This is a genomic window from Variovorax sp. P5_A3 (assembly GCF_056400665.1).
In genome coordinates this window covers 112,327-157,954 of the sequence record NZ_JBFUKW010000014.1, presented here as the reverse complement: position 1 = coordinate 157,954, position 45,628 = coordinate 112,327, and the positions used below count along the sequence as shown (strand labels likewise).

Genomic DNA, 45,628 nt, shown 5'->3' with positions numbered 1-45,628 from the left:
CTATTCGGGCATCGTGCAGCGCGCGATCGGCATTCCGGTGCCGCTCTTCACCGCCATCTTTGCGCTGGCGCGCACGGTCGGCTGGATCGCCCAGCTCAACGAAATGATCGGCGACCCCGAGTACAAGATCGGCCGCCCGCGTCAGTTGTACGCCGGTGCCATCCCACGCGAAGTGTTCGTGCAGCGCCCCTGAGCAAGCGCCGCTGCCCTGCAGAAGTTCTGCCGTTCGCCAAAATGCATCTTGCATTTGTCTCGTTCTGGGAGTTTCCAAGGGCAAACCCGCATTTCCACCGTAAGATCGACAAATAGAATGCATTGTGCGTTCAATGCAGTTCGATTCGAACACCACAGGAGAACAGTATGCGCAGAAGGACCTTTCTTTCGACCGGTGCCGTGGCCGCTTCCATCGCCCTTCCGGGTGGAGCGCGTGCTCAGCAGGCTTCCCCTGGCATCGATTTGGCCAAAAAGACCGTCACGGTCGGTGCGTTCACACCGATCACAGGGCCGGTGCCTTTTTACGCAGTGCTCACGCACGCTGCCGAGGCCTGCTTCAGGTGGGCGAATGAGACCAATGCGTTGAACGGCTGGAAAGTTAACTTCGTGACGTATGACGATGGCTACGAGCCGGCACGCAGTGTCGCGGTCACTCGACGTCTGGTCGAAGAAGACAAGATCTTTGCATTGACGGCTGCGACGGGCACGGCGCAATCCGTGGCAGTAATCCCCTACGCCAAGGAAGTAGGGCTTCCGATGATTGGGCCGATCGGGGGGGCGAGCGCGCTGTTCTCAGAGAGGCTGGTGTTTCCTTTGCTGCCGGACTACGGTTGGTCGGCGGCATCGAATCTCGACTATGCCTTTTCTGGCCTCAATGCCAGTCGCGTCGCGCTCCTGTGGGAGAACGACGAGCTGGGCCGCTCGGCCAAGCGTGGCTTCGATCTGTACATGGAGGCGCGCAAGAAGCAGCCGGCGGAGTCGATTCCATTTGAGGTACGCAGCACCGATTTCACGCCGCATGTGCGCCGGCTTGCGAATGCCAAGGCGGAGGTGGTGATTCTGTTCGGTTCCAACGCCAATCTGGCCGCAGCCCTCAAGGCCGCCGATCGCATAAGCTACGAGGCTAAGTGGATGGGTCCTTTCTTCACGGCGGACCCCACCACACGAAAGCTGGCGGGCCCATTGCTTGATGGCGCTTACTTTTCGTCATGGCTTCTGCCCGTCACCGCCGACGAGCCAGAGGTAAAGGCCTACAGAGAAACCGTCGCCAAGCATTTCCCCAACGACCCGATCGGCGTCTTTGGCCTCAACGGCTGGAGCAACGGCGCGTTGTTCGTGAAAGGCTTCCAAGCCCTGCTGGCCAGCGGCAAGCCCTTGACGCGGGAAAGCCTCGTGGAAGTAATGGAGACCATGACCAATCAGACGATCGGTGGCGCACGCAATGTGACCTTCAAGCCGGGCGACCACCGCGGCGTGCGGCAGGAGGGAATCATCCAAGCGATGCCGGACGGCAGCTTCAAGTTGTTGAGCGAGTTTCGGCCATTTCCGTCAGAAGTGTTCGACGCAAAACTTTCTTGAGGATTTGAATTGACTACTGCATACGACGACTGGATCGGACGCGAGGAAGAGCGCTCGCAGCGCATCCTCGCGCCTGCGGCGCAATCCATGGCTGCAACGCTCGATCTGGAGGTTGCGCCTACCGCTGGCGAGCCCCTGCCACCAGGATGGCAGTGGATGTTCTTCAATCCCGCGGCACGGCGCAGCGAACTTGGCATTGACGGCCATCCGAAGCGAGGTGGCTTCCTGCCGCCGATCGAACTGCCGCGTCGGATGTGGGCCGGGAGCCGGGTGCGCTATCTCTCTGACCTTCCAATCGATGCTGAGGCCACGCGGCGAAGCCGAATCCTCAAGGTCGAGAACAAGGTCGGAAAGCGCGGCTCACTGTGGTTCGTTACTGTGGCGCATGTCATCAGCTGCAACGGACATCCCTGCATCAGCGAAGAGCAGGACATTGTTTATCGCGAGGCGACCCCGCCGACTACAGCGGCGGCACCATCACCCGAGCCCTACGACGGTCAAGCGCAGTGGGGCCGCAGCGTCGAGCCAGACACAACGCTCTTGTTCCGCTATTCGGCCCTGACTTTCAATGGCCACCGGATCCACTATGACCAGACGTACGCTCGTAACGAGGAAGGCTACCCCGACCTGGTGGTCCACGGGCCTCTCACCGCGACACTGCTACAGCACTTCGCCGTCGAGCATGGCGGCGGACGTCGGCTAGCGACTTTTGACTTCCGTGGTGTGTCTCCCCTATTTGTGCGTCGACCGTTTCGATTGGAAGGTCGACAGGGCGACGACGAAGGACTTGCGCTGTGGGCTCGCGGGCCGGATGGCGAACTAGCGATGTCTGCGACTGCCACCTTTCGCTAAGAAATTACCCTTTTCCGAATTGATGACTGAACTGGAGATACAGAGAATGGCTCAACATATGAGTGGCCCCGCGAGCCTTGAAGGCCAGGTCGCGTTGATCACTGGGGGCGCGGGCGGCATGGGTCGCGCGATAGCAGCCGCGTTCAAGGCTGCCGGCGCCCGCGTAGTGGCCACCGACCGTGCCGACACCGAAGACGTCGGACCCGGTATCGACTACCGCCGCTACGATGTCACGTCACGCGCTGACACTGACAAAGTGATAGATGAGGTCATTGCTACGCACGGGAAGATCGACATCCTCGTTCTGTGCGCGGGCATCATTGCACGCACCCCGTTGGGAGACAGTTCCGATGAAGAGTGGGACTCGATCATGTCGGTGAACGTCCGCGGTGTCGTAAATCCTGCGCGCAAGCTCTTTCCATTGATGTGCGAGCGCGGATTCGGAAAGATCCTCGCCGCAGGTTCAATTGCCGCCAAGAACGGCGGCGTCGCCTCTGGGCCGGCGTACGTTGCCTCCAAGGCGGCCGTACACGGGATGATGCGATGGATCGCCAAGGCGGGCGCACCTCATGGCGTCTATGCCAATACTTTGGCGCCCGGTCCCGTCGAGACGGCAATGTGGGCCAATGTCACCGGGAATGTGGCGCCTTCGGCGAATGCCACAGTTCCTCTTGGTCGCTACGGCAATGCGCAAGACATCGCGCAAGCCGCACTGTTTCTGTGCTCCCCCGCTTCCAACTGGATCACAGGCACGTCGCTGGACATCAGCGGCGGCATGTGGATGGACTGAAACCAAGGAGCCGCAGCATGTCAGACAAAGCAGTGCCGGTCATCGGTTTCGTCGGGTTGGGCGTGATGGGCGGACCAATGTGCCGAAATATGGCGTTGAAGCATGCGGGTGAGGTCGTCGCTTTCGACTCAAACCCCAGCGCATTCCAGATCCTGGAGGGAACGAAGGCCCGTCGCGTTGATGCGCTCGCCGAAGTGGCCGCACAGGCAGACGTAGTATTCCTCTCGCTACCTGGCGGTCCCGCGGTGGAGCAGGTCTGCCTTGGCGCGAATGGCCTCACCAGCGGGAAGCGTCATCCGGCGGTCATCGTCGATCTCAGCACAACCACGGTCGCAGCAGCTCGCAGTGTGGGGGAGCAACTCGGTGCGCGCGGCGTGGCATTTGCCGATTCCCCGGTTGCGCGAACCCGGGAGGCGGCCCAGCGCGGGGAACTCAGCCTGATGGTGGGCGCTGATGAGGCCCTCTACAACCGCATCGAGGCGATGCTGCGCTACGTCGGATCGGATATCACTCATTGCGGCGGGATCGGCTGCGGGCAAGTGGTCAAGCTCATCAACAACGCCCTGGTGTTTGAGAACACCGTCGCATTGGCGGAAATGATGGTCCTCGGTGAACGTGCAGGCGTGCAACCCGCGACGCTCTTGGATGCAGTCTCGAAAGGCTCTGGCGACAGTTTTGTGCTGCGCAATCATGGCCGCAAAGCCATGCTGTCGAGACAATTCCCAGACAAGGCGTTTGCGCCTGAATATGTGCTGAAAGACATCAGCTATGTTCTGGAGTTGGCGGGGCAAACAGGTGTTCAAGCGCGCGTCACCGAACTTGCTGAGCGCTACTACTCGGCGACCGCCGAGAACGGGTGGAGCGGACGCTACTTTCCCGCTGTGATTGAGGTCGTTGACCGTGACATCCGGTTAGCGCCGGTCGGTGACGCCGGGAAGGGCTGACATCATGGCCGACTTCATTGGGCTCCTTTGGGCGGGTATTGTGAGTGGCTGTCTGTATGCCATGGGCGCGATTGGCATCGTTCTCATCTACAAGAGTTCCATGGTCGTGAACTTCGCCCACGGCAACCTTGCCGGCCTTGCGGCATTCCTTGTATTCGGATTCACCGCCGGGACCTTTGGGAACGTGGCCTGGGGCGCTGCCGTGATGATTACGTTAGTAATCATGATTGGAGTGATGGCAGTCAGCTACTTGCTGATCGCTCCACTGGTATTCAGATCCGACCTCACAAGCACCATCGCAACCCTGGGAATCGGTCTGGTCGCCCAAGGCGTCACGCAGCTCCTCTTCGGCTCGAACGTTGTCTCGATGGATCTGCCGTTGCCGGCGTGGCGGATGAATGTCGGCGCGGTTCGCGTCTCTTCCTATGACATCGCGGTTCTCAGCGTCACCGCGCTGGTCATCGGGCTTCTGTATCTGCTTATTGAGCGCACCCGAATCGGCATTGCGTTTCGTGCCGTCTCTGCCAACCCGTTCGCCAGTCGAGTCTGTGGACTGAGTTTGCGTCGAGTCCACTTGTTCGCATGGGTAGTGGCGGGCCTGCTTGGTTTGGTGGCCTCTCTCCTCATCGTTCCGACTACGTTCTTATCCTCCACCACCGTCGCGGCTTTCATGCTACAGGCATTCGCCGCGGCTGTGGTGGGAGGGTTTAGCAGCCTGCCCGGAGCGGTGGTCGGAGGCATTTTCATTGGCGTGCTCATGAACATGCTTTCGTTCTATGTATCCGCGGAATTCAACAACACCTACTTGTTGCTGACCATACTGCTGGTGCTGAATGCCTTCCCGAAGGGTGTGCTCGCCGTGCGCGGAGGTTCACGTGTCTGATGTGTCGATCATCCAAAGCGCCTTGACGCAACCCTCGCGGCAGCCTAGTCAGACCAGAGACACTCGCGATGGACGCACGAAGCCGCGATTCGCAAACGTACTTGGCCTACTGTTCCTGGTGCTGCTGCTATTGCTGCCGCTGATAGCCGGCGGGTACTGGACCTTCACGCTCGGCTTGTGCTTCGCAAACGCCATTGCGATCATCTCGGTGGGCTTCTTAGTGCGCTACGGTGGTGAAGTCTCCATTGGGCACGGGGTTTTCGTGGCGGCAGGCGCCTATACCGTGGCCCTAGTCGAAAAGTATCTAGGCCTATCGTTGCTTTTCAGCTTGCCTCTGGCGGCTGTGGCCGGCGCCATCCTCGGCATTCTCTTTGCCTTCCCATCTCGCAACCTCCAAGGGATCTATCTAGCCGTTGCAACGATGGCGTTGGCCCTGGCGTTGCCGGAGTTGCTCCTGCGATTTTCGTCGGTGTCTGGTGGCTATGAGGGCCTGTACGTGAAGCTGGACGCGCTGCCTGGCGTCGCCAAATCGGTTCAACGCTACTACCTTCCACTTGTTGGGCTTATCGTGATTGTCCTGCTCTTGCGGCATTTCCGCCGCTCTCGACAGGCAATGGCATTGCTGCTGATCCGGACGTCGGCGCATGCAGCAGAGTCTTTCGGCGTGCGGCGCAGTTGGGCGCGTTTGTCCTGCATGGCCTTGAGTGCCTCGATCGCGGCGGTCGCTGGGGCATTGTTGTCCTTCAGCTCATCCACCGTGTCCCCGAACAGCTTCACGCTCTGGACGTCTATCTTCTTGCTGGTCGGTTCGGTCGTCAGTTTGTATTCGTTGTCTCTGGTGGGAAGCATCATTGGAGGCATTTTCCTAACATTGATGCCGTTGCTTCTCGCGGGCGCTGGTGATTGGGTTCCGATCCTGTATGGCGGAGCGCTTCTGGCCGTTGTGTTAGGTGTCAATGCGTTGCCGGCTGCGCTGCGCGCGCGGCTTGAAGGGGGGCGTGTGTGAACGTTCGCTCTGTCATTGACGCCGCGCCACTGGTAGTAGATGGTCTCTCACTTTCGTTTGGCGGCATCCAAGTCCTGAGGGACATCGCCATGCGCTTTCAGCCCGGTGAAATTACCGGGTTGATCGGTCCCAATGGAGCTGGCAAGACAAGCTTCTTCAATTGTTTGACTGGCTTGTATTCCCCCCAGCACGGCAGCATCCAGTTCGGTGAGTCACGCCTCGAGAAGGTGCCTCCAACTGGTCGCGCCGCACTGGGCTTTTCGCGCAGTTTCCAACATGTGGCGCTATGTCCGGAACTTAGTGTGGTCGAGAATGTGATGATTGGTCTTGATCGGCAGTCATCGGCTGGGTGGGTGGAAGCATTTCTGCCCTTGCCGAGGGGGCGTGCAGAGCGTGCAAGCAATCGTGCGCTCGCCGTGGCGGCGCTTGATCGACTTGGCATCTCGGAAGTAGCGGACGCATTGCCCACGGAGTTGCCACCAGGGGTGCTGCGACTTGCCGAGATTGCACGCGCGATCGCTGGAGAGCCGCGCGTCTTGCTGCTCGATGAGCCAGCAGCCGGACTGAATTCCGTCGAAACCGCAGACTTGTCCAACGCGCTCAAGAAGTTGCGTTCGCCACAATTGGTACTGGTCGTCGTCGAGCACGACATGGATCTGATCATGGACGTATGCGACACGATTTACGTGCTCAACGTGGGCACTTTGCTCGCCTCCGGCGCTCCAGATCAGATCCAACGAAATCCCGAAGTTGTGCGGGTTTACCTTGGAGACGACGATGAGTGAAGCGTCCGAAGTCTTGTTGCAAGTCGAAGGGCTTACCGTGCGCTACGGAGCTGGTCCGGTGGTGCATGGGGTGACATTCGGCGTCGCGGGCGGAACGGTAGCGGCCTTGCTGGGCGCCAATGGCGCAGGCAAATCAAGCACGTTGCGGGCAATCGCAGGTCTCGAGCCATCGCAGGGTCGAATGCACTTTGACGGGAGGGACATCTCACGCCTGTCCAACGAAGAGCGATTTCATGCGGGCATCGTGTATGTGCCCGAGGGGAGAGCAATCGTCACCGACCTCTCGGTCGCCGAGAACCTGACGCTCGGGTCCTACTTCGTAGACGCGCCAACGCGCGCCCGGCGGCAGCAAATGGTGCTTGAGTTCTTCCCGGAGATCGCCAATCGGCTGAAGTGGCCAGCCGGTCTGCTCAGCGGTGGAGAGCAGCAAATGCTTGCCATAGGACGCGGGCTCATGTCCGGCCCGCGGCTGCTGCTTCTCGATGAGCCGTCACTTGGGCTGGCCCCTCTGCTGGTCGGGCGGGTCTATGAGCGTCTGGCTTTGATTCAGCGGGAACAGAAACTCACGGCCCTACTGGTTGAACAGAGTTTCCACGCGGCCGCAAAGCTGGCAGTCAGGGCGTGGGTCATGCGGCAGGGCCAGATCGTGGGCGAACTGGACGCCAATGCGCTTTGCAGCAGGGAAGGACGACAAAGGGCGATCGACGCCTATCTAGGCGCCCGCCAGGAAGCTCCTGCAGCCGAAGTACAAATCTAAGGAGTCAAAGTGAAACTGAAGTTGCAAGGTCGCGTGATGGCATCGGGTCTGAACTTCCCGGAAGGTCCCGTGGCACTACCAGACGGCAGCGTCCTCTTGGTGGAAATCGCCGCGGGCCGGCTCACCCGTGTTCAGCCTTCGGGTGAAGTCAACGTAGTGGCCGAAGTCGGTGGGGGCCCGAACGGCGCTGCTCTTGGATCGGACGGGCATTGCTACATCTGCAACAACGGTGGTTTCAGTTGGCGTACCGACGACGGCTTCAGTCGCCCCACCGGGCCAGCCGCTGACTACCAAGGCGGGGCTATCCAGCGCGTAAACCTCCGCACTGGAGGCGTTGAAGCTCTTTACACCCAGTGCGACGGCATCCCTCTGCATGGTCCGAACGACATCGTCTTCGACCGACAAGGCGGGTTCTGGTTCAGCGATTTCGGCAAGACATTCGAGGACCGCATCATGCGCGGCGCGGTGTATTACGCCTCCACCGACGGCAGTTTCATCCGTCGTGCCGCCCATCCGGTCCTCACACCGAATGGGATTGGCCTGTCTCCCGATGGTGAAACACTGTATGTCACCGAGACCGAAACGAGTCGGTTGTGGTCCTTTCCCATCGTTGGTCGCGGAGAACTCGCACATGAGCTATGGCCATCCCCAAATGGTGGACGTTTGGTGCACGGACTTTCCGGCTTCCAGCGGTTCGATTCACTGGCAGTAGAGGAGGGCGGCAACATCTGTGTGGCGACCCTCGTGCGCGGTGGCATTAGCGTCTTCTCACCCGGGGGCGAATTGCTCGAGTTCCACGAAGCACCCGAAAGCTACTGCACCAACATCTGCTTCGGTGGTCCCGATCTTCGAACGGCGTTCGTCACGCTTTCGGGCCATGGTCAATTGCTTGCGGTCCATTGGCCGAGGGCCGGCTTGCGCCTTTTCGCCTGACTTCGCGCAGCTTTCTGAAAGTAACTTCCATGCAAAAAACTCCGTGCCAGGCGCGACGCTACGTGTTTATCGGCGGCTGCGCGCTCCTTGCTTCTGTCCTGACGGCTTGGTCGTTGCCTGCCATGGCCCAGAAGGCGTGGCCGGACCGGGCTATTCGTATCATCGTGCCGTATGCGGCGGGTCAGGGCGCCGACGTTCTGATGCGGCTCGTCGCGCAAGATCTGTCTAAGTCACTGGATCAACCGGTGGTCATAGATAACCGTGCAGGCGCTGGAGGCAATATTGGCACTGCTGCTGCGGGAAAGTCCGCTCCGGACGGGTACACCTTCCTCCTTGGGACCAATGCAACGAACGCGGCCAACGAGTTCCTCTACGCCAACTTGGGTTACAACCCGGCTGCGGACTTCGAAGGGGTTGCCATGGTGGGCTTGCTGCCGATGGTGATCTCGACTTCCAGTTCTGAAATTCCGACCAATGGCGTAGCGGAATTGATCGCCCTAGCTCGAGCGAAGCCCAATACGTTGAATGTAGGTCTGCCAAGCACTACAGCAAATGTCGTTTTTGCGCAGTTTGTCCTGGCAGCCCGAGCGCCATTGTTTGCGGTCAAGTACAAATCTTCCGGCCAGTCCATGACCGACATGCTCGGCGGACAGATTCCTTTAACAATCGACACCGTCATTGCAGCGCGAGCACATATCGCCTCCGGAAAAGTTAGAGCACTAGGCATCACTTCGCTCAAAGCCAGCGAGATGCTGCCCGGCGTGAAGCCCGTGTCCGAACAAGGTGTACCTGGCTTTGATGTGGTCGCTTGGGACGCCCTGTTTGCTCCTCGGGGAATGCCGCCAGAGGCGGTACAAAAAATGAGCGAGCATGTTCAACGCGCGTTGGATCAGCCCGAACTGCGTCGCAGGATGCTGGAAGTCGGCGTGGAACCGCTCTTCATGGGACCTGCTCAACTCGATACCTTCGTAAAAGCGGAACGGATTAAGTGGGGAGGGATCATCAAGGCGGCGGATATTCGCGTCGATTGATCTGAATTGACGATCGCGCCTTGACCGAACTGAGGAGGGCACCTCACGACGGTGACTGACAAGCAAACGTTTCCAGTCATCGTGAGTTCGAACATCTTGAAGCAGATCGCGGCCGGCGTTCAGGCGTTCAAGGGTCTGGCCGACAGCATCGCGATTGGCTGAGCCGACACGTCATGAATCTCGAATGTAAGTGGGGCTCTGCACCCTCTTGACGGCCGTCTGATCGATGGCAATCAGATGTCGAGCACGTGGCGAAGCATGTGGAACGGCACGCGCCATGAGTGACCGTCGCCGGTGTCGACGGTGGCTGTTCTCTGGTTGATGCGAACGACGGTGCCCAGCTGGGGTTGAAGGTACTTGTCGTCGAACGAGACCTTCTCACCGCCGCGGAAGTCATTGCGAGCGGCTTGATCGGTGGAGGTTTCGGCGGTGCTGCGGCCGCTGTCGGCTGAGCAGTTGCGGTCGGCGGTTCGACAGCCGTATAGGGAAGCTTCCACTCGCGCCGCGTCCCTTCCTCGTGCAGCGTGACCTGCGTGTTCTTCATCGCCACGACCTTGCCGTTGCGCATCTGGCCGTCGAGCCAGTCGAGGAAGCGCACGGTTTGCCCCAGGTTCATGTTCGTGCGCACGGCGATGATCCGTCGCGAATCGGTCAACAGGCGCTCGATGATGGCGCTCAGCTGGAACAGCTCCAGGCTGATGGGGTCTGCTGGTCGGCTCCTCTATCGGTTTTTCGCACTTTGAAGTGCTCCGGACGTTCTGGGCTTCGCCAACCACGGTCCAACCTGTCTTGCCATCACTGCGTGATTGCCTGAGATGCTATGGATGCCTCCCTCCCGAAGGGGAAGATAGCTGAAGCGCAGAGCCGGTGCAGCCGGTGATTAGCAAGAGCCGCCCCAACAAACCGGCGGATCCTCTGATGGATACGGCATCGAGTGCCTAAGCGTGATAGACCAAGGTCTTCACAAACACCACAGAGGATCCGCTGTGAATCGTAATTCAGGCATGAATGCGGGACAAATCATCGGCACCATGAACGGCCAGTTGGTCGTCGGTCTGGACATCGCCAAGCATGTCTTTCAGTTGTACACCGTGGACATGGACACGGGCGAGATCGTGAACATGCAGATCAAGCGAGCCAAGGTCATCGAACACTTTGCCAATCGCCGGCCCTGCCTCATTGCCCGGAACGAACCGCATGCTCGGTCTGGCGACGGCCTCGCAAATGGCCTCGGCATCGGCCACGTCGTTCTTGTTGCCCTTCACGTAGGGCTTGACGAACTGCGGCGACATCAAGCGCACCGTGTGGCCGAAGCCCTGCAGGGTGCGCGCCCAGTGATGGGCGCTGCCGCACGCCTCCATGCCGACGAGACACGGAGGTAAATTCACGAAGAACGCGGTCATCTGGTCGCGTCGCAGCTGCTTGCGATGTGCGACCTTGCCTTGTTCATCCACTGCGTGAACCTGGAACACGTTCTTTGCCAGGTCGATGCCAACAGTCGTAATCTTCATGGTGGACGCCCCTCTCGGTTCAAGTGGTTGCTGACACTTCCACTTTGGCACGTTGATGCCGCCTACGGGTGGGGGCGTCCATCCCATTGGTTTTGATGCTTCGCACATGGCGGCCCATGCACAATGCCGGCGTGCAGAACATCCTCGATCCCAAATGGCAACTGTTCGTGAAAGTTGCGGACGCCGGTAGCGTCTCGGGCGCCGCGCTTGCGCTCGACATGCAGCAGTCGGTGGTGAGCCGGCACATCGCGCGGCTGGAGCAGGAGTCGGGGACGCGCCTGTTCCGCCGGACGGGCCGCGGCGTCGTGCTGACCGAGTTCGGGCAACAGGTCTACCCGCGCGTGACGGCGTTGATCCGCGATGCGGAGCAACTGGCAGACGACATGCGTACGAGCAGCGGAACACCCATCGGCGACGTGCGCGTCGGGCTGCTGCCGTCCACGGTCGGCATGCTGGCCGGTCCCTTGTTCTCCACCGTCCGCAAGTCTTGGCCTCTGGTCCGGTTGCATCTCACCGAAGGGTCGAGCGCGCAACTGGAAGAGTGGTTGGTCCAGGGGCGGCTCGACCTTGCCTTGCTGCTGAGGGAAGAAGACACCGCCGCGCCGGAAGAAACCGTGCTCACGCGTATGCCGCTGTACCTGGTGGTGCCGGCCAAGGACGCGTTGGCAGCGCGCAAGACGATCGACTTCGAGGACGTGGCGAGGCTACCCCTGGTGCTGCCGAGCGAGCCGCACCCGCTGCGCGCACGCCTGGCGAAACTCGCGCGGCAGAAGGGCGTGACGATCACACAAGTGCTGGAAGCCGACTCGATCCGGCTGCAGCACGAGATCACGGCCGGCGGCGGGGGCTTTGCAATCACGGCGGGCACGCTGACGGCCAACGAGGCGCGACGGCTCGCGGCCGTTCGCATTGTCCGCCCCGTGTTGTCGCGGGCAATCGTCCTCGGGATCACCCAGCACCGTGCCCACACCAAGGCGACCTGGGAAGTCATGCGCCTGCTGAAGACCATGGCACCGGCCATGCTCAAGTCGGCACGGCAGAGCTAGCGGGATATCCCGAATCGGGAAAGCTGCTTTCGCCTCTGCCGGGTCGCCAGGAGAGAGGCGGCTGCCTACGATCGTGTCCATTACAGGAGACATCGCTTTGGGCACCCCCCTCTTCGCGGACACCATCCAGATGCCGCCGACCCTTTTTCTCACGGATGCCGACGTTGCACGGCTGACCGACTGGCGCGCTGCCTTCGACGCCTTGCGCGCTGCATACGCCAGCACCGTCGCCGCGGCCATGGTGCCGCCGCGCTCCATGGCTCGCGGCGACGGCACCTGGCTGCGCGGGCTCACGGCCGTGTCGCCAAGCGGCATGCACATGGGCTGCAAATTGATCTGCGCCAGCATGAAGGCGCGTCGTGCCAGCTACCTCGTCTCGCTCTTCGACCAGGAGACGATGGGCCTGGCCGCGCTCATCGACGGCAACCGAATCACCGGCATCCGCACCGCTGTCACCGCCGCAGTTGCGGTCGATGCCGCGGCGCCGCGCAAGCGGCTGAGCGTGGCGGTGATCGGGTCGGGCTTCGAAGCCAAGGGACTTCTCGCTGCCCTGGCTGCGGTTCGAGATGTCGCGCGCGTTCGTGTCTTCAGCCCGACACCCGCGAACCGGCAGAAGTTTGCCTCGGCCATTCAGGAGGAGTACGGCCTACGCATCGAAGCCGCTGCGTCGGCGCCGGAAGCGATCGGTGGCGCCGACGTGGTGCTCTGTGCCGCGCGCAGCCGCGACGAGTCCCCCGTGATTCGCGGCGAATGGCTGGCGCCCGGCATGACCGTGGTGTCGATCGGCTCCACGCTGCCCGAACAGCGCGAGGTCGATGAAGAGACCATCGCCCGCGCGTCCCTGATCGTTGCCGATATGCCCGATGAAGTCGCCCGCGACACCGGTGACATGCTGGCAGCGACACGCACGGGCGTGGCGTTCGCCGGCAAGCTGGTCTCGCTGGCCGACCTGGTGCGAGGCAGGGCCAAGCGAAAGCCGGACGACATCGTTCTCTACAAGTCCGTCGGCTCCGCGCTGCAGGACGTCATCACCGCCGAGATGCTGCTGGGGCGTGCGCGCGCCATGGGAGTCGGTACTGAACTCGCCCACAGCATCGTGCCGGTCGCCAAGTAATTCAAACCCAAGGAAAACCATGCCCAACTATCAACGCAAGGACGCCCGTGCCTGGGCGCGCGAACACCTCGTCGGCTGCTCCGCCGTCACCATTCCCAGCTACTCCGCAGACCTTCGCAAGCTCAACGAACAGGGCATTCGCCACGACATCGCGCTTGCCAAGGAATTCGGCTATGCCTACACGCTTCTTTGCGCCGAAGTGGCAATCACGCCCGAAGAGAATGCGCAGTTCACGGCGTGGGCCCGCGACACGGCGGGCAGTGGCCTGGGACTTTTCTTCCATGCGGCTTTCGGCACGCTGGCGGAAAACATCCAGGCCGTGAAACTCGCGGAGAAGGCCGGTGCGGACATCGTGCTGCTGTCCTATCCCCCGCAGTTCTGGCCGACGACCGAGCAGGAGATCTACGACTACACCAAGCAGTTCTGCGACGCGACGGAACTGGCCGTGATGCTGTTTCCGATTCCGCTCTGGGGCTTCGAGCGCGTCCACCCGGCCGGCATGTCGGTCGAGCTGGTGCGCCGCCTGCTGAAGGACTGTCCCAACATCGCGGCGATCAAGTCGGAGCAGGGATTTCCGCTGCCGGCGGGCTTGTGCGAGATGTACCACCACTTTCGCGACGAGGTGGTGATCAGTTGCCCCATCGAAGGCGATGCCATTCCTCTCATGAGCGTGATGAAGATTCCATTCTCCGGCACCAGCAACACGCAATGGATGAGCACCTACTACCCCCGCGCCTTCGACCTGGCGAGCAAGGGCGAGTGGGAAGCCGCAATGGAGTTGTACTGGAAGGCCAACCCGGCGCGCAGCGCCAACGGCGCCGCCGCACAGAGCTACGCCGGCGGGACCGGCGTGTTAAACCGCACGATGTGGAAGTACCAGGACTGGCTGGCAGGCTTCAACGGCGGGCCCCTGCGTGCCCCAGCGATGCGTGTCCCGGACCGTCTCATGAAGATGCTGCGCCAGGGGTTGGTGGCGTCCGGCCTGCCGGTCACCAAGGACCCGGACAGCGCCTACATGGTCGGCCGCCACCCATGCTGAAGGTCGGCACCATGCACCACCTTCTGCAGGATCCAAGGCTCTTTCGCGCCGCCGCCCACGTGGGCGGCGAGTGGATCGGCGCCACGCCGCACGGCACGTACACGCTGCGCAATCCGGCCGACAACGTCGTCCTGGCCGAGCTTCCGCGCTTCAAGGAGGCCGAGACCGGCAACGCCATTGAAGTGGCGCACACGGCTTTCCTGTGCTGGCGCAGGACCACGGCCAGGCACCGTTCGGAGGTGCTGCGCCGCTGGTACGAGCTGATGATCCTGCACCGCGACGATCTTGCAACGCTGATCACGCTGGAAGAGGGCAAGCCGCTTATCGAAGCGAGAGTGGAGATCGACTACGCGGCCTCCTTCGTGCAGTGGTTTTCGGAAGAAGCCAAGCGCGTCCGCGGCGATGTGATTCCCGCGCCGAAAGACACGCAGCGCCTTCTGGTACTGAAGGAGCCGATCGGCGTGTGTGCGGCGATCACGCCCTGGAACTTTACGGCTGCGATGATCACCCGCAAGGCCGCGCCGGCGCTGGCCGCCGGCTGCAGCATGGTCGTGAAGCCTGCCAGCCAGACACCGCTCACGGCGCTGGCGCTGGCCGAACTGGCGCAGCGCGCCGGCGTGCCGCCGGGCGTCTTCAATGTGGTCACCGGCAACGACACGCGTGCCATCGGTCACTCGCTGACGAGCCATCCTCTCGTGTGCAAGATCACGTTTACGGGTTCAACGGAAGTCGGGCGCCTGCTGCTGGCGCAGGCCGCGGCAACGGTCAAGAAGTGCTCCATGGAACTGGGCGGAAACGCACCGTTCATCGTCTTCGACGACGCGGATCTCGATGCGGCCGCCGACGGTGTCGTCGCCGCGAAATTCCGCAACACGGGCCAGGCCTGCATCAGTGCCAACCGGGTTCTGGTCCAGGCGGGTGTGTACGACGCGTTCGCGGCCAAGCTCGTTGCGCGGGTGGCCAGTCTGCGTGTCGGCAATGGCCTCGAAGCGGACGTGCAACTGGGACCGTTGATCGACGATGCCGCAGTGGCCAAGGTCGAGGAGCACATCGCCGACGCGATTGCCAACGGCGCCACCTTGTTGCATGGGGGCAAACGCCACGCGCTCGGCGGCCGGTTCTTCGAGCCGACGGTCATCGCAGGGGCCAGGTCAAGAATGGCCGTGGCTCGCGAGGAAACCTTCGGACCCCTCGCGCCGCTGTTCCGCTTCGAGCAGACGAGGAAGCTTTCGCGCTTGCGAACGCCGCCGAATTCGGCTTGGCCGCCTACCTGTACAGCCGGGACGCGGCCCGCATCTGGCGCGCGTCGTCCGCCATCGAGTCGGGAATGATCGGCATTAACTGCGGCCTGATCTCGAACGAGGTGGCCCCATCCGGCGGCGTGAAGCAGAGCGGCCTCGGCCGCGAGGGCTCCCACCATGGCATCGAGGAATTCCTCGAGATCAAGTACCTTTGCTGGGACGGGCTGGCGCCGGCCTTCGGTTGACGCCTTCCAGAAAAATCAGGAGACAAGAATGAAGCAACAGCTTCGCCCCACGTGGCTTTCCTTGCTTTTTGGCGTGATCGCCATGATTGCCGCAGCCGGCACGGCCCACGCGCAGCCGAACGTGACCAAGATGGTCGTGCCCTTTCCGCCGGGCGGCGTCACGGACCAGGTGGCCCGCATCATGGCAGAGCACATGGGCCGGCAGCTCGGCCAGGTCATCATCATCGACAACAGGCCCGGCGCAGGCAGCCGGCTGGGCGTCGAAGCCGTCATCAAGTCGCCCGGCGACGGCACGACGCTGCTGTTCACCAATTCGAGCTACAGCATCCTCCCGGTAGTCGATCCGAAGATTTCCTTCGATCCGACGAAGGCGCTGGCGCCGGTCAGCATGACCGCCACCTACGGCCTGCAGATCGTCACGAAAAAGGACATCCCCGCGAGCACGCTGGGCGAGTTCATCGCGTATGCGAAAAAGAACCCCGGGAAGCTGAGCTATGGCAGCGCCGGCATGGGGAGCGGTGCACACTTTGCCGGCGAGTATTTCAAATCGCTGACCGGAACTTTCCTCGTGCACATTCCATACCGCTCCACGACGGGTGCACTGAACGATGTCGCAGGCGGCCAACTGGACGTGGCGTTCGATGCCTCGGCCAAGCCGCTGATCGACGCGGGGCACATCAAGTTGCTGGCGGTCACGAGCAGGCAGCGGGATCCGCGCTTTCCAGGCACGCAGACGGCGTCCGAGGCCGGCGTGAAGCCCTTCGTGCTCGAGTCCTGGGTGGGCGTGCTGGCCCCGGCAACGACCCCGCAGCCCTTGCTCGAGAAGCTGAACAAGGCGGCCGGTGCGGCTCTGGCCGACCCTGCGGTGCAGAAGCGGTTCGCGGAACTCGGGCTGCGGCCCGAGGGCGGCAGCTCCGCCCGCTTTGCCGATGCGATACGGGACGACCTCGTGCTCTATCGCGGCATCACCAAAGAGTCCAAGCTCCAATTCGAGTAAGAGGAACATCATGAATTTCCCAGCCATCCATCGCGTGGTCACGGGCCACGACGCGCAAGGCAATGCCGTGATCACCAGCAATGGACCGCTGCCGGTCGTGGCGGAAATCAAGGCCATTCCGGGCACCGTCTTTCACGAGGTATGGGCGACCGCAGGCGCGCCGGTGTGCGTCGATAACGGCCCGGACCCGACCAGCGAGCCGCTGACGCTGCCGCCGCCGGCACTTGGAACGCGCTTCCGGTTCGTCGACATTCCACCGGACAGCGACGAACTGTTCACCCGCAGCGCCGACCAGCTGCGCGCGGGTTTCAGGGAGATCGGGGACATGGCGGCTTCCACGGCCGACCGAGGCGCGCCGCATCCGCTGATGCACCGCACGGAGAGCGTCGACTACGGTGTCGTGATGGAGGGCGAGATCACGCTGGTGCTGGACCAGGGCGAGGTGCAGTTGCGTGCCGGCAGCGTCGTCGTGCAGCGCGGCACCAACCATGCCTGGGCCAACCGTTCCGGTGCGCCATGCCGGATGCTCTTCGTCCTGGTCGACGGCACGTACGATCCCGCCATCGGCCAGGCGCTGGCCGGGCGGGGCTGAGGCGATGAAACTGGCATCCCTGAAGGGCGGCAAGGACGGCCGCCTCGTCGTCGTGTCGCGCGACCTGCGGCAATCGGTGAGCGCGCAGGCGATCTCGCCGACCCTGCTCGACGCGCTGGAGCGCTGGGCCGAGTGCGAGCCGCGGCTGCAGCAACTCTATGCACGACTCAATGCGGGGCAGGTGGAGGGCGCATCCGTGTTCGATCGGCGCCAGGCTGCCGCGCCGCTGCCGAGGGCGCCGCAATGGTGCGACGGTTCCGCCTTCCTGAATCACGGACGACTGATGGAAACCGCGTTCAAGCTCGCGCCCATTCTGGATATGGAGACGATCCCGTTGATCTACCAGGGCGGTTCCGACGACTTCCTTGGAGCCGCCGACGACGTGCCACTGCCGGACGAGGCGCATGGCATCGATTTCGAGGGCGAGTACGGCGTGATCCTGCAAGACGTGCCCCTGGGCGCTTCGCCGCAGCTTGCCCGCAGCCGCGTCGCGCTGCTGGTGCAGATCAACGACGTGAGCCTGCGTGCCTTCGGCCCGCGCGAGATGAAGACCGGCTTCGGATTCTTCCAGGCGAAGCCGTCCTCCAGCTTCGCGCCGGTGGCCGTGACGCCGGACGAAATCGGTGAACATTGGCGGGACTCCCGCGTGCATCTTGACCTCCATGTCGAATACAACAGTGCATGGTTTGGCAACCCGAACGGCGCAGAGATGAACTTCGGCTTCGATGACCTGATCGCCCATGCGGCCGCGACGCGTCGCCTGTCCGCAGGCACGATCATCGGCAGCGGCACGGTCTCGAATGCGGGCGGGAAAAGGGGCTCGGCCTGCATCGCGGAGCGCCGTGCCATCGAGGCCATCGATCACGGCGCACCGAAGACGCCATTCATGCGTTTCGGCGACCGCGTCCGAATGGAGGCGCGCCAGGACGGCCGCTCCGTCTTCGGCGCCATCGACCAGCGCATCGTCCGCGCTCCCATGCCGCCGCAGGCATGAGCGGCACGATGCGAGTCCTGATCACCGGCGCGGCCGGCTTCATCGGCGCCCACCTTGCCGGCCTGCTGCGTGAGCGAGGGGAAATCGACGGCAGGCGCATCGACGCACTGGCGCTTGCCGACCAGAGCTTGCCGGATATGCCGAAGGAGATCGCCATTCGCGGCGACCTCGCGGACCCGGGCGTGATGGCCAAGGTCGCGACGTTCCGGCCGGACGTAGTCTTTCATCTTGCGGCCGTCCCGGGAGGTGCATCCGAGCAGAACTACGCGCTCGGCCGGCGCGTCAACCTCGACGCATCGCTGTCGTTGTTCGAGGCCCTGGCCGAGAGCGGCACGAGGCCGACAGTCATCTATGCCAGCAGCATCGCGGTGTACGGCACCCATCTTCCGGAGTGCGTCACACCCACGATGCCGCTCAGGCCGCCGCTCACCTACGGTGCCCACAAACGGGTGTGCGAGATTCTTCTGGCCGACTTCACGCGCCGCGGGCTCCTGGACGGCCGGTCGGTGCGGCTCCCCGGGATCGTGGCGCGCGCGAAGAGCAGCGCCGGGCTCACCTCCGCATTCATGAGCGACCTCCTGCATGCGCTGAAAGCAGGCGTCGCCTTCACCTGCCCGGTAGGTCCCGAGGCCACGGCATGGTGGATGTCGGCACGGCGCTGCGCCGAGAACCTGGTCCATGCGGCCGTTATGGATGTCTCGGACGATGAACCGGAGCGGGTCTGGCCACTGCCGGTGTTACGCCTCTCGATCAGAGAGATCATCGACACGTGCTCGGCACGCTACGGCGAATCTCGCCGCGGTTTGGTGGCATTCGAGCCTCGCCCGGATGTGGAGACGGTGTTTGGGCGCTATCCGCGCCTCGATGATGCCTCCGCCCGCGCGCTGGGACTGGGGGACGACGGTTCGGCGGACGAGCTGGTGCGCCGGGCACTCGGCGAGATCAACTGATCCGAAGCGCCACTTCAAGGCAAGCCGAAAAGTCCGGCTTGGTCGCCGAGAACCTAGCATCCCTGTCAGTTCCTTTTCGGCGAATTCTCCAAGATGGATGGAGCTCTTCTAGCGTTGAGGTATCCCGGACAAGGGCGAGCGGATCGCACCCCAGTGGTGCACTGTATTTGCAGAAAGTTGCACAGTTGCACAGTTGCGCAGTTGCGCAGGAGACCCTACATCTTGGGCGAGGGCGGTCTGCCCACGACCGTGAAAGCGGGGCTGCGGCTGCCTGGTGTCGAGACGGGCGTTCCCGGGCTGCCGCATCGACTTCCTGTGCGGCGTCGTAGCTTCTCGCGAACTTTCGGCGCTGGTGGGGGGGCGCGGGTATCCGGCCGAGGCACTTCGCGGCTACGGGCACGCCTATGCCAAGGCGCGAAGGCAATCCGAATTTCGCGGATTCTTGAGTGACCTGCGCGCGTAGTATTCGAAGGCTATTGTGTTTCGCTTTGGACGCAGAACCCAGTCATGGGCCTCAGCTCCGAGCGAAGGATCGATGGGCTTGATCTCGCCAGCGCCGTTGGGCCAGCACCCTGCGCTACGAACCTCGCGACGACGGCAACACGGCTCTACGCGAGCGCCTGAAGGAACTCGCGGGCCAGCACACCACCGCCACGGCTACCGAATGCTCCACAGCCAAGCCTGCAACGTTGCTAGTGGCTCCGGGACCGTCTGCCGAAGCGGCCAGATGGCTTCTCGCTCCATCCGCAGGACGGTGGGTTTGGACCGCGAGCGGCGTTCCGATCGGGTATCAGGGATGCCGCCGATCGCAGGATCTACTGCTCCAGCGGGCCGCGATCCGCTGGAGCCTGCGGCTGCTCGGGCGCAGACTTGCGCTTGAATACGCTCAACTGTCCATCCGCCTCGAGGCGCGCGATCCGCACGTCGGTGACTCGCTCGACACCGGACTCACGCAGCTTGCCTTCGAGCTCGTCCATCGTGATCATCTCGCGTTTCATGGCCCTGCGGTTCACCCGGCCGTGCCGGATCAGGACTGCAGGCTGGGGTTCCAGAATCTTCGACACCCAGGCGAGGCGAAAGCTGAGCCAGTCGAGGGCGAAATTCCAAGCGATCAGCGTGGACAGCAGCACAAAACCGTCGTTGATCGATTTGTACTCTCCTTGCATCGCGTTGCTCGCGGCGTCGGCGACGAGAACGACGAACAGCAGGTCTGCAACGCCCATCGAGCCGACATCCCGACGCAGCACGAACCGAAACACGATCAACAGGAACCAGTAGACGGCGGTCCCTCGCACGACCATGTGCCAGATTGGGAATTCCCTGGCGAAGAGTTCGGTCAGGCCGTTCATGCATCGATCCTCGCATCAACGCGCTCGATGCATCCGTGGGCTGAAGATCTCCCCGAGGCCCGGAGGCCGATGCACGGACCCGAAGGCGTCAGCACCAACTCGCTGGGGACGTCCTCCGCCTTTTCGAAAATACCGCGGACCGTGGCCGCATCCTCGAGTGCCATGTGATGCGTGTTGATCGTTTCGGAGCGCAACTTGCCCGCCTCGATGCGCTCGAGCAAGTTCGGCATGGCGCGTCGCGGCAATGACCCGCAGCGGCCTGACGCTCGACCCTGCCATCTTTGAATGGGTCAAAACGGTTTCGATCGTGCGCCGGGCCTCGAAGCCGACCGCGCCAATCGACGCGTCGACGCCTCGGAGGTCGGGCCGCTCTATGAATTGCTTGGCCGGATCGCGGATGTCTTCCCGTGCGATCGCCGGGCGCGGCACGGTCTCAGCGCGGGCATCTTTCGACGAATGGAAGGTCAAGGCTTTCAATCAATGCTTGGGTAAGAGAACAGTAGGAGGCCGCTGCAAAGCGAAGGGGCCGTCGTCCGACGACCGGAGTCGATCTGCCTTGCGAAGAATCCATTTCGCCTCCTGCTGACTGCCGCGCATGTAGGAAACCGTCCGCTGGGCGTGCGCGCGTTCCACCCAAGTGCAGCTTCGCTTGTGCCGTTGATGGATTCGCCAGGACCACTTCCGTTGCCGACGGCCACTTGTCGCCACGCGAAGCAGACACGCGGTCCGAGGACTTTGCGCATCAGAGAGGAAAGAAGCCATGCGTCCGAAGCATTTGTTCGATCTCTGCCGCAAGGCGGTGATGGCCTGGGTCGACGACTTTGCGCCCAGCACGGGCGCCGCCATCTCGTATTACACGATCTTCTCCCTCGCGCCGCTGCTTGTGATTGTGATCGCCATCGCGGGCACCATCTTTGGCCGCGACGCAGTGCACCAGCAGGTCGTGGAGCAGATCGGCGGGCTGGTCGGCCACGACGGAGCGAGCGCGGTGGAGGCCATGCTGCGCGCTGCCTCCGACACCGACAAGGGTCTTATTGCGGGCATCATCAGCTTCGGGGTCTTGCTCGTGGGCGCCACCACGGTGTTCGCCGAATTGCAAAGCGCACTGGATCGAATCTGGCACGTGCCCGAGAAGGCGAAGCCGTCTGGCGCTGGGCCGTCCTGCGCGCGCGCGTACTGTCGTTCGGGCTGATCCTGGGCCTCGCCTTCCTGCTCATGGTGAGCGCTGCGCTGGCCGCGTTCGATGGCTGGTTCGGCGGGCTGCTGCCGGGTTGGGAACTTCTTTTGCAGGGGCTCAACATCCTGATCTCCTTCGCGATCCTGACGCTCCTTTTTGCGAATGATTTTCAAGCTCATGCCCTCGACTGCTTCGCTATGTTGTTTGCACGAAGCCGAGATAACACCTTGCGCTTGGTGCGCATCTTCATCAGCTTTGCCCAGATTCAAGTTCTTGACGGTGGGCGGAATCGGGCCCGCAAGATTGCCGTGAACCGCCAGATCGACGCTACGTTTGCGAACAGGCCGACCGTGACGATCATGGCCGCGCGATCGGCGAACTCCTGACTCAGATCGAGCAGCAGAAGAGCGAGCGACCACGGTAGAGCGCACAGGATGGCGACCATGATGACGATGGTCTGTTCGCTCGGACGGAGCGTGGCAACGGCCAAGGTGGCGGCGAGAGCGACGACACGCCAGGCACCCACCAGGCATGGCGATACAGAGGCGGCAGGTGATGCGTGGTCATGACGGAAATTGTGCGAGCGCGCGGCAGTGACATGCGAGCTTCACACACAAGCTACCTTGTTCGCGACCCTGTCGCGCGCTCCCACAAAAGGCTGAAGGGTGGCCAGTAGCACCGTCGACCTTTTCGTCACACCTCCGCGCGAATGATCTCCACAGGCCCGATCCCCGAATACACGGTTTTGCCGGTTTTCAGCGCGACCACGGTCCATCGGTCGCCTGGCGTGATTTTGTAGTCGCCTGGCTCGAAAGGAAGTTGAGCCCGATGTTCGCGCGCTGGTTCGCCACGCTAGGCAAGCGCCTGGACGGCCACGGCGTCAAACTGTCTGACGGCGATGCGTCCAAGTTGGTGGTCAGGTTACTCGTGCTGCAGCAGGTCCATGAAAGCCCGGCTCACCGGGGACGGCGACCTACCCGCGCGGGTGACCAGCCCGATGGGCCGCGATATGGCGGGGCGCTGCAGCGGCACCGTCGCCAGGTCATCGTGGCGCGTGAGCTGCAGCGCCAGCTTCGGTAGCGCAGTCAGGCCCAGGCCGGCGGCGACGAGCGCGCCGGCGGCGGCCACGCTCGGGTACTCCAGCGCCGGCACCACCTGCAGCCCGCGCTGCAGAAAGGCCGCGTCGGTGATCGGACGGATGCTGCTGTGAAAGCCGCTGGCAATGAACGCTCGCTTCGCAAAGACCGACCAGGCCACCGATTGGCGTGTCGCCAGCGGATCGTCGCGCCGACACAGCAGCATGAAGGGGTCGTCGATCAGGTGGCGGTAGAGCATGGGCTCCTGCGGCGCGGGGCGCACGGTGATGCCGAAGTCCGCGCGACCCTCGTCCACTGCTGCGCGTACTTGGTCGGCCGGCCCTTCGATCAGCGAGAACGTCACCTCCGGGTGACTTCGGCGGAACCCCGCAATGGCGTTCGGCAGCAGCGCCACGCCGGTTGATGGCAGGGCGGCGATGGTGAGGTGCCCGCTGCGGCCTTCGAGAAACTGCGACAGCTCGCTGAACGAGCTATTGAAGTTCTCCAGGATGCGCAGCGCGATTGGCAGCAGCTCGCGGCCCGCGGGCGTGAGATCCACGTGCCGCGTATCGCGGTCGAACAGACGCGCGCCGGCCAGTTCTTCGACGATGCGGATCGTGCGGCTCAGGGCCGGCTGCGACACATGCAGCGCCTGCGCGGCGGCGCGGAAGTTCGAGGTCTTTGCGACCTCGACGAAGGCCTCTAGCTGCTGCAGCGTGATGTCGATTCGCATGGATGCCGCCCCTCTTGATTGATCCGATCAAGTTATCACAGATATAGAAACGTTCTCCTTCCCAAATCAATTCCCGCAGGCCAGACTGGCGGTCATCGAATGGAGACACGGGCCCGTCACCGGGCTGGAGCAATGGAAAAAATACTGCAAGGCATCCGGGTTCTGGAACTCGGGCAGGTCCTGGCCGGACCGTTCGCCGGCGCGATACTCGCGGACCTCGGCGCCGACGTCGTCAAGCTCGAACGCACGGAGGGAGGCGACGACGCGCGGCACATGGGGCCGGCCTTTCGCCACGGCGACGCACTGAACTTCCACGTTTTCAACCGCGGCAAGAAGTCGGTCGCCATCGACCTGAAAAGTGCCGAGGGCATGGTGGTCTTCGAGCGACTGGCGGGCGAGTCGGACATCCTGATCCACAACCTGCGCCCCGGTGTCACGCATTCGATGGGCATCGATGGGCCCACCCTGTGCGCACGCCACCCGCGCCTGATCTATTGCGAGATCTCCGCCTTCGGCCACACCGGACCGCTTGGCATGCTACCGGGCTACGAGCCCCTGATACAGGCCTTCAGCGGCCTGTCGAGCATCAACGGCGGCCCGGACGATCCGCCCATGCGCTCCGGTGCCTCAGTGTGCGACCAGGGTACGGGCATGTGGGCGGTGATCGGCGCGCTGGCGCTGCTGCAGCGGCGCCATGCAACGGGCAGGGGCGGCGTGGTCAGCGCTTCGCTGCTCGAAACCGCGCTGGTCTGGACGGGCCAGAAGTCCGACGCCTACGCCAACGAAGGGCGCCTGCCGGAGCGGCACCGCTCGGGCCATCCGGGCTTCGTGCCCTATGAATCCTTCGACACCGCCGATGCGCCGCTGCTGATCTGCTGCGGCAATGACCGGCTGTTCGCCAAGCTCGCCCACGAACTCGGCCGCGATGACTGGACCACCGACGAGCGCTTTGCTACCAACCGGCTGCGGCTGCTCCACAAGGCCGCGCTATTCGAACAGATCGTGCCGTTGCTGCGTGCGCGGACCCGCGAGCAGTGGACCGCGCGCTTCACGGCGGCCGGCGTGCCCTGTGCGCCCGTGCACACCGTGCCTGAGGCCATCGTGCATCCGCAAGTGAAGGCGCTGGACATGCTCCAGGCCGTGCCGGGCGAAGACTTCAAGCTGACCGCGTTGCCGTTGTCGATCGACGGTGTGCGCCCGGCGCACCGCGCGGTCGCGCCTCGGCTGGGCGAGCACAACGCGGAATTCGGCGCGCCCATTCAAGAGCTAAAACAAGGAGATATGAATGTCTGACCTGCCACGACGCGTCCAGCTGCACGAGGAAGGCCCGCGCGAGGGCTTCCAGATGGAGGCCGGGAGCATTGCCTCGGCCGACAAGGTGCGTCTGATCGAGGCGCTGGCCGGCACGGGGCTCGAAGAGGTGCAGTGCGTGTCCTTCGTGAGTCCCGAGCGCGTGCCCGGCATGGCGGACGCCGAACAGGTCGCCCAGTCGATCCGCAAGCGCGAGGGCGTGCGTTACACCGGCATATGGCTCAACCTGCGCGGCATGCAGCGAGCGATGCGCACACAACTTGACATCGAAGGCACCATCACGAGCAACGCGTCCGAAGCCTTTTCAATACGCAACAGCGGCAAGAGCCTGGCCGCGCTGCGGGACGCCCAGCGCGAGACGCTGGCCTTCTGCGTCGACCACCGCATCCCGGTGGCGCACGGCATCGTCACCACGGCTTTCGGCTGCAACCTCGAAGGCGCCATTGCGCCCGCCACCGTTGTCGAGCGCGTGGCGCAGATGCTCGACGCAATGGCCGAATTTGGCTTGCGCTTGCCCCTTCTTCGGCTCGCCGACACCGTGGGATGGGCCCAGCCCCACGCCATTGCCTCAGTGGTCGGCGCGGTGCGCGATCGCTGGCCCGATCTGCGGCTGGGCCTGCACCTGCACGACACCCGCGGCAGCGCCATGGCCAATGCTCTGGTGGGCCTGCAGATGGGCATCGACACCTTCGACAGTGCCTGCGCTGGCCTCGGCGGCTGCCCGTTCGCGGGCCACACCGGCGCGGCCGGCAATATCTGCACCGAAGACCTCGCCTTCATGTGCGAAGAGATGGGCATCGAGACCGGCGTCGACTTGGAGGCGCTCATCGACTGCGCGCGAATGGCCGAAGCGATCGTCGGCCATCCCTTGCCGGGAAAGCTCATGCGCGCCGGCACGCTGGACAGGTTCCGGCGCTGATGCCGGAAGCGGAAGCACACAGAAAATCATTCCACCGGAGACAACACCGTGTCGACTTTCTTCTCCCGATTCCTTGCGCCGGCGGCGCTTTGCGCGCTGGCGCTGTCTGCCGGTCCCGGGCATGCGCAGACCTACCCCAGCAAGCCCATCACCATCGTCGTGCCCTTCGGCGCGGGCAGCGGCACCGACCAGCAGGCACGCGGCATGGCGCAAGTGCTGGGCGCGGAATACAAGGTGCCCGTCATCGTGGACAACCGGGCGGGCGCCAGCGGCTTCATCGCCGCGCAGTACGTGGCCAAGGCCGCGCCCGACGGCTACACGCTGCTCATGACCACCAACACCACGCATGCGGCCAACGAGCATCTTTACAAGAAGCTGCCCTACGACCCGGTGAAAGACTTCACTCCGGTCACGCTGCTGTCCAAGGGCCACATGCTGCTGCTGGTGAATTCGGATTCGCCCATCAAGTCAGTGGCCGACCTCATCGCTGCGGCGAAGAAGTCGCCCGGCAAGCTCAATTTCGGCAGCGGCAGCTCGTCGAGCCGCGTGGCCGGTGAATTGATCAAACAGATGGCGGGCATCGACACGGTGAACGTGCCATACAAGAGCAATCCGCTGGCCCTCACCGACCTGATGGGCGGCCAGGTCGACTTCATGTTCGCCGACGCGCCAACCGCGCTGCCACAGGTCAAGAGCGGCAAGCTGCGCGCGCTGGCCGTCAGCGGCAACAAGCGGCTGGGCGCGGTGCCGGCGCTGCCGACGGTGGAGGAGGCCGGCGTGAAGGGCTACGACATGTCGTATTGGACGGCGGTGTACTTGCCGGCGGGCGCACCGGCGGCCATCACGCAAAAGCTCCACGAGATGATGCTCAAGGCCTCAGCTGCGCCAGCCGTGGTGGCATACCAAGCCACCACGGCCGGCGAGATCGTCACCAGCACGCCCGAAGGGCTGGGACAGTTCCAGGCCGCTGAGTCTCAGAAGTGGGGGCGCGTGATTCGCGCGGCGGGCATCGAACCCGAATGACGACGAAGTAGGTCGGGTGGTCGGGCGACGCTCCGAGGCCATGCGCGCACTTGCTGATCGGATGGCAGCTGGCGAACTATCCGCTTTTCTAGGCTCACGCACCGTGCCGCGTGCTGCAGAGAGGCGACGCTCCGCGCTGACGCAGTGCGGCTTTTCGAAGTCGGCGTAGCGATTTGCAGTGATCGCCAGCTATTTCTTGTCAGCCGCCTGCACGTTGATCGCTGCCTCGGCCAACTCGCTCATCAACTCGTCCCCACGCGCGATCTCTTTGACGGCGGAATCAAGTGCCTTCTTGTCCTCCGAGCGCTTCAAAGCACCCGCAAAAGCGGCAACGGTGCCGAATCCCGTGATGCCATAGTGCGTCATGCGCTGATACTGCGCAATGATCGCAGCGTCGAGCACCGGCCCCTTCTCGGGCCCCTCGTCGATCGTGTGCTTGGTTGCTTCCTCAACTAGTCCTTGCATGCCTTTGCAGTGCTCCTTCTTCAGCTTCTGGTCGAGGCCTTCGATCAATCCCTTGAGCACCTCAGTGTGCTTTGCGATGCCCTCCTGGGAACTTGACAGGATCGCTTTGAGCTTCTGGTGAGTAGCCTTCGGTGCGATCTTCTTGAGCACCTTTGCCATTTGATCGTTCGCCGACCAAAGGTCCTTCAGCTCGTCTGCGTACAGGTCTTCAAGGCTGGAAATATCGGACATGACAGTCTCCTTTCGAGAGAGGACAACGTAGTCTGCGCCGGCTCGCCTGGGGGCCATGTAGGCGAAGTCGCTACCCCGTGTGCAGTCCGTGTCCGGCCGGGCGGTATTTCCGTGAGGCACCCCCTGGGCGCCGGCGCGCCTCGGTTCTGCATGAGGGCGATAGGTAGGACATGGGCGCTTCCAAATGTTGGAAATCGGACAGGCGCGATGCCTACAGCGGCGGTCGCGCTGCGGGGGTAGGTTCATCTCACTGCCGGTACTCGACCATGAACACTCCCATCACCCTGAAGGCCGTTTTGCTGGACGTCGATGGAACGCTGCTGGACAGCAACGACGGGGACGCCGCAGCTGGGTGGAGGTACTCGAGCGCCATGGCCACGATTGCGCCTATGCGCGCGTCCGCCCGCTTATCGGGAAAGGGGGCGACAAGCTGCTTCCGGAACTCACCGGTCTCCGACCGGGCGATCGGGCATACACGCAGATTTCCCATGAACGCACAGACTCTTCCTGCGGCGGTACCTGCCAGGGCTCCGCGCGACGCGTGGGGCGAGATCCTTGCTGGAACGGATGCTTGAAGACGGGCTGCTCCTCGTCGTTGCGACCTCGGCGGGCGACGAGTTGAGCGCCTTGCTCAACCAGGCGGGGGTTGCAGACCTGATCGAGGTTGCTGCGACCTCCGACGACGCAGAGAAGTCGAAACCCGACGCGGACATCGTCCAGGCCGCGCTCGCAAAAGCGAGCATCGGAGCGCACGAGGCCATCATGCTTGGCGATACGCCGTCCGACATCGGGGCTGCTAGCGCCGCTGGCGTCGGCACAGTCGCCCTACGCTGCGGCGGCTGGTGGAAGGACGCCGACCTCGCAGGGGCGATTGGCATCTACGACGACCCGGCCGATCTCTTGTCTCGGTGGCCGCTAGTTGGCTAAGGAAGCGCGTCACGCTCGTCCATCGTCGTGAGGACCTTGCCATTGCGCATCTGGCCGTCGCGCCAGTCGAGGAAGCGCGCGGTCTATTTATCCAGCGAGGCTGCTGCCCCACGGCCGGTCCACCAATATCCGGCTCCGTCGCGATCGAGCACAGTCGAGCGACGACGCACATTGCTTCGCGCTGCGGCGCTCGCTGGAGGTCCAAGTCCTCATACCTGTGGGGGACAGCGCAATTTCCTTCATCGGCGGGGGTCTGTCCGACGACTGCCTGGTGCCACTTTGGGGCGGCGTCGATCCGCTTACGTGACACCGCGGAGGTGCCTCGTCGGCAAGTCACGGCCTAGAGGCCACGATCTCGTCATATAGTTACTCGAAAATCGTCTGGTGCTGACGCAAGCAAATTTAAAACACAGCCTGAACGTCGCATTGACATGCGGGCTATATTCTTTCTGAACCGCTTTCCAGACATCATTTCCGAGCAACTCGGAATTTAGGTCGCCTATATGCGGTAAGTAATGTTCGTCACGTTGGCAACTGCTAGGAGCTCTTCTTGATGCAACGTTTTCGCTGAAACCATTTTTTCATTTTGGTGACTTCCAGACTTCCTTCATCACGCGCAGCCAGTTCTCGCCCATGACCAAGGCGATATCCGAGTCGGAGTAGCCCTTGCCCAAGAGCGCATCCACCACTTCGGGGATGGCATCGAGTTCCACCTGCTTCATGTCGCTGCGCGTGTAGCCGCCGTCGGGCGGCAGCTTGTCCGCGTGGGCTGCTGCTTCGGCTGTGATTGCAGGCAGGTCGACGATGTAGTCGAGCCCCAGGCCGACATGTTGAGGCCCGACCAATTGAGCGATGTAGTCGATCTGGTCAGCGAAGTTCGAAGGCGATGCCTCATCGTCTCCGGTGAAGATCGAGAGCCCCGTCAGCCCGAACACCCCTCCGCTGGCCGCAACCGCCTTGATCTGGTCGTCTCGGTAGCAACGCGGATGCTGATGGATGTTCCAGATATTCCCATGGCTGCAGATCACTGGGCGATCGGAGTACTCAATGGCCTCCATGCAGGAGCGATAGCCGGCATGGGCAACGTCCACGAACATCCCGACTCGGTTCATCTCGGTGACCAGCGTTCGCCCGAATCGGCTAAGCCCGCCCTCACCCAGTTCGTGGCATCCATCCGCCACGAAGTTCTTCTGGTTGTAGGCCAGCAGCATGTGGCGGATCCCCAGCTTGTAGAAGACTTCAACCATCGAGAGGTCACGACCGACCGGAACCGACCCTTGAAAATGGAAGCCCACGGCGAGCTTGCCCTGCTTCCTCGCCCGATGGATGTCGTCCACGGTGTTGACCAGAATGCAGAGGTCGCTCTGGTCAAGGAAAAACTTCCGATACGCCGCGATGGCCTGGATCGCGCCGATCGTATCGCTGTTGTCCGCCGCCAGTGTGAACGACACGTAGGTGAAGCCGTCGTTGACGAGCCGTTGAACGAACGCGTCCTTGAGCCGTTTGTCCGCGGGTGCGCAAAAAGGCGAAGTCATATCGCACACGAGCAGGCGGGAATACAGCTCTCTCGCTCGGTCTGAGGCGACAAGTTTCACTGCATTGGATGCATTGGGCATGGTGTTTTCCTTGGAGATAGGGTGGTGGGACTCGATTTCCTGCCGACGATCACTGTCAGACCTTGAAGTCCGAGCCGCGTCGATGAAACGCAACCAGGACGGCCCAGAAGACGGCCGTCACGGCGACCACGTAAAAGGCAGGCACCAGAGGGCTTTGGACAGCATTCAGCATGACGGTGATGGCATACAACGAGAAGCCTCCGAAGATGGTCGCACTCAGGTTGTAGGAGATCGCCATGCCTGTCGAGCGAAGTTCGGGCGGAAAAAGATACGCCATCAACTTTGGATAGACCGCGTTGGAGGCCGACGTCACCGTGGTGAAGATTGCCGAGCAGACGATGAACTTGGTCGTCGATGGCCCGGAGGTCATCCAGACATAGAGCGGCAAGATCAGCAGGATCAGTGCGCCAAGGCTGACGTGCAGTTGCCTTTCCGCCCCCACCCGGTCAGCGACCATTCCCAGCAGCGGTGTCAGGACCATTCCGATGCTGCCGCAGACCAACAGGGCCAGAAACGGAACATGGGCTGGCAGCTTGAGTTCACGCACGGCATAGGTGGGCGCGTACACGAGTAGAACGTATTGCACCGACGTGCCGATCGCAGCCAGAGAGAGCGCGACAACGAGTGCACGGCGATGGTCTCGAAAGACGATTTGAAGCATCTCGATGGTTCCTCGGGTGTCGGCGTTCTTCTCGAACACTTCGGACTCCGGCAGGTATCTCCTGATGTAGTAGCCAACCGGCGCAATCAGCAGGCCGAAGGCGAAGGGAACCCTCCATCCCCAGCTGTCTCTGGATTCTGGTGACATCACCTGGGTCATCAACAGTCCGACGAGAGCCGCCATGACGGTCGCGAGCAGTGGGCCGCTGCTGTAGAGACCGCTGTAGAGACCTCGTTTTTTCGCCGGAACGGACTCCAGAAGGTAGGTCGCGGCACTAGCGAACTCGCCTCCCGCGGACAGCGCCTGCAGGATGCGCGCGATGACCATCAACACCGTGGCGGCGACCCCGATGGATGCGTAGGAGGGGACGAAGACCATGATGAGCATCGACACGGTCATCGACGCCATGATGAAGCTCAGCGCAGGACGTCGCCCGAAGCGATCGGCATACAGACCGATCAATACGCCACCGAACGGCCTCACGACGAAGGAGAGGGCGAATGTAGCAAAGGTCAGCAAGAGCGCTGCGGCGTCATCGCCGGGCGGAAAGAACTGCTTGGCAATGAAGACCGCCAGAAAGCCGTAGACGATGAAGTCATACCACTCTAGCGCGTTGCCAATGATGGCGGCAACAAGCGCCTTTTTCTTGCGCGCCGCTTGTAGAGAGACCTCTCCCCCCTGCAAAAGCGGGTGCAGTTCGGCGACGTCTTCGAGATGTACAGATTTCATGACAGCAGATCACATTCCTGAGATAGGGGTCCACGCACATCTCCCCCGAGCAAGTCGAGATGGTCACTGCGGACAGCCTCGGCGCTTGATGGTCGACTTGCAGAGGCTGCATGGTACGTTTCAATTTCGCATAAAACAATAAGCGTTTAACGCAACATGTATAGGGTTTACGCGAGGGCCCCGAAGCCGTTATTACAATGCGCGGAAGATGGCTACCTCCTCATACAAACCCCGGCGCGTTGTCAGAACCCAGGCGGAGCGCAGCGAGACGACCCAGCGTCGCATCCTGGATTCAGCGGTATCGCTGATTCGGCGACAGGGTTTCCAGAAAGCCAACCTGCAGAACATCGCATCCGGCGCGAAGGTCACGCTCGGTGCGCTGCAGCATCATTTCGGGACCCGGCAGGCCCTGCTGGAGCAGGTCGTGGAAGAGGTGATGGCCCCGCTGTCGGACAGAGGGCCTGTGTGGCCGGATGCAACGATCCCGCTCAGCGAACGTGCTACGGAGTTCGTGGAACGCGCATGGCTGCACATCTACGGTGCAGACTCGTATGTGGCTGCCTGGGGATTGTTCTTCGGCTGCAAGTCCATTCCCTCGCTTTTCAAACGCATCGATGCGAAACGACAGGCGGAAGACCCGGTATCGTTCGCGCATTTCCTAGCGCTCTTCCCTGAGATCTCCACGAACCATTGCGACCCCGACGGATTCGCCGAAATGGTGTTCTCCACGCTTCGCGGGATCGCAGTGTTCAAATTGTTTCCGGTGACGGAGAAGTCCATTGCCTCCCAACTCGAATGCCTTGCCGGGATGATCGTTGCTGGAGGCCAGGAGACGCCGCGGAAGACGGGAAAGTCGTAGCCCCCCCGCGCTCCTAGTCCTAGTTCGTCACGAAGAAGAGCCGGGCTTGGCGCCCGAAGTATCTGACCGTGGTCCCCTTGCGGATTTCGATCACATCGCCGGGGCGACCTTCAACGCGTTCTCCGTCGCCGGTCTCGACGCCGAAGACGCCCTCCAGCACCAGGATGATTTCGTCATAGGCGAGCGTCTTCGGCTCACAGGCTGCCTCGTGCCACCGACCGAAGCCGCAGGGCAGCGAAGCGCCTTCGCTGTCCGTAACCACCCAAGAGATTTCGGCCACGCCGTCGGATGCGCCCCCGCGCGCCTCGGAGGCGATCGTGTGTCCCGGGATGAGGCGAAGAGAAGTCATTCAGGCGCTCCGTGTGAGAAAAATGAGAGATCGTGCGGCCCCTGCCGCGTCGACGATGACGTCATCGTTCACCTCGCCCGGTCCACACGCCATAGGAAAGGGCCACGCTGACGCCGATGTCGCGCAGCGGGCGCGGAGGGATGTAGCTGGCCGTTCCTTGCGAGAGAAAATCGGCAATCAGAGAATGGTCCTGGCCGAGGGCGAGGTCCGCGATGAACACGCCCGCTGCGGTGTGCCGCACGATGCCGGACCCGTTGCAGCACGAGGCGGCATACGAATGCGGTCCCACGCGACCGAATGCGGGCGCGTGGTTGTGCGACACGGCAAGCCAGCCGGCCCAGAAGTGTTCCAGCTCGATCGGGCCGAGCTGAGGAAATCGCCGACACAGGAGCGCCAGATTGGTCTCCCGGGCCTTCGCGCGTCGGGCGTCAGTGGTGCGCAATGACGGCGAGTACTCGAATCCCTGGCGAATCATCAGTCGACGCTCTCGCGTCAGCCTCAGCGTCGGTCCGGCCATGCCATGCGCTGGCGTCACGCCCCAGGTCGACTCGCTGCCGAGCTGGCCGAGTTGTTCATCGCTCAACGCGGGCGTCAGGCTCGCGAACAGCAATATCGGAATCTGACGCGCCCTATAGACGCCGAAGGACTGCGAGAAGGCGTTGACCGTGAGGATGAGGGCGCTCGCGCGAATCCGGCCGTGCGGGGTCCGCACGCCGGGCGTCCGGCCGCGGATGTCTGCTTCGATCACTGGTGAGTTTTCGAAGAGCCTGACCTGGGGAGGAAGGCTGTCGGCAAGCCCGCGGATAAGACTCGCCGGATTGACGAGGTAGGTGCCCGGGGTGTGAATGGCAGCGCCGTAGTAGGCGGTGCCCAGTGCTTCTCGCAGCTCGCTTCGATCGATCCATCGGTACGGCTCTTGCCAGGCCTTGAGATTGGCCTCGTACGTTGCGAGAGAATGCTTCGCGACCTCTTCCGTGACCGCAACGTGGTATCGCCCACGCTTCTCCCAGCCGCAATCGATGCCGTGCGCCTTGACGAGGTGATCCAGTTCGTCGAGCGCGAAGCGTCCCACGCGGATCGCGCGGCGGCCTTGCTCTGTCCAATGTTCCGATGTCCCTGGTGCATGCGGAAGATCGATCGCGAAGCCGGAGTTCCTGCCGGAAGCGTTCTCCCCGACCACGCCGGCTTCGACAAGGGCGATGGATGCGTTGGGCTGGAGCCGAGCGAGTTGCCGGGCTGCAGCGACGCCCGCATACCCTGCACCGACCACCACCCAGTCGAAGACCAGCTCGCCCTGTACCGCGGCGTTCGCCCGTCGCGGCGGCAGCAATGCGCTCCATCCATTGCTTTGATCATCTACGGGCAAGCGCCCAATGCGAACCGACATGTTGGATCCCTGAGTAGGCCCCGCAATGCGGCCCCGGCGGCCTAAGACCGCGGGTGAGCGTGAATCCGGGGTCGGTATAACAATAAGTATGTAATGTATATTGAAACAATGCGACTTGCAATAGGAGCTTTGGCTGGGCGCATAGACGCCGCAAGTCGGGAGCGTCGCGGCCGCGCATGGACTCCCAGCCGGGGCTCGCGTCATGGCTCACGGGCTGTTGGCGCCGGCCGAAATTTGGCTCACCGGGGCGTCAAATAGAAGATCACGGAAACTATCCGTCCGGTGCCTCGAAAGAAGTCGCTTGCCGCGCGCTTCAACATTGCGCATGAACGCGGATGTTTCCGTCAGGAGCCCATGTCTGCGGGAGCTTGACGAAGACGGCTCCCATTTCGTTCGCGGGAAGCTGTGAGCGCGCCCCCTTCAGCGTGTTCAGGATGGCCTTTTCGTCGAACTGCTATAACTGGTTCCCCGAGGCCCGCCGGGCTCGACATACCTGAAGCGAATGCCCGCGAGCGCCAAGATCTTTCCGACCTCGAGTTCGGCGAATCGATCCTCGACGAGTCCGCGTTTCATTTCCTCGAGAACGCCCTTCAACCCCGGCACCTTCTGCAAGTTGGCGAGTGTTTCGGCGAGGTCCGCCACGCGAGCACGATGAAAGCTCTCGTCGCCGGCAGCGGCGGCCCGACTTCGGAAGAAGTTGCTTGGATCCGAGTCTCCGAGCACATGGAGATTTGTCCAGTCGGCCCCGAAAGTCCCGTTGAGCACCCGCACCGCCAGCGTATAGATGCGGTTCGCCCATGTCGCCTCAGGCATGAGCTCACGGACCTCCTGCGCATACCCGGCAAAAAGATCGACGATTGGCTGGGCGCTGGATTCGCGACTCATGTTGGCTGGCTCCGGCCTCATGCGATATCGGGCAAGTTATCCACAGTGTGCAGCCTCGTTCCTGCTGCGACAGGTTCCGGCCCGCAACCGCCGGCCGGCCAGGGTGTGTTCAGTCACCGGTCTGCGCCGTCGGCTCACCCGATCTCCACCGTGGCTTCGATGGGCCCGCCGCGCCTCAAGGTGTTGTAGATCGGGCAGGTGTCCGTGAAGGCATCCACCAGCGATCGCGCAGTGGGCAGGTCGACCCCTTCGAGCACGAAGGCCAGTCGGATGGCTGCGTAGCGCGTGCCATCCTCCGGGTCGCGCTCGAAGGACACTTCGACCTCGGCGGCTTTCAAGGGCAGTTCGCGCTCGCGCGCGGTCTTCTGCACCAGTCCAAGCCCGCACGACGCCAGCGAGGCCAGCAGCAGCTCGCCCGCCTGCACCGCGTCGCCAGGACCGCCGGCGGCCGCCTTTGCATCGGAGACGAAGTGATGCTGGCGCGCGCTCACGAGGAAGCGGCCGAAGGTGTCGATGGCGCGTGCGCGGACCGTCACGATCTCGCCGGTCACTGCCTCTTGGCTCATGCCGCCCTCCTGGCGTCGGCACCTGAAGCGGCCCGCTCCTTCCAGGCGCCGACGCCCGGACGCTCGAGCCCGAGGTTCTCGCGCAGGGTCGCGCCCTCGTAAGCGGTGCGGTAGAGGCCACGACGCTGCAGCTCGGGCACCACCAGCCGCACGAAATCCTCGAAGCCGCCGGGCTGGTAGGGCGCGCTGATCATGAAGCCGTCGCACGCGCCCTCGCGGAACCAGCGCTCCATCCCGTCGGCCACCTTGACCGGCGTGCCGATCAGGTCGCCTTCGTAGCGGCTGCCATAGCGCTTGCCAAGGTCGCGCAAGGTCAACTTGTCACGCTCGGTGGCCTCGCGGACCTCCTGGTAGTGGCCCTGCACGCCGGGCACGTCGATGTCGGGGAGCGCCGAGTCGAGCGGGTATTTCGAGAGGTCCACATCGAGGTGATAGGACAGCGTCGAGAGCCCCGCATGCGGATCGACCAGCGCCCGCAGCGCGTGGTCCTTCTCGTCCGCGATCGCCTGCGTCTCCCCGACCAGCGGCGTCGCGGCGGGCAGCACCTTGAGCGAATCGGGATCGCGGCCGTGTGTGCGCGCTCGGTCCTTGATCTCCTTGTAGAAGGCCTTGGCGCTGTCCAGCGAATCGTGGCTCACGAAGATCGCATCGGCCCACTGCGCCGCGAAATCGCGGCCGCGGTCCGAGGCGCCGGCCTGCAGGATCACCGGATAGCCCTGCGGCGGCCGCGACACGTTCAATGGCCCCCTGACGCTGAACCATTCGCCCTCGTGGTCGACGTAGTTCACCTTGGCTGGGTCGGCGAACAGCGGCGTCGCGCGGTCCTGCACGAGCGCGTCGTCCTGCCAGCTGTCCCACAGCTTGAAGACGACCTCGAGAAACTCGTCGGCCCGGTCGTAGCGCTTGTTCCGCGGAACCTGCTGCTTCTTCGAGAAGTTGCGAGCCTCGGCGTCCTGGAAGGAGGTGACCACGTTCCAGGCGGCACGGCCGGCGCTCAGATGGTCGAGCGTCGCGAAGGAGCGCGCGACCTCGAAGGGCTCGTAATGGCTGGTCGACCGTGTCGAGGCCAGTCCGAGGTGCCGCGTCGCGGCCGCCATGATCGACAGCACCACCACCGGGTCGAGCCGCAGCGAACCGAGCGCGCCGAAGCGCAGCTGCGTGTCATTGCTGCCCTGGTAGCGATCGGGCACCGCGAGGATGTCGGCGAAGAAGGCAAGGTCGAACAGACCTTTTTCGAGCGTGCGCGCGATGCCCTTGTAGTAGTCGGCATCGAGCCAGCCACTCTCCGAGGCCGGGTAGCGCCAGCCGCCGGGGCGCCCGGGCCCCGCGGTGACGAAAGCTGCAAGGTGGATCTTCTTGTCCCTGGGTTGCGTCATGGATCAGGCTCCGAGCTCGGCGGCGACGAGCTTCTTGATCGGATCGAATTTGGGGTCGAGCAGGAAGCTGCGCACGTCGACCTTGTTCGGCAGCACGCCGAGCGACTGGAAGTTGTTGGCGAGGTCCTGCGTCGAGTCGGCGGCTGCACTGTCGATGGGCTTGAGCACGACGGCCCCCGAGTCGGACAGGCGGGCATCGACGATGAGCTGGCGATAGATCTTCTCTTCGACGCTGCCGGCCTCGAACCCCCCGAGCTTGGCCCAGGAAGCCACCGTCTCGTCCGGATGCGCGACCGCGTATTGCTGCGCTTGGCGAATCAGCCGCACCAGGCGGGCGACCACCTGCGGGTTGTTGTCGGCGAAGTCGGCGCGGGCCACGTAGAAGGCATAGTCGTAGGTCTGCACACCCGGCAGCGTGCGTGCCTTGTCGCCGAGCTTGGCCAGGGCCAGGCCGCTGGCGGGCTGCCAGTGGATCCATGCGTCCACGCTGCCCTGGGCGAAGGCCGTGTAGGCGTCCGCGCCACTGAGGCTGACCGCCTGAACGTCGGCGAGCCGCAGGCCCGCGCCTTCCAGGTACTTGATCAGGCTGTAGGTGCCGGTGGTGCCGTTCTGATGGGCAATCTTCTTGCCCCGGAGATCGGCGGCGGAGAGGATCGGCGAATCCTTGGCCACCAGCACGTCGACCTCGGTGGCCGGCAGCGGGTAGGCCGCCAGTGGCACGATCGGAACGCCGGCCGCGACCGCGTTGACGATCGCCGTGGCGGTCGCGAAACTGAAGTCGACGCCGCCGGCCTTGATGCCTTCCATGACTGGAAGCGATGCGGTGAAGCCGGGCTGCCACACCACCTTGGCGGCGATCTCGTCTTCGAGCTTTCGGCCGCCGTCGCCCGCGCGCAGCGACGCGAAGACGCCCGTGCGGCCGTCGCCGATGATCGCGATCGTGAGTTGCGGAGGGGCGGGGGCGGTAGTTGCCGCGGGTGCCGCGGCTGCGGCTGCGGGCGCGGCGGTCGGCGCGTCGCTCTTGCCGCAGGCGACCAGCGCCAGTGCGCCGGTGCCGCCGGCCAGCGCCAGCCCGCTCAGGCTGAGGAAGCGACGCCTTGCGGCCAGGGCTGCGGTGTCGGGGTGGTAGTGCGTGTGCTTCGGCATGGGCGAGAGTCCTGTGATGGCCTTGAGAAAAAGTAGGGGAGGGGGTGGTTGGAGAACTGCTCAGGAGCCCGCCTGCGCGGCCTGCGCAGTCACGAGCCCTTCGAGCAGTTCCTCCTTGAGTGCGGCCAGCTCCGGGTCGCCGCGATGACGCGGCCGCTCGCGGTCGATGAACAGGTCGCGGGCGACGCGGCCATCGCGCATGAGCAGCACGCGATCGGCCAGGATCAGCGCTTCCTCGACGTCATGCGTGACCAGCAGCACGGTGCGCGGCCGGCGCGCCAGCAGGCCTTCGAGCAGCAGCTGCATCGACGCCCGCGTGATCGCATCGAGCGCGCCGAAGGGCTCGTCGAGGAGCAGCAGTTCGGGCTCGTGGATCAGGGCGCGCGCCAGCGCGACGCGCTGGCGCTGGCCGCCGGACAGCACCACCGGATAGTCGGTGTCGCGACCGGCCAAGCCCACCGCGGCGAGCAGCGTGCGGGCGTCCTCGTCACGGCCGCGCAGGCCCAGTGTCACGTTGCGCAGCACCGAGCGCCAGGGCATGAGCCGGTCTTCCTGGAACATCATCCGGATGTCCGGCGAGGGGCTCCGCGAGCGCAGTTCGACGCGGCCCGAGCTAGGTGGCTCGAGCCCCGCCACGATACGTAGAAGGGTCGACTTGCCGACGCCGCTGGCACCGATCAGCGCGACGAACTGGCCGGCCGGAATCTCGAGGTCGAGCGCGTGCAGCACGCTGCGCTCGCCGAAGGCCTTGGCGACACCGCGCAGGCTGAGCCCGTCGCCCTGAGGCGATGCCCGGGTCATCGCACCGCTCCCTTGGCGTAGTTCGGATGCCAGCGCAACAGGCGGCGCTCGATCCCGCGCGTGATTGAGTCGGCCAGCCATCCCGCGATCGCGTACAGCACGATCGCCAGCAGGATGACATCGGTGCGCAGCAGTTCGCGTGCGTTCTGCACCATGTAGCCGATGCCGTCGCGCGAGGCGATGGTCTCGCCGACCACCAGCGTGAGCCAGGCCACGCCGAGTGCGTAGCGGACGCCGGTCAGGATCGGCGGCAGGGCGCCCGGCAGCACCACGCCGGCGATCAGGCCGAAGGGGCCAAGCCCGTACGAGCGGCCGAGCTCGATCAGCTTGGGATCGACGCCGCGGATGCCGCTCATCGTGTTGATGTAGACCGGGAACAGCGAGCCCATCGCCACGAGCAGCACGCGCGGCTCCTCGCCGATGCCGAACCACAGGATCATCAGCGGCACCAGCGCAAGATGCGGAATGGTGCGGACCATCTGGAGCGAGCGGTCGAGCAGTCCGTGCGCCAGGCTGGACAGGCCGACCAGGAAGCCCACCACCAGGCCGGTTGCGGCACCGGTCATGAAGCCGATGGCGACGCGGCGCAGGCTGACCAGAATGTCGCGCTGGAGTTCACCACGTTCGGCAAGCAGCCAGGCAGCGCGCAGCACGTCGGACGGTGCCGGCAGGATGCCCGCGGGCAGGCGCCCGATGGCCGAGAAATACTGCCAGAGCGCGACGAGCACGACCGGAAGCAGCCAGGGCAGCAGCAGGCGCCAGCGGCTCGGCGCGCTGCGCATCGAAGCCTGTCGCTTCGGATCGTTCGCAGCGTCCGCGACGACGGTGATGTGGCTCGCGGCGACAACGGCCGGCGGGGCGGTGGATGGCTCTACGGTCAGGCGGGGGAGTACGGCACTCATGGAAGACGATGCGAAGGGTGCGCGAGCAGAAGCAGCAGCACGGGAACGTGCGGGTCGAACACACTGGGGGCGAGGTGCAACCTTATCGCCGGCGGTCCGTCGCGTGAACCTCGATCTACGCATGTGGATATTCGGCGAGCGAGCAAGCGGTATCGTTCGGGCTCCTTCAGGAGCCGCTCCGCATGGCGAGCACCTTGCGAGTCGTCGTTGGGCTCGACAGCCGCCTGCATCGACGAGATCCGCCGAGCGGGCAGTTCGCCAGGAACAAGATCACCGCGGTCCCCTTCCGTCGAGTGGCCAGGCCAAATGGGAGCCTGGTGGCAGGCTTCGCGGGCGCGCTGATACTGGGTGCGCTTGTGCGCCTGGGCGGGTAAACCGCCTCAAAGACGCCTGAATCGCTTCAGGCGTCCGTCAGGCATTTAAAAAGTGCTCGGTGCTCTCTGATAGCGCGTAATGCTGCGCCCGAGGGGATGGGCCGGCCGTTTTACCTTGCTGCCCGCATTGCACGAAGTCAAGACAACACCAGTACTCGGCATCTTCGGCCAGACCCAGTTTGTGTCGGACATCGCCATCAAAGTGGTGAAGACGCCTGATCGAACCGTACCGAAGGCTAATCTCCCCGGCGGCGCCGCCCGCCATTGCCCAACAGCGTTGTGAACGCTCCTGCTTCCTCAACGTGTGTGCTGTCTTCCCAGTCTTCCAGGCACTCGGCGATGGCTCGGAACCTGTTTCAAGGGTTAGCCCAGTATGCACGCCGCTCATCAACATCATGTCGTTCATGAGCTTGCCCCATGGGTGGAGGAACCCTATTCTTGCTCCACGCCGGCGCCAATGCTCGGCGAGACACTGGAGACAAATCGATGAAATTCTCGCGGCTTCTCGCGCTTTCGGCCATTGCAGTGGCCTGTGTCTCAACTTCGAGCGCTTTCGCAGATGTCAAAGTCGGAGTGACTCTGTCCTTGACAGGACCGGGTGCCTCGCTCGGTATCCCGACTCAAAATGCCATCAAGCTCTTCCCCAAGGAAATCAGCGGACAAAAGATCAGCTACATCGTGCTCGATGATGGATCCGATCCGACGAGCAGCGCGAAGAACTTCAAGCGCCTAGTCGAAGAGGACAAGGTCGATGTCGTCATGGGATCCAGCACGAGTCCGGCCACGATGCCCCTCGTGCTCATCGCTTCCGAGCAGAAGGTTCCGCATATCAGCCTCGCAGCAAGCGCTCGCATCGTGGAGCCTCAGGACGCGACGCGCCGCTGGACCTTCAAGGCCATCGCCAACGAGAACATCGTCGCTGCGACGACCATGAACCACATGGTGGCGAACGGGGTCAAGACCTTGGCATACATCGGCTTTAACGACGCCTACGGTGAGTCGTGGCTGACGGAGATCGACGCACAAGCCCAGAAGGCTGGCGTCAAGCGGGTAGCCACGGAAAAGTATGGTCGGACCGATGCCAGCGTAACCGCTCAGGTACTCAAGATCATGGCTGTCAATCCCGACGCAATCCTGATCGCCGGCGCTGGAACCCCCGGCGCCCTGCCGCAGAAAACACTGCTCGAGCGCGGCTACAAGGGGAGGATCTACCAAACCTATGGGATCGCAAATCGCGACTTCCTGCGGCTTGCAGGAAAGGATGCAGAGGGGGCTCTCTTTGCTGCCGGCGGAGTGCTCGTCGCATCGCAGCTCGAAGCGTCGAACCCGATTCGCCCGGTCGCGCTGGAAGCGACCAAGTCCTATGAGGCCGTCAACGGTCCGGATTCGATGTCCGTCTTCGTCGCAAACGCCTTCGATGCCAATATGCTGCTGCGGGCCGGTCTGACCTCCGCACTGGCCAACCAAAAACCGGGCACGGATGCGTTCCGGTCCGCACTTCGCGACTCTCTTGAGAGGGTGCAAGGGCTGGTGACCACTCAGGGCGTGATCAACATGTCGGCGACAGATCACGTCGGCTATGACCAGCGAGCCGCCGTGATGATGCAGATCACCAATGGTGGCTGGAAGTACATCAAGCAGGACACCGCGCCGGTGAAGTAGGAGAAGCGAAGTGTTCATCAAGAACTGTTGGTATGTGGCTGGTTGGTCCAGCGAAGTCGAAAGCGACAACTTTCTAAAGCGCACGGTGATCAACGTTCCGCTCGCGATCTGGCGCAAGGCGAACGGAGACGTGGTCGCTTTCGAGGATATGTGCTGTCATCGGGGAGCTCCGTTGTCTGCGGGTCGGCGCGAAGGCGATTGCGTGCGTTGCATGTATCACGGTCTCAAGTTCGACGAGAGTGGAACGTGCGTCGAGATCCCGGGCCAGCCGCGAATTCCGCCAGGCACTCGGGTCAGGACCTTTCCCGTCGTCGATCGCAGTCATTGGCTGTGGGTCTGGATGGGCGACGTAGAGAAGGCGGATGAGTCATTGATCCCAGACACTCACTGGCTCGACGATCCGGAGTGGCGCTCGCTTCAAGGCTATACACACTACGACACCAACTATCTTCTCATCGCAGACAACCTGCTGGATCTGGCGCATCTGCCGTACGTCCATCCGACCACTCTAGGCGGCTCGGAGGACTACGCCGCGAACCTGCCGAAGACGGAGATGCTGGAACGCGGTGTTCACGTGAAGCGTTGGACGTTGAACACCACGCCGCCAGGCTTCGTGCAGAAGGTCAAGCCGTTTCCAGGGAAGGTCGATCGATGGAATCACTACGACTTCCTGGTGCCGGGCATCTTCATCATGGACTCGGGCATGCTGGATGCTGGGCAAGGTGCTCCTGAGGGCAATCGCGAAGGAGCCGCGATGTTTCATGGCTGCCAAGCACTCACGCCTGAGACCGAAAATTCGACCCACTATTTCTTCGCGCATCCTCACAACTTCGCGATCGACGATCCAGAGGTCACGCGATCGATCCACCAGAGCGTAGTTGACGCCTTCGAGGAGGATCGCACCATGATCACGCTGCAGTCGCGTAGCCTCAGTCTTCGCGCTGACTTCAAGATGCTTCCGATCCGCGCCGACGAAGCGCTCGGACGCTTTCGTTGGCTGGTGCAGAAGATGGTGAAGGAAGAGGCGGAGCAGGAAAAGCCTGCCACGATTCCCATCGCCACTGCGAGCGCCTGACGGATTCAAGAGAATCCGGTCATCGTGGGTTCCGCAGAACACATTCCAGAGTACGCTTGCTCATCTATGGCATATAGACAGGGCGAGTTCCTCAGATTGAAAGTCTTGTCACGTGTCATCCATTCTTGCAAACGGAATTCGGCATTTTTACCGGCGCGAAGGTGAGAGTTCACTGCCTGCGCTGATTCTTGCCCATCCAATCGGCTTTGATCACGGCTTGTGGGACTCCGTAGTTCCCTTGCTGACGCCTCATCGCCACGTTGTCCGGTTCGACTTGCGTGGTCACGGGGCAACAGAAGTCACGCAGGAGCCGTACGCTGTGGAGGTGCTTGCCCAGGATGCCCTTGCGCTTGCGTCTGCCTTAGGCCTCGACGAGTTCGACTTTGTCGGCACCTCGCTGGGTGGACTCATCGGTCTGCAAGTCGCCGCGATCGCTCCAGGCCGCGTGCGAAGTCTAGTTGTAGCCAACGCATCGGCTCGACTCCCGCTGACCACCGACGAATGGAATCGGCGCATTGCGCTTGCCGCGTCATCAGGCGTCGAGCCTTTCGTGGGAGGCTTGCTCGAGCGGATGTTCTCACCGGCCTATCGAGAGGCTGGCTCGCCGGCGTTGCACACGCTGATCGCGTCGTTTCGCGCGATGGATCAGCATGGCTACGCTGCAGCGATGGCCGCGCTCAGGGATGCCGACATGCGGGAACAGCTCAGGCTGGTGCGGGCGAGGACCCTAGTGATTGCTGGAGAGGCCGATTCGGCAGTTCCGCACGATCATTCGAGGTACATGGCGGATTCGATTGCAAGCGGTGGTCGACTTGTAGTTCTGCCAGGTGGGCACCTCAGCGCGGTGGAATCACCGGCGGATTTCGCCCACGCCCTTCTTGCGCACCTCGAGGTGTAATCCCATTTGTCATGAACCGTCGGCGTGCATTGTCGCCGCCCGCAGAAAGCCGCAGGCGGTAGAGCGACGTCATACTTGCTTGCCCTTGACCCCTTGACCCCTTGACCCCTTGACCCCTTGACCTCTAAGGGAGGAGTCCGACGCAGCGCTTCAGCTTGTGCCCATGCAGAGATACTTCGTCTCGAGGTACTCTGTAAGGCCATGGAGCGAGCCCTCGCGGCCCAGGCCCGACTGCTTCACCCCACCAAACGGTGCCACACGGCGGTGCTGATCAAGCCGGTATTCACTCCGACCATGCCAGCTTCCAGCGCAGCGTGGACGCGCCAGATCCGTCCAACGTCGCGTGCGTAGAAGTAGGCGGCAAGCCCGAACTCGGTGTCATTGGCCATGCGGATCGCATCTTCCTCGGTTTCGAAGCGGAGCAGAGGTGCGACGGGACCGAACACCTCTTCCCGCGCGAGCGCATTTCCGGCGTGCACCCTACGAGCACCGTGGGCTGGTAGAACGTGCCGCCGAGTTGGTGGCGAGATCCTCCGGTCGTGGCTCTCGCGCCGAGTTTCGTAGCGTCGGCCACGAGATCTTCGACCTTGGCGACCGCATCTTCATCGATCAGAGGACCTTGGGCAACATGAGGATCATGTTCCATGACCAACCTTCAATGCTTCCACTGCAGCGGTGAGCTTCAAGGCGAAGGCGTCGTGGAAGGACGACTGAACGAGCAACCGGTTGGCGCAGACGCAGGTCTGACCGGAGTTGCGGTACTTGGCGGCCATGGCCCCCGCGACCGCGGCATCGAGGTCGGCGTCATCGAACACGATGAAAGGCGCGTTCCCGCCGAGTTCCAGCGACATTCGTTTCAGCGTCGGCGCGCATTGCGCGGCGAGGATCCTGCCGACCTCGGTCGAACCGGTGAATGTCAGCTTTCGGACCGCCTTGCTCGCGGTCAACTCGCCGCCGATCGTGCGGGCATCGCCGGTCAGAACGTTGAAGACGCCTGGTGGAACATCTGCGCGTCGTACCAGTTCAGCCATCGCCAGGGCCGACAACGGGGTCTGCTCGGCAGGCTTGACGATGATGCTGCAGCCCGCCGCAAGTGCCGGAGCAACCTTGCGCGTGATCATCGCGGCCGGAAAGTTCTACGGCGTGATCGCTGCGCAGACGCCCACCGGCTCGCGTGTTACCAAGATCTGCTTGTCATTCCATGGCGAAGGAACGGTCTCGCCATAAGCACGCTTGGCTTCCTCTGCGAACCACTCGATGTATGACGCCGCGTAGGTGATCTCCCCGCGGGCTTTGGCAAGCGGTTTGCCCTGCTCTGCAGTCATCAGTAGCGCAAGATCCTCTGCATGTTCAACCATCAACTCGTACCATCGGCGAAGGACACGCGAGCGATCCTCGGCCGTTTGCCGGCGCCAGGTGGCGAAAGCAGCCGTTGCTGCCTCGATTGCACGACGAGTCTACACCGCGCCCATGTCAGGCACGGTGCCAATGACCAATCCTGTAGCTGGGTTTCGCACCGTGAGAGTGGCGTCATTCTCCGCGCGGAGCCAGCGGCCGTCGATGTAGCAAGCTGCCTTCAGCAGCTCGGCATCCTTGAGTACGAGAGAGGTGAAGATCGGATCCTTGTTGGCCATGGGGCTTGTCGGCAGTGGGGTCACTTCTCAGACGAAGCGGAACGAGATCGTTCCGAGAGGGCCGTAATCGGCGTGGATGCTGTCGCCCGCGCCGGCGGTGATCGGACGGGTGAACGAGCCGGCCAGCACAACGTCTCCGGCATTCAACTGTTCATCATGTGGCGCGATCTTGTTAGCCAGCCATGCGACACCTGTCGCTGGATGATTCAGAACCC

At 63.2% G+C, this 45,628-nt stretch carries 47 protein-coding genes and 5 pseudogenes (1 of these 52 cut by a window edge); 31 read left to right on the top strand and 21 right to left on the bottom strand.

What is annotated here, in order from left to right; genetic code table 11:
* The 11 genes from AC1D3B_RS21995 to AC1D3B_RS21945 form a co-directional block, all read left to right on the top strand.
* On the top strand, positions 1-193 hold a 193-nt coding region (locus AC1D3B_RS21995), incomplete at its 5' end, for a citrate/2-methylcitrate synthase (RefSeq protein ID WP_478192789.1).
* A 167-nt stretch (positions 194-360) separates the two neighbouring features.
* Positions 361-1,572, top strand: a complete 1,212-nt coding sequence (locus AC1D3B_RS21990) for an ABC transporter substrate-binding protein (protein ID WP_478192788.1) — start codon at positions 361-363, stop codon at positions 1,570-1,572.
* An 87-nt stretch (positions 1,573-1,659) separates the two neighbouring features.
* Entirely contained in the window at positions 1,660-2,424 is a 765-nt protein-coding gene (locus tag AC1D3B_RS21985) for an HTD2 family dehydratase (RefSeq protein WP_478192787.1), read from the top strand.
* A 22-nt stretch (positions 2,425-2,446) separates the two neighbouring features.
* Positions 2,447-3,214 carry an SDR family NAD(P)-dependent oxidoreductase gene (locus AC1D3B_RS21980; RefSeq protein ID WP_478192797.1) on the top strand — a complete coding sequence of 256 codons (768 nt, stop codon included), beginning with the start codon at positions 2,447-2,449 and terminating at the stop codon, positions 3,212-3,214.
* A 17-nt stretch (positions 3,215-3,231) separates the two neighbouring features.
* Entirely contained in the window at positions 3,232-4,158 is a 927-nt protein-coding gene (locus AC1D3B_RS21975; RefSeq protein WP_478192786.1) for an NAD(P)-dependent oxidoreductase, read from the top strand.
* Between the two features lie 4 nt (positions 4,159-4,162).
* Positions 4,163-5,041, top strand: coding sequence for a branched-chain amino acid ABC transporter permease (locus AC1D3B_RS21970; RefSeq protein ID WP_478192785.1), 879 nt, complete (start codon positions 4,163-4,165; stop codon positions 5,039-5,041).
* Positions 5,034-6,047, top strand: a complete 1,014-nt coding sequence (locus AC1D3B_RS21965) for a branched-chain amino acid ABC transporter permease (RefSeq protein WP_478192784.1) — start codon at positions 5,034-5,036, stop codon at positions 6,045-6,047. Before AC1D3B_RS21970 ends, AC1D3B_RS21965 begins: the two co-directional genes overlap by 8 nt.
* On the top strand, positions 6,044-6,832 hold the full coding sequence (locus tag AC1D3B_RS21960) for an ABC transporter ATP-binding protein (protein WP_478192783.1): 789 nt from the start codon (positions 6,044-6,046) through the stop codon (positions 6,830-6,832). Before AC1D3B_RS21965 ends, AC1D3B_RS21960 begins: the two co-directional genes overlap by 4 nt.
* On the top strand, positions 6,825-7,589 hold the full coding sequence (locus tag AC1D3B_RS21955; protein ID WP_478192782.1) for an ABC transporter ATP-binding protein: 765 nt from the start codon (positions 6,825-6,827) through the stop codon (positions 7,587-7,589). The genes AC1D3B_RS21960 and AC1D3B_RS21955 overlap by 8 nt, the downstream gene beginning before the upstream one ends.
* Positions 7,590-7,625: 36 nt before the next feature.
* A complete protein-coding gene (locus tag AC1D3B_RS21950) occupies positions 7,626-8,522 on the top strand; it encodes an SMP-30/gluconolactonase/LRE family protein (protein ID WP_478192796.1) in 897 nt (298 codons plus the stop codon).
* A 29-nt stretch (positions 8,523-8,551) separates the two neighbouring features.
* Positions 8,552-9,553 (top strand): Bug family tripartite tricarboxylate transporter substrate binding protein, encoded by a 1,002-nt coding sequence (locus tag AC1D3B_RS21945; RefSeq protein ID WP_478192781.1) that lies wholly within the window; start codon positions 8,552-8,554, stop codon positions 9,551-9,553.
* A gap of 233 nt (positions 9,554-9,786) precedes the next feature.
* Here the strand turns inward: AC1D3B_RS21945 and AC1D3B_RS21940 are convergent, their stop codons facing one another.
* Entirely contained in the window at positions 9,787-10,050 is a 264-nt protein-coding gene (locus tag AC1D3B_RS21940) for a hypothetical protein (RefSeq protein WP_478192780.1), read from the bottom strand.
* Positions 10,051-10,557: 507 nt separating this feature from the next.
* Here AC1D3B_RS21940 and AC1D3B_RS21935 point away from each other — a divergent pair.
* Positions 10,558-10,734, top strand: a pseudogene (locus tag AC1D3B_RS21935) (IS110 family transposase); the annotation flags it as partial.
* Between the two features lie 3 nt (positions 10,735-10,737).
* Here the strand turns inward: AC1D3B_RS21935 and AC1D3B_RS21930 are convergent.
* A pseudogene (locus AC1D3B_RS21930) lies at positions 10,738-11,064 on the bottom strand (IS110 family transposase); the annotation flags it as partial.
* A 116-nt stretch (positions 11,065-11,180) separates the two neighbouring features.
* Between AC1D3B_RS21930 and AC1D3B_RS21925 the strand changes: the two are divergent.
* From AC1D3B_RS21925 to AC1D3B_RS21890, 8 genes and pseudogenes are all read left to right on the top strand, one after another.
* On the top strand, positions 11,181-12,110 hold the full coding sequence (locus AC1D3B_RS21925) for a LysR family transcriptional regulator (RefSeq protein WP_478192779.1): 930 nt from the start codon (positions 11,181-11,183) through the stop codon (positions 12,108-12,110).
* 97 nt (positions 12,111-12,207) lie between these two features.
* Positions 12,208-13,224 (top strand): ornithine cyclodeaminase family protein, encoded by a 1,017-nt coding sequence (locus tag AC1D3B_RS21920; protein ID WP_478192778.1) that lies wholly within the window; start codon positions 12,208-12,210, stop codon positions 13,222-13,224.
* A 19-nt stretch (positions 13,225-13,243) separates the two neighbouring features.
* Positions 13,244-14,263: a dihydrodipicolinate synthase family protein gene (locus tag AC1D3B_RS21915; RefSeq protein WP_478192777.1), complete on the top strand. Its 1,020-nt coding sequence runs from the start codon at positions 13,244-13,246 to the stop codon at positions 14,261-14,263.
* 11 nt (positions 14,264-14,274) lie between these two features.
* Positions 14,275-15,749 (top strand): annotated as a pseudogene (locus tag AC1D3B_RS21910) (NAD-dependent succinate-semialdehyde dehydrogenase).
* A gap of 28 nt (positions 15,750-15,777) precedes the next feature.
* Entirely contained in the window at positions 15,778-16,746 is a 969-nt protein-coding gene (locus AC1D3B_RS21905) for a Bug family tripartite tricarboxylate transporter substrate binding protein (protein WP_478192776.1), read from the top strand.
* Positions 16,747-16,756: 10 nt separating this feature from the next.
* Positions 16,757-17,338 (top strand): cupin domain-containing protein, encoded by a 582-nt coding sequence (locus AC1D3B_RS21900; protein WP_478192775.1) that lies wholly within the window; start codon positions 16,757-16,759, stop codon positions 17,336-17,338.
* A gap of 4 nt (positions 17,339-17,342) precedes the next feature.
* Positions 17,343-18,332 (top strand): fumarylacetoacetate hydrolase family protein, encoded by a 990-nt coding sequence (locus AC1D3B_RS21895; protein WP_478192774.1) that lies wholly within the window; start codon positions 17,343-17,345, stop codon positions 18,330-18,332.
* Positions 18,333-18,340: 8 nt separating this feature from the next.
* The gene (locus tag AC1D3B_RS21890; RefSeq protein WP_478192773.1) at positions 18,341-19,282 is read left to right on the top strand and encodes an NAD-dependent epimerase/dehydratase family protein; all 942 of its coding nucleotides are present in this window, start codon (positions 18,341-18,343) and stop codon (positions 19,280-19,282) included.
* 815 nt (positions 19,283-20,097) lie between these two features.
* On the opposite strand, the gene AC1D3B_RS21885 is transcribed toward AC1D3B_RS21890, so the two are convergent.
* The gene (locus tag AC1D3B_RS21885) at positions 20,098-20,631 is read right to left on the bottom strand and encodes a DUF421 domain-containing protein (protein ID WP_478192772.1); all 534 of its coding nucleotides are present in this window, start codon (positions 20,629-20,631) and stop codon (positions 20,098-20,100) included.
* Positions 20,628-20,861, bottom strand: a complete 234-nt coding sequence (locus AC1D3B_RS21880) for a hypothetical protein (protein ID WP_478192771.1) — start codon at positions 20,859-20,861, stop codon at positions 20,628-20,630. Before AC1D3B_RS21880 ends, AC1D3B_RS21885 begins: the two co-directional genes overlap by 4 nt.
* A gap of 530 nt (positions 20,862-21,391) precedes the next feature.
* Between AC1D3B_RS21880 and AC1D3B_RS21875 the strand changes: the two genes are divergently transcribed.
* Both AC1D3B_RS21875 and AC1D3B_RS21870 read left to right on the top strand, forming a co-directional pair.
* Positions 21,392-21,823: a YihY/virulence factor BrkB family protein gene (locus AC1D3B_RS21875; RefSeq protein ID WP_478192770.1), complete on the top strand. Its 432-nt coding sequence runs from the start codon at positions 21,392-21,394 to the stop codon at positions 21,821-21,823.
* Positions 21,824-21,846: 23 nt separating this feature from the next.
* Entirely contained in the window at positions 21,847-22,194 is a 348-nt protein-coding gene (locus AC1D3B_RS21870) for a hypothetical protein (protein WP_478192769.1), read from the top strand.
* 535 nt (positions 22,195-22,729) lie between these two features.
* Here the strand turns inward: AC1D3B_RS21870 and AC1D3B_RS21865 are convergent.
* Complete coding sequence (locus AC1D3B_RS21865) at positions 22,730-23,617, bottom strand: LysR family transcriptional regulator (RefSeq protein ID WP_478192768.1); 888 nt, start codon at positions 23,615-23,617, stop codon at positions 22,730-22,732.
* 132 nt (positions 23,618-23,749) lie between these two features.
* On the opposite strand from AC1D3B_RS21865, the gene AC1D3B_RS21860 reads away from it, so the two are divergent.
* Genes AC1D3B_RS21860 through AC1D3B_RS21850 form a run of 3 tightly spaced genes read left to right on the top strand, consistent with a single transcriptional unit; the run spans position 23,750 to position 26,870 of the window.
* The gene (locus AC1D3B_RS21860) at positions 23,750-24,910 is read left to right on the top strand and encodes a CaiB/BaiF CoA transferase family protein (RefSeq protein WP_478192767.1); all 1,161 of its coding nucleotides are present in this window, start codon (positions 23,750-23,752) and stop codon (positions 24,908-24,910) included.
* Complete coding sequence (locus AC1D3B_RS21855) at positions 24,903-25,847, top strand: hydroxymethylglutaryl-CoA lyase (protein ID WP_478192766.1); 945 nt, start codon at positions 24,903-24,905, stop codon at positions 25,845-25,847. The genes AC1D3B_RS21860 and AC1D3B_RS21855 overlap by 8 nt, the downstream gene beginning before the upstream one ends.
* Before the next feature lie 48 nt (positions 25,848-25,895).
* Entirely contained in the window at positions 25,896-26,870 is a 975-nt protein-coding gene (locus tag AC1D3B_RS21850) for a Bug family tripartite tricarboxylate transporter substrate binding protein (RefSeq protein ID WP_478192765.1), read from the top strand.
* A 189-nt stretch (positions 26,871-27,059) separates the two neighbouring features.
* Here the strand turns inward: AC1D3B_RS21850 and AC1D3B_RS21845 are convergent, their stop codons facing one another.
* Positions 27,060-27,566 (bottom strand): YciE/YciF ferroxidase family protein, encoded by a 507-nt coding sequence (locus tag AC1D3B_RS21845; RefSeq protein WP_478192764.1) that lies wholly within the window; start codon positions 27,564-27,566, stop codon positions 27,060-27,062.
* Between the two features lie 507 nt (positions 27,567-28,073).
* Here AC1D3B_RS21845 and AC1D3B_RS21840 point away from each other — a divergent pair.
* Entirely contained in the window at positions 28,074-28,493 is a 420-nt protein-coding gene (locus AC1D3B_RS21840) for an HAD family hydrolase (protein ID WP_478192795.1), read from the top strand.
* Between the two features lie 581 nt (positions 28,494-29,074).
* Here AC1D3B_RS21840 and AC1D3B_RS21835 read toward each other — a convergent pair.
* Both AC1D3B_RS21835 and AC1D3B_RS21830 read right to left on the bottom strand, forming a co-directional pair.
* Positions 29,075-30,109, bottom strand: coding sequence for a dipeptidase (locus tag AC1D3B_RS21835; protein ID WP_478192763.1), 1,035 nt, complete (start codon positions 30,107-30,109; stop codon positions 29,075-29,077).
* A 55-nt stretch (positions 30,110-30,164) separates the two neighbouring features.
* Complete coding sequence (locus tag AC1D3B_RS21830) at positions 30,165-31,499, bottom strand: MFS transporter (RefSeq protein ID WP_478192762.1); 1,335 nt, start codon at positions 31,497-31,499, stop codon at positions 30,165-30,167.
* 208 nt (positions 31,500-31,707) lie between these two features.
* Here AC1D3B_RS21830 and AC1D3B_RS21825 point away from each other — a divergent pair, with 208 nt between their 5' ends.
* Entirely contained in the window at positions 31,708-32,358 is a 651-nt protein-coding gene (locus tag AC1D3B_RS21825) for a TetR/AcrR family transcriptional regulator (protein WP_478192761.1), read from the top strand.
* A gap of 19 nt (positions 32,359-32,377) precedes the next feature.
* On the opposite strand, the gene AC1D3B_RS21820 is transcribed toward AC1D3B_RS21825, so the two are convergent.
* The 8 genes from AC1D3B_RS21820 to AC1D3B_RS21785 form a co-directional block, all read right to left on the bottom strand.
* Complete coding sequence (locus tag AC1D3B_RS21820; protein ID WP_478192760.1) at positions 32,378-32,707, bottom strand: cupin domain-containing protein; 330 nt, start codon at positions 32,705-32,707, stop codon at positions 32,378-32,380.
* 61 nt (positions 32,708-32,768) lie between these two features.
* On the bottom strand, positions 32,769-34,094 hold the full coding sequence (locus AC1D3B_RS21815) for an NAD(P)/FAD-dependent oxidoreductase (protein ID WP_478192759.1): 1,326 nt from the start codon (positions 34,092-34,094) through the stop codon (positions 32,769-32,771).
* Between the two features lie 429 nt (positions 34,095-34,523).
* Positions 34,524-34,979: a hypothetical protein gene (locus AC1D3B_RS21810; protein ID WP_478192758.1), complete on the bottom strand. Its 456-nt coding sequence runs from the start codon at positions 34,977-34,979 to the stop codon at positions 34,524-34,526.
* Positions 34,980-35,113: 134 nt separating this feature from the next.
* Positions 35,114-35,545, bottom strand: a complete 432-nt coding sequence (locus tag AC1D3B_RS21805; RefSeq protein WP_478192757.1) for an OsmC family protein — start codon at positions 35,543-35,545, stop codon at positions 35,114-35,116.
* Complete coding sequence (locus AC1D3B_RS21800; RefSeq protein ID WP_478192756.1) at positions 35,542-36,921, bottom strand: LLM class flavin-dependent oxidoreductase; 1,380 nt, start codon at positions 36,919-36,921, stop codon at positions 35,542-35,544. The genes AC1D3B_RS21805 and AC1D3B_RS21800 overlap by 4 nt, the downstream gene beginning before the upstream one ends.
* Positions 36,922-36,924: 3 nt before the next feature.
* The gene (locus AC1D3B_RS21795) at positions 36,925-38,067 is read right to left on the bottom strand and encodes an ABC transporter substrate-binding protein (RefSeq protein ID WP_478192755.1); all 1,143 of its coding nucleotides are present in this window, start codon (positions 38,065-38,067) and stop codon (positions 36,925-36,927) included.
* A 60-nt stretch (positions 38,068-38,127) separates the two neighbouring features.
* The gene (locus AC1D3B_RS21790) at positions 38,128-38,868 is read right to left on the bottom strand and encodes an ABC transporter ATP-binding protein (protein WP_478192754.1); all 741 of its coding nucleotides are present in this window, start codon (positions 38,866-38,868) and stop codon (positions 38,128-38,130) included.
* Complete coding sequence (locus AC1D3B_RS21785) at positions 38,865-39,770, bottom strand: ABC transporter permease subunit (RefSeq protein ID WP_478192753.1); 906 nt, start codon at positions 39,768-39,770, stop codon at positions 38,865-38,867. The genes AC1D3B_RS21790 and AC1D3B_RS21785 overlap by 4 nt, the downstream gene beginning before the upstream one ends.
* Positions 39,771-39,952: 182 nt before the next feature.
* Between AC1D3B_RS21785 and AC1D3B_RS21780 the strand changes: the two genes are divergently transcribed.
* Positions 39,953-40,144, top strand: a complete 192-nt coding sequence (locus AC1D3B_RS21780; RefSeq protein WP_478192752.1) for a hypothetical protein — start codon at positions 39,953-39,955, stop codon at positions 40,142-40,144.
* Between the two features lie 37 nt (positions 40,145-40,181).
* Here AC1D3B_RS21780 and AC1D3B_RS21775 read toward each other — a convergent pair whose 3' ends face one another.
* Positions 40,182-40,550 (bottom strand): hypothetical protein, encoded by a 369-nt coding sequence (locus tag AC1D3B_RS21775; protein WP_478192751.1) that lies wholly within the window; start codon positions 40,548-40,550, stop codon positions 40,182-40,184.
* Positions 40,551-40,630: 80 nt separating this feature from the next.
* Between AC1D3B_RS21775 and AC1D3B_RS21770 the strand changes: the two genes are divergently transcribed.
* From AC1D3B_RS21770 to AC1D3B_RS21760, 3 genes are all read left to right on the top strand, one after another.
* Positions 40,631-41,806, top strand: coding sequence for an ABC transporter substrate-binding protein (locus AC1D3B_RS21770; protein WP_478192750.1), 1,176 nt, complete (start codon positions 40,631-40,633; stop codon positions 41,804-41,806).
* A gap of 10 nt (positions 41,807-41,816) precedes the next feature.
* A complete protein-coding gene (locus AC1D3B_RS21765) occupies positions 41,817-42,881 on the top strand; it encodes an aromatic ring-hydroxylating dioxygenase subunit alpha (RefSeq protein ID WP_478192749.1) in 1,065 nt (354 codons plus the stop codon).
* A gap of 112 nt (positions 42,882-42,993) precedes the next feature.
* Positions 42,994-43,779, top strand: coding sequence for an alpha/beta fold hydrolase (locus tag AC1D3B_RS21760; protein ID WP_478192748.1), 786 nt, complete (start codon positions 42,994-42,996; stop codon positions 43,777-43,779).
* A 150-nt stretch (positions 43,780-43,929) separates the two neighbouring features.
* Here AC1D3B_RS21760 and AC1D3B_RS21755 read toward each other — a convergent pair.
* From AC1D3B_RS21755 to hpaH, 4 genes and pseudogenes are all read right to left on the bottom strand, one after another.
* Positions 43,930-44,425: pseudogene (locus AC1D3B_RS21755) on the bottom strand (aldehyde dehydrogenase family protein).
* Positions 44,415-45,224: pseudogene (locus tag AC1D3B_RS21750) on the bottom strand (aldehyde dehydrogenase family protein). The pseudogenes AC1D3B_RS21755 and AC1D3B_RS21750 overlap by 11 nt, the downstream one beginning before the upstream one ends.
* A 12-nt stretch (positions 45,225-45,236) precedes the next feature.
* Positions 45,237-45,413, bottom strand: a complete 177-nt coding sequence (locus AC1D3B_RS21745) for a hypothetical protein (protein ID WP_478192747.1) — start codon at positions 45,411-45,413, stop codon at positions 45,237-45,239.
* 27 nt (positions 45,414-45,440) lie between these two features.
* Positions 45,441-45,628, bottom strand: partial view of a 2-oxo-hept-4-ene-1,7-dioate hydratase gene (gene hpaH, locus AC1D3B_RS21740; protein ID WP_478192746.1) — the 3' end only. Its footprint extends 616 nt past the window's final position; the window shows 188 of its 804 coding nt (coding positions 617-804); its start codon lies off the right edge, out of view; its stop codon occupies positions 45,441-45,443.

Excerpts from the sequence above, each read along its gene's own strand:
- AC1D3B_RS21980 (WP_478192797.1), top strand. The coding sequence starts at position 2,447 with ATGACTGAACTGGAGATACAGAGAATGGCTCAACATATGAGTGGCCCC.
- AC1D3B_RS21990 (WP_478192788.1), top strand. The coding sequence starts at position 361 with ATGCGCAGAAGGACCTTTCTTTCGACCGGTGCCGTGGCCGCTTCCATC.
- AC1D3B_RS21900 (WP_478192775.1), top strand. The coding sequence starts at position 16,757 with ATGAATTTCCCAGCCATCCATCGCGTGGTCACGGGCCACGACGCGCAA.
- AC1D3B_RS21865 (WP_478192768.1), bottom strand. The coding sequence starts at position 23,617 with ATGCGAATCGACATCACGCTGCAGCAGCTAGAGGCCTTCGTCGAGGTC.
- AC1D3B_RS21905 (WP_478192776.1), top strand. The coding sequence starts at position 15,778 with ATGAAGCAACAGCTTCGCCCCACGTGGCTTTCCTTGCTTTTTGGCGTG.
- AC1D3B_RS21785 (WP_478192753.1), bottom strand. The coding sequence starts at position 39,770 with ATGAGTGCCGTACTCCCCCGCCTGACCGTAGAGCCATCCACCGCCCCG.
- AC1D3B_RS21770 (WP_478192750.1), top strand. The coding sequence starts at position 40,631 with ATGAAATTCTCGCGGCTTCTCGCGCTTTCGGCCATTGCAGTGGCCTGT.
- AC1D3B_RS21870 (WP_478192769.1), top strand. The coding sequence starts at position 21,847 with ATGGTGAGCGCTGCGCTGGCCGCGTTCGATGGCTGGTTCGGCGGGCTG.
- AC1D3B_RS21880 (WP_478192771.1), bottom strand. The coding sequence starts at position 20,861 with ATGCCGAACTTGCTCGAGCGCATCGAGGCGGGCAAGTTGCGCTCCGAA.
- AC1D3B_RS21825 (WP_478192761.1), top strand. The coding sequence starts at position 31,708 with ATGGCTACCTCCTCATACAAACCCCGGCGCGTTGTCAGAACCCAGGCG.
- AC1D3B_RS21780 (WP_478192752.1), top strand. The coding sequence starts at position 39,953 with ATGGCGAGCACCTTGCGAGTCGTCGTTGGGCTCGACAGCCGCCTGCAT.
- AC1D3B_RS21795 (WP_478192755.1), bottom strand. The coding sequence starts at position 38,067 with ATGCCGAAGCACACGCACTACCACCCCGACACCGCAGCCCTGGCCGCA.
- AC1D3B_RS21815 (WP_478192759.1), bottom strand. The coding sequence starts at position 34,094 with ATGTCGGTTCGCATTGGGCGCTTGCCCGTAGATGATCAAAGCAATGGA.
- AC1D3B_RS21810 (WP_478192758.1), bottom strand. The coding sequence starts at position 34,979 with ATGAGTCGCGAATCCAGCGCCCAGCCAATCGTCGATCTTTTTGCCGGG.
- AC1D3B_RS21970 (WP_478192785.1), top strand. The coding sequence starts at position 4,163 with ATGGCCGACTTCATTGGGCTCCTTTGGGCGGGTATTGTGAGTGGCTGT.
- AC1D3B_RS21985 (WP_478192787.1), top strand. The coding sequence starts at position 1,660 with ATGGCTGCAACGCTCGATCTGGAGGTTGCGCCTACCGCTGGCGAGCCC.
- AC1D3B_RS21805 (WP_478192757.1), bottom strand. The coding sequence starts at position 35,545 with ATGAGCCAAGAGGCAGTGACCGGCGAGATCGTGACGGTCCGCGCACGC.
- AC1D3B_RS21745 (WP_478192747.1), bottom strand. The coding sequence starts at position 45,413 with ATGGCCAACAAGGATCCGATCTTCACCTCTCTCGTACTCAAGGATGCC.
- AC1D3B_RS21835 (WP_478192763.1), bottom strand. The coding sequence starts at position 30,109 with ATGCCCAATGCATCCAATGCAGTGAAACTTGTCGCCTCAGACCGAGCG.
- AC1D3B_RS21790 (WP_478192754.1), bottom strand. The coding sequence starts at position 38,868 with ATGACCCGGGCATCGCCTCAGGGCGACGGGCTCAGCCTGCGCGGTGTC.
- AC1D3B_RS21885 (WP_478192772.1), bottom strand. The coding sequence starts at position 20,631 with ATGAACGGCCTGACCGAACTCTTCGCCAGGGAATTCCCAATCTGGCAC.
- AC1D3B_RS21945 (WP_478192781.1), top strand. The coding sequence starts at position 8,552 with ATGCAAAAAACTCCGTGCCAGGCGCGACGCTACGTGTTTATCGGCGGC.
- AC1D3B_RS21915 (WP_478192777.1), top strand. The coding sequence starts at position 13,244 with ATGCCCAACTATCAACGCAAGGACGCCCGTGCCTGGGCGCGCGAACAC.
- AC1D3B_RS21820 (WP_478192760.1), bottom strand. The coding sequence starts at position 32,707 with ATGACTTCTCTTCGCCTCATCCCGGGACACACGATCGCCTCCGAGGCG.
- AC1D3B_RS21800 (WP_478192756.1), bottom strand. The coding sequence starts at position 36,921 with ATGACGCAACCCAGGGACAAGAAGATCCACCTTGCAGCTTTCGTCACC.
- AC1D3B_RS21775 (WP_478192751.1), bottom strand. The coding sequence starts at position 40,550 with ATGAACGACATGATGTTGATGAGCGGCGTGCATACTGGGCTAACCCTT.
- AC1D3B_RS21890 (WP_478192773.1), top strand. The coding sequence starts at position 18,341 with ATGCGAGTCCTGATCACCGGCGCGGCCGGCTTCATCGGCGCCCACCTT.
- AC1D3B_RS21975 (WP_478192786.1), top strand. The coding sequence starts at position 3,232 with ATGTCAGACAAAGCAGTGCCGGTCATCGGTTTCGTCGGGTTGGGCGTG.
- AC1D3B_RS21925 (WP_478192779.1), top strand. The coding sequence starts at position 11,181 with ATGCACAATGCCGGCGTGCAGAACATCCTCGATCCCAAATGGCAACTG.
- AC1D3B_RS21955 (WP_478192782.1), top strand. The coding sequence starts at position 6,825 with ATGAGTGAAGCGTCCGAAGTCTTGTTGCAAGTCGAAGGGCTTACCGTG.
- AC1D3B_RS21875 (WP_478192770.1), top strand. The coding sequence starts at position 21,392 with ATGCGTCCGAAGCATTTGTTCGATCTCTGCCGCAAGGCGGTGATGGCC.
- AC1D3B_RS21855 (WP_478192766.1), top strand. The coding sequence starts at position 24,903 with ATGTCTGACCTGCCACGACGCGTCCAGCTGCACGAGGAAGGCCCGCGC.
- AC1D3B_RS21950 (WP_478192796.1), top strand. The coding sequence starts at position 7,626 with ATGGCATCGGGTCTGAACTTCCCGGAAGGTCCCGTGGCACTACCAGAC.
- AC1D3B_RS21830 (WP_478192762.1), bottom strand. The coding sequence starts at position 31,499 with ATGAAATCTGTACATCTCGAAGACGTCGCCGAACTGCACCCGCTTTTG.
- AC1D3B_RS21845 (WP_478192764.1), bottom strand. The coding sequence starts at position 27,566 with ATGTCCGATATTTCCAGCCTTGAAGACCTGTACGCAGACGAGCTGAAG.
- AC1D3B_RS21860 (WP_478192767.1), top strand. The coding sequence starts at position 23,750 with ATGGAAAAAATACTGCAAGGCATCCGGGTTCTGGAACTCGGGCAGGTC.
- AC1D3B_RS21895 (WP_478192774.1), top strand. The coding sequence starts at position 17,343 with ATGAAACTGGCATCCCTGAAGGGCGGCAAGGACGGCCGCCTCGTCGTC.